Genomic DNA, 57,671 nt, shown 5'->3' on the forward strand with positions numbered 1-57,671 from the left:
TCGTGGACCAAGAAGAACATGCATCCCGGCAAGATCGTCTCGACCTCGCAGGAAGTCGACGTGCAGGTGCTGGAAGTCGATTCCGTCAAGCGCCGCATCTCGCTCGGCCTCAAGCAGACCATGCGCAATCCGTGGGAGGTCTTCGTCGAAAGCCACCCGACCGGTTCGGTGGTCGAGGGCGAGGTCAAGAACAAGACCGAGTTCGGCCTGTTCCTCGGCCTCGAGGGCGACGTCGACGGCATGGTCCACCTCTCCGATCTCGACTGGAAGCTTCCGGGCGAGCAGGTGATCGACAACTACAAGAAGGGCGACATGGTGAAGGCCGTGGTGCTCGATGTGGACGTCGAGAAGGAGCGTATCTCGCTCGGCATCAAGCAGCTCGAAGGTGACCCCTTCGCCGAGCCGGGCGATGTCAAGAAGGGCGCGGTCGTGACCTGCGAAGTGCTCGAAGTGAAGGAGAGCGGTATCGAGGTGAAGATCGCCGGTACCGATTTCACCACCTTCATCAAGCGCTCCGAGCTCGCGCGTGATCGCAACGACCAGCGCGCCGAACGCTTCGCCGTCGGCGAGAAGGTCGATGCCCGCGTGATCCAGTTCGACAAGAAGGCCCGCAAGGTCCAGGTGTCGATCAAGGCGCTGGAGGTCGCCGAAGAGAAGGAAGCCATCGCGCAGTACGGCTCTTCCGATTCGGGCGCGACGCTCGGCGACATTCTGGGCACCGCGCTCAAGAACCGCGACAGCAAGTAAGCTAAACGTCCGTTTTGCTGCATCGAAGCCCCGGCGCGAGCCGGGGCTTTTTTGTTGCGGCATACACAACTGTCGTCCCGGACAAGCGCAGCGAAGCGGAGCGCGGATCCGGGACCCGTAGCCGCAGGGAGAAGTTTGACGAAGACTCGCAGTTGCCAGCTCGCGCGACGACTTCTTCCTGGGATTATGGATCCCCGCCCCGTGCGCAATTGCGCACTATGCGGGGATGATGACTGAGTCTGCGGCGACTTGCTCGTCCCTCACCAGGCCTTGTTTTCTTCAAATTGCGCCGCAATTGATGTATTCAGCTAAGCCAATGGTCACGCTGTGACGGCACAACGCGCCCAGCCTTTCATTTGGAGATACTCCGATGTCGCTCGATTCGGACATCATCGTCGATCGCCGCAGGATCCGCCGCAAGCTCACGTTCTGGCGTGTGATGGCCGCGCTGATCGCGATCGCGGCGATTGCGAGCTTTGCGCTGATGGCGACGCCCGGAGCGCGCGGGACCTTCGCATCCGCCGGCTCGATCGCACGCGTTCACATCGATGGATTGATCCGCAGCGATTCCGAGCGCACGCAGGCGCTGGAGCGGCTCGAGAGCTCGCGGGCCGCCGCCGTCATCGTTCACATCAACTCGCCGGGCGGCACCACCGCCGGCTCCGAGCAGCTCTACGACTCGCTCACCCGGCTGAAAGCGAAGAAGCCGCTGGTCGTCGTCGTCGAGGGCCTCGCCGCATCGGGCGGCTACATCACGGCGATCGCCAGCGACCACATCGTCGCCCAGCAGAGCTCGCTGGTCGGCTCGATCGGCGTGCTGTTCCAGTATCCCAACGTCTCCGAGCTGCTGAAGACCATCGGCGTCAGGGTCGAGGAGGTGAAATCCTCGCCGCTGAAGGCAGCTCCCAACGGCTTTGAGCCGACCAGTCCCGAGGCGCGCGCCGCGCTCGATGCGCTGGTCAAGGATTCCTACGCCTGGTTCAAGGGAATGGTGAAGGAGCGGCGTGGCATGGATGACACGCAGCTCGAAAAAGTCGCCGATGGCCGTGTCTTTACCGGGCGCCAGGCGATCGATCTCAAGCTGATCGACCAGATCGGTGACGAGAAGACGGCGGTGACCTGGCTGATCGAGCACAAGGGCGTCAAGAAGGGACTTCCGGTACGCGATTACAAGCTTGAGCCGCGCTTTGGCGATCTGACATTCCTCAAGACCGCCGCCGCCGTGACGCTGGAAGCGCTCGGTTTGGGCTCGATTGCGCATCAAATCGGCCAAACCGGTGTCGCGCAGGCGGTCGACCGGCTCGGAATGGATGGAATGCTGGCCCTGTGGCAGCCGGCCGCATCAAACTGACTGGAGCAGGCGAGTTCCGCGAGGTTTTCTCGTGGGACGAGTGCCGGCGCAGCACGCTTTTTCGGCATTTGTCACGTATTTTCGCGACGCTCAGCCTTGATTTAGCGTCTTGACAGATCACGGTATTTTCACGGAAATGGTCATCCGCACGCTTCCGGGTCCTATCTCTCGATGATCAAATCCGAACTTGTTCAGCGTATCGCCGAGCACAACCCGCATCTGTACCAGCGGGATGTCGAGAACATTGTGAATGCGATTCTCGAAGAGATCGTAGCGGCCCTCGCGCGCGGTGATCGCGTCGAGTTGCGCGGCTTCGGTGCCTTCTCGGTCAAGCACCGCCCTGCCCGCGCAGGGCGCAATCCACGCACCGGCGCCCATGTGCCAGTCGATCAGAAGAGCGTTCCGTTCTTCAAGACCGGCAAGGAAATGCGCGAGCGGCTGAACCGCGACCATCCAGATCCCGGCGGCGCAGACTGAAGCGCGATGTGACCGCGCTTTAGGGTTTTTCGCGGTCGCACAGGATGCGGCCGCGGGCTTGATTCAAGGCGAGCGACGCGAGATGCGAAAGTTCCTGACCGCGCTGATCGTGATTCCGCTGGGCCTGATCCTGGTGGCGTTTGCCGTCGCCAACCGGCATTTCGTCACGGTCTCCTTCGATCCCTTCATTTCCGACGACCCGTCACTGTCGCTGACGTTGCCGCTGTTCCTGCTCCTGATCCTGGTGGCCGCGCTGGGCGTCGTGGTCGGCGGCTCGGCCGTCTGGTTCGGCCAGCGGCACTGGCGGCGCGCGGCGCGTCGGAATGATGCGGAGGCCCGGGCCATCAGGGCCGAACTGGCCGATCTGCGGGCCCAGGCGGCTGCGGCCAGGGCAGAGCCCCAGCGCCTTCCCGCGCCTTCCGGGGTGGGGCTGTACGGGCCCATCGGGCGAGACAAGCAGCGCGCGACGTTGTAGAAGCGGCCCCAACCGAAAGCCCCGTTTTCCGGCCGCGGACCCGCGGCCTTCATCTGCTTTGAGACCATGTCCCTGCTCGTCAAAATCTGCGGCCTGTCCACGCGCGAGACGCTTCAAGCGGCGCTCGACGCCGGCGCCGACATGGTGGGGTTCGTGTTCTTTCCGCCGTCGCCGCGGCATCTCTCTCTGGAGGCGGGGCGCGAGCTCGGCCGTCAGGTGAAGCAGCGCGCGCTCAAGGTCGCGCTCACGGTCGACGCCGACGACGCCACGCTCGACAACATCATGGATGCGCTGTCGCCCGATATTCTCCAGCTCCACGGCAGCGAGAGCGTGGCGCGGCTGCGAGACATCAAGCAACGCTTCGGCCGCCCGGTGATGAAAGCGGTCCCGGTCGCGACAGCTGCCGATCTCGCGGTGCTGCCCGGCTACGCCGCCGTCGCCGACCGCATCCTGTTCGATGCGCGCGCGCCGAAGGACGCAACGCGGCCCGGCGGTCTCGGGGAGCCCTTCGACTGGCACCTCCTGGAAAAGCTCGATCTGAAACTGCCGTACATGGTCTCGGGGGGGCTGCACGCCGACAATCTGGCCGAAGCCCTCCGTGTCACCCGCGCCGGGGGCGTCGACGTGTCCTCCGGTGTCGAGAGCGCCCCCGGCGTCAAGGATCCCGAGATGATCAAGGCCTTCATTCGCGCCGCGCGCGCCAGCCAAGATACAAGTCAAGAGTTGAGTGTCCGATGAACGTCGCCAAACCCAATTCCTACCGCAGCGGCCCCGACGAGCGCGGCCATTTCGGCATCTTCGGCGGACGCTTCGTCGCCGAAACCCTGATGCCGCTGATCCTCGATCTGGAAAAGGCCTACACCGCCGCCAAGGCCGATCCGGCGTTCCAGGCCGAGATGAACGGCTATCTCAAGAACTATGTCGGCCGGCCTTCGCCGCTCTATTTCGCCGAGCGCCTGACCGAGCATCTCGGCGGCGCCAAGATCTACCTGAAGCGCGAAGAGCTGAACCACACCGGTTCGCACAAGGTGAACAACGTGCTCGGCCAGATCATGCTGGCGCGGCGCATGGGCAAGAAGCGCATCATCGCCGAGACCGGCGCCGGCCAGCACGGCGTCGCCACCGCGACGCTGTGCGCGCGCTTTGGCCTGGAATGCGTGGTCTATATGGGCGCCGTCGACGTCGAGCGGCAGCAGCCCAATGTCATCCGCATGGAGATGCTGGGCGCCAAGGTGATGCCAGTGCAGTCGGGCACGCGCACGCTGAAGGATGCCATGAACGAGGCGCTGCGCGACTGGGTCACCAACGTGCACAACACGTTCTATTGCATCGGCACCGTCGCTGGCCCGCATCCCTATCCGACGCTGGTGCGCGACTTCCAGTCGATCATCGGCAACGAGACCAGGGCGCAGATGCAGGAGATCGAAGGCCGCCTGCCGGATTCGCTGGTCGCCTGCATCGGCGGCGGCTCGAATGCGATGGGCCTGTTCCATCCGTTCCTCGACGATCCCACGGTCGAGATCTTCGGAGTCGAAGCCGCAGGCCACGGCCTTACGCAACTGCACGCGGCCTCGATCGCGGGCGGCCGTCCCGGCGTGCTGCACGGCAACCGCACCTACCTCTTGATGGATGCGGACGGCCAGATCCAGGACGCGCATTCGATCTCGGCCGGCCTCGACTATCCCGGCATCGGCCCCGAGCATTCCTGGCTGCACGAGGTCGGCCGCGTGAACTATCTCTCCGCGACCGATGACGAGGCGCTCGCCGCGTTCCAGCTGCTGTCGAAGCTCGAAGGCATCATCCCCGCGCTCGAGCCCGCGCACGCCATCGCCAAGGTGATGGAGCTCGCGCCAAAACGGCCCAGGGATCACCTGATGGTCGTCAATCTCTCCGGCCGCGGCGACAAGGACGTCCCGCAGGTCGGCGACATCCTGAGGGGCAAGAAGTGACCACGCGTATCGACACCCGTTTTGCCGAGCTGAAAAGCCAAGGCCGCTCGGCCTTCGTCACCTATGTGATGGCTGGCGACCCTGATGCCGCGACGTCGCTCAATATCGTCAAGGCGCTGCCCAAGGCAGGCGCCGACGTCATTGAACTCGGCATTCCCTTCACCGATCCGATGGCCGATGGTCCGTCGATCCAGGCTGCAGGCCTGCGCGCGCTCAAGGCGGGCATGACCTTGAAGAAGACGCTTGATCTGGTGCGCGATTTCCGCAAGGACGACAACGTCACGCCGCTGGTGCTGATGGGTTACTACAATCCGATCTACATCTACGGCGTCGACAAGTTCCTGACAGACGCCAAGAGCGCGGGCGTTGACGGCCTGATCATCGTCGATCTGCCGCCGGAGGAAGACGACGAGCTCTGCATTCCCGCGCTGAAGGCCGGCCTGAACTTCATTCGCTTGGCAACCCCGACCACCGACGACAAGCGTCTCCCGGCGGTGCTCGCGAACACGTCGGGCTTTGTCTATTACGTCTCCATTGCCGGCATCACCGGCGCCGCGGCGGCGGACGCCAATGCCGTCGGCGAAGCTGTTGCGCGCATTAAGCGGCATACCAGGCTGCCGATCTGCGTCGGTTTCGGCATCCGCACGCCGGAGGCGGCGCGCGCCATTGCCGAGAAGGCCGATGGTTCGGTGGTCGGCACCGCACTGGTGGATGCGCTCAAGAACAGCCTCGATGCCGAGGGACGGGCGACGGCCAAAACCGTCAACGCCGTGGCTGAGCTGACGGCGGCCCTGGCCCAGGGCGTCAAGGGCGCGCAACAGGCGGCCGAATAGGTCATAATTCCGCTTTAGCTTGTTAGTTTGAGCATGATCTTGTCGGAAAACCGCTTCACACTTTTCCGGATCATGCTCTAACGCGGACGACACGGCGGCTTGCCGGGCAGCGGCCAGGCCGCCATATATCTCTTCAGGCGATCCGCGAGGCGGGTTCGCACATCGGAGCAAACCATGAACTGGCTTACCAACGTGGTCCGGCCGAAGATCCGCAACATGCTGCGGCGGGAGACGCCGGAGAATCTGTGGATCAAGTGTCCGGACTCCGGGCAGCTCGTGTTCTACAAGGACGTCGAGGCCAACCAGTTCGTCATTCCCGGCTCGAACTACCATATGCGCATGGGCGCGGTGGCGCGTCTGAAGTCGATCTTCGACAACGAGACCTGGTTCGACGTCGCGCTGCCTGAGGTCACGCCCGATCCGCTCAAGTTCCGCGACGAGAAGAAATATGTCGACCGCATCAAGGATGCGCGGGCGCGGACCAATCTGAACGACGCGATCAAGGTCGGCTATGGCAAGCTCGAAGGTTCCGCCGTGGTCGTCGCCGTGCAGGATTTCGACTTCATGGGCGGCTCGCTCGGCATGGCTGCGGGCGAAGCCATCGTGCGCGGAATGGAGCTCGCGGTCGAGAAGACATCGCCGTTCATCGTGTTCGCGGCTAGCGGCGGCGCGCGCATGCAGGAGGGTATCCTGTCGCTGATGCAGATGCCGCGCACCACGGTTGCGGTACAGATGCTGCGCGAGGCAAAGCTGCCCTACATCGTCGTGCTGACCAATCCGACCACTGGGGGCGTCACCGCGTCCTATGCGATGCTGGGCGACGTGCAGATCGCCGAGCCGGGTGCGCTGATCGGCTTTGCCGGTGCACGCGTGATCGAGCAGACCATACGCGAGAAGCTCCCTGAAGGGTTTCAGCGCGCCGAGTACCTCAAGGAGCACGGCATGGTCGACATGGTCGTGCATCGTCACGAGTTGCGCCCGACGCTGGCGCGGCTCTGCCGCCTGCTGACCAAGGCGCCGGCGCTGGAAGGCGCATCGAAATCAGTGCAGCCGGTCGCGAGCCCGGCGCAGATCGTATCGGCCGCCGAGACGGCGCCGGCTGCGCCCCACGCGTGAACGCCTCCTCTGACAGTGCAAAGAGACCGCTCGACGAATTGATCGGGCGGTTGTCGGCCCTGCATCAGAAGCGCATCGATCTCGGGCTGGAGCGGATGCACCGCCTGCTCGAACGGCTCGGTCACCCCGAACGCAAGCTGCCGCCGGTGATCCACATCGCCGGCACCAACGGCAAGGGCTCGACGCTCGCATATCTGCGAGCGACGCTGGAAGCTGCGGGCCTGCGCGTCCACGCCTACACCTCGCCCTATCTCGTCCGCATCAATGAATGCTTCCGGCTCGGCCGCGTGGGCGGCGGTGCGCTCGTCGGTGACGACGAGTTGCGCGCCGCGCTGGAAGAGGTCGAGCGCGTCAATGCCGGCGAGCCGGCGACCGTGTTCGAGCTGAAGACGGCTGCCGCGTTTCACCTGTTCGCGCAGAACCCGGCCGATGTGGTGCTGCTCGAAGTCGGCCTCGGCGGCCGGCTCGATTCGACCAATGTGATCGATGCGCCGGCGGCCTGCGTGATCACGCCTGTCAGCATGGATCACATGGATTTCCTCGGCGACACCCTCGCTTCGATCGCCGGCGAAAAGGCGGCGATCATCAAGCGCGGCGTGCCGGTGATCTGCGCCGAGCAGATGCCGAAGGCAATGGCGGTGATCGAAGCGCAGGCGAGACGCACGCGCGCGCCGCTGTTTGCCGCAGGCGAGAGCTGGCACGTCAATGTCGAGCGCGGGCGTCTGGTCTATTCCGACGATCGCGGCTTGATGGATCTGCCGGCGCCGCGTCTGTTCGGCCGCCACCAATTCGCCAATGCCGGGCTCGCGATCGCGACACTGCGTGCGCTGCCAGCCATCAAGGTCAACCACGCCGCGTTCGAAGCCGGCATCGTCGGCGCGGAATGGCCGGCGCGGATGCAGCGCATCGCCTCGGGCGAGCTGCTGTCCTGGGGTCCGCAGGGCTCCGAGATCTGGCTCGATGGCGGCCACAATGCGGAGGGCGGGCGTGTCGCGGCGGCGGCGCTCGGCGATCTCGAGGAGCGGGTGTCGCGGCCGCTGGTGGTGATCGCCGGCATGATGGCCAACAAGGACGCGCAGGGATTTCTCGCCAATTTCGCTGGCCTCACCCGCCATATCATCGCGGTGCCGATTCCCGACACCGAGAACGCAATGCCGGTCGATCGCCTCGCGGATGCCGCGCGCAGCCTCGGCATGCGCGTCGAGACCGTTTCCGGCGTCGAAGCCGCGCTGCGCGCCTTGGCGAAGCTCGCCTACGAGGTGCCGCCGCGCATCCTGATCACCGGCTCGCTGTATCTCGCCGGCCACGTGCTGGCGATCAACGGCACGCCTCCTGCATGAGCTTCCGTGTCCCGGACAAGCGCAGCTCTTGGCAACGCGTAGCGTTGTCCAGGGCGGAGCGCTGATCCGGGACCCAGAGCCGCATGGGACCCGGCTTGCAGCGCACCACTGCGTGCTGCGCTGCGTCCGAGGCGCGAGAGGAGAGATAACAACAATGCGTTTCGCCGCGATCGCCGACGTCCACGGAAATTACCTCGCACTGGAGGCCGTGCTCGCCGACATCCGCGCGCACGGCATCGCCGACATTCTCAATCTCGGCGACATGCTGAGCGGCCCGCTCGATGCGCGCCGCACGATCGAGATCCTGATGCAGCTCGATGCCGTGCATGTGCTCGGCAATCACGATCGCTATCTGCTCGACCGTCCGCCGGAGAAGATGGGTTCGTGGGATCGGCCTGCCCACGCCCAGCTCGATGCCGCGCAGCTCGACTGGCTGCGGGCGCAGCCGATGACGCGCGTTTTCCGTGAGCGGGTGTTTCTTTGCCACGCGACGCCCGGTAACGATGAAGTCTATTGGCTCGATACCGTGCATCCCGACGGCACGGTGGCGCTGTCTCCGCTCGATCGCATCGAGCAATTTGCGCAAGGGATCACGCAGTCGCTGATCCTGTGCGCCCACACCCATCTCGCCCGTGCCGTGCGCTTGCGCGATGGCCGGCTGATCGTCAATCCCGGCAGCGTCGGCAGCCCTGGTTATCGCGACAAGCATCCGTTCCCGCATGTGGTGGAGGCCGGCACGCCGCACGCGCGTTATGCGATTCTCGAGTTCGCCGGTGGCACTTGGCAGGTGACGTTCCGCCACGTCGCCTACGATCACGAGGCGATGGCTGCGCTGGCGCGGCGCAATGGTCAGCCCGAGCTCGCCAACGCGCTGGCGACGGGGTGGATCGAGTAGAACCTCGCGTGTCCCGGACGCGGTGCTGCGTCCGGGGCACGAGACCGCGTCACTTCAACAGCTTCATCGGGTCCGCCACCTTCTGCTTCAACTGTTCGAAGCGGCATTGCCGCGGCGCCTTGTCCGGGCGCCAGCGCAGGATCGAGGTGCCGTGGCGGAAGCGCTCGCCACTGAAATGGTCGTAGCAGACCTCGATAACGAGTTTCGGCTTCAGCGGACACCATTTCGCCGAACGCTCTGTCGACCAGCGGCTCGGCCCGCCCGGCGCATTGCCGGTGAAGCCGGGCTCGCCGATCAGCGCCTCCAGCCGATCGGTCAGGGCAGGCTTCTCCTCCGCCTTGATGGCCGAGGTGAAGCCGACATGGTGCAGCAGGCCGTCATCGTCGTAGAGCCCGAGCAGCAGCGAGCCGACCACATTACGTCCGGCGATCTTGTTGGTGGCGTAGCGGAAGCCGCCGACCACGCAATCGGCGCTGCGGAATTTCTTGATCTTCTGCATGCCGTCGCGCGTGCCAGCTTGGTAGGGCAGGTCGATGCGCTTGGCGATGACGCCGTCGGAACCGCCGCCGGATTGCGCCAACCATTTCTTGGCGGTGGCGTAGCTGGCCGTCGCCGGCGAAAGACGGAAGATGCTGCCCTTGAGGTCGGCTTTCGCGAACGCATCCAGCGCCGGCCGGCGCTCGCGCAGCGTCTTCTCGGCCAGATCTTTCTCCCGGGACGTCGCGAGCAAATCGAAAACAAGATAGAGCGCCGGTGTCTCCATCGAGAGCTTCTTCACGCGGCTCGCCGCCGGATGAATGCGTTGCAGGAGCGCGTCGAAGGAAAAGCTCTTGCCGTGCGGCACGACGATCTCGCCGTCGAGTGTGAAGCGCTCGGCTTTCAACTTCAGCGCAGCGGCAACGATCTCGGGGAAATAGCGCGCGAGGTCTTCGCCGGATTTCGAGCGTAGGTCGATGTCGCTGCCGTTACGCGACAGCAGGCAGCGGAAGCCGTCCCATTTGGGTTCATATTGCCATTCCTTGCCGCGCGGGATCTCGTCGACCGAACGCGCCTCCATGGCGACGAGAGGGCTCGATCTTCGGGCGCGCTTTGCGGGAGGGGATGGCAAGGGCGGGACTCGTCATACGCTGAACACGTCCCATCAACGCGAAACGGCCGGCTTTCGCCGGCCGCTGTCGAAAATAATCTTGCGCGAGGTGGATCAGACCGCGGAGGTGATCCACTGCTGCAGCTTCGCCTTGGGCGCCGCGCCGACCTGGCGGGAGGCCATCTCGCCACCCTTGAAGATCATCAGGGTCGGGATCGACATCACGCCATACTTGGAGGCGGTCTTCGGGCTCTCGTCGACATTGAGCTTCACGATCTTGACCTTGTCGCCCATCGCACCGGCGATTTCGTCGAGGGCGGGCGCGATCATGCGGCAGGGGCCGCACCATTCGGCCCAGAAATCGACGACCACGGGGCCGTTCGCCTTGAGCACTTCGGCTTCGAAATCGGCGTCGGAAACCTTGCTAACGGCCATTGGGAGTACCTCACTCGGTTGAAAGAGAATCGGCGCGACCTGGAATCGCGCCCGGGATCATGCGGTCAACCTATGAACGGCTCCTTGCCGGGTCAAGGACGCTCACACCGAGATGAAGGGATGCCAGCGCCGCGTCCAGCGCGGGGGCCGAAATCTCCATATATTCAAGGGCCTCCGTCCAGAGCAGGACGGCCCTGACGGGCTTTCGGGGATAGAGCCGCGACAGCACCGCGCGGTACAGCGCAAGCTGCCGGACATAGGCTGCCGGCGCCTCAGCGGCGCTCTTGGGGGCGGCTTGGTTGGTCTTGAAATCGACGATCAGGACCTCATCGGGGCGAACGACCAGCCGGTCGATCTGCCCCGACACCAGCGCCGGGGTGCGGCCCGGTCGCTCCAGCCGGCCGGCGATGGCAACCTCCGCCCGGCTGCCGGCGGCAAAGACCGGGGCGAAACGCGGCTCGCTGATCAAAGCGAGCACGTTGCCGGCGAGCGCCGTGCGGTCGGCCTCCGGCCAGTCCGAGGCATTGCGCGCCATGAAGCCGAGCGCGGCCTCGCGCCGGCGCTCCATGGCGATGTCGGGCAGGGATTGCAGCAGACGGTGCACCAGCGTGCCGCGTTGCAGCGCCCGGGCGCGCGACTGGATCGACTCGCCGGTCCGCACGCTGCGGCCTTCCTCGGCAGACTGGCCCGAGGGGCGCACGGGATCCTCGTCGATGATCTCGGACGGTGCCGGCGTCCGCAGCCAGTCCGGCAGCACGACCGATTGTTCCGGGGGCGCCGCCGGCGTGCCCAGCGCCGCGACATCCTCCGGCCGGGCGAATCGCGTCACCTTGCCGAGCGGCGTCTCGATCACCTGCTTGTCGAGACCCGAGCCTTTGAGCCCGGTGTCGACCAGATCGTACCAGCTCAGCTTGCGCACCGTCTTCATATTGCCGGGCATGCAGCCGCCGACGATCAGCCGGTCCGCCGCGCGCGTCATCGCGACATAGAGCAGGCGGCGATATTCGTCCTCGGTCTCCTCGAGCATGGCCTTGCGCGCCTCGGCGACAGGCCTGGGATCATCAGCCTTGCGCCCGGCCCAGACCACGACCTCGCCGCCATTGCCGCGCGGCACGTGGATCAGCCGCAGCCGCTGCGAGTCCGCGGGCGAGGACGTTGTGTCGACCATGAACACGACCGAGGCCTCCAGGCCCTTGGCGCCGTGCACGGTCATCACCCGGACCTCATCGCGCGAGATCTCCATGTCGCGCTTCACCTCGGTGTCGGCCGAGCGCAGCCAGGCCATGAAGCCCTGCAGCGAGGCCGGCGCCTTACGCTCATAGTTCAGCGCAAGCTCCAGGAATTCGTCGAGCGCATCGTTGGCCTCGTGGCCGAGCCGGCGCAGGATGCGCGCCCGCCCGCCATCGCCGCCCAGCAGCCAGGCGTAGAACGCGAACGGCGTCTCCTCGCGGGCACGGATCTCGCAGGCCTCCAGGCGACGCAGCACGGTCGTGAATTTGTCGCTGGTGGCCGCATGCTCGCCGAGCGCGCGTCGCAGCGATCCCTTGCGATCATGGGCCAAAGTGAACAGGTCGTCGTCGTCGAGCCCGAACAGCGGGCTCTTCAGCGCCACCGCGAGCGCGAGATCGTCCTGCGGCAGCAGCAGCGCGTCGGCCAGGTTCATCAGGTCGATGATGGCGATGTGCTCGGTGAGCTTGAGCCGGTCGGCACCGGCGACCGGAATGCCGGCGTGCTTCAGCGCCTGGATCACGGCGTCGAATGCGTTGCCGCGCCGGCGCACCAGGATCAGCATGTCGCCATAGCGCAGGGGGCGGCGCTCGCCCTCGTGCCCCGTCAGCGTGCCGCTCTCGACCAGCCGCTTGATCTCGGCCTGGATGCGTCGGGAAAGCTTGACCTCGGGGCTGGTGACCGCGACGCCGTCGAACGGCGCACGCCAGCCCTCGATGTCCTGCCGATCGTCGGGCTCCGCGAGATCCCACAGCTCGATCACGCTCGGGCCGGCATCGCTGAGCGCGTTGTGCAGGGGATGGCCGATCTCGACCGAGTGGATGCTCTTGTAGATCGCGGGATCGCGGAAGACGTGGTCGACCGAGTGCAGGATCGTCGCACCCGAGCGGAACGAGTAGGTGAAGGCGACCGGATCGAACTTCAGCCCCGCTGCGGTAAACTTGCGATGCAGTTCGCGCCGGCGCGCGTCGAACTCGTGGGGCGCCGCGCCCTGGAACGAGAAGATCGACTGCTTCTCGTCGCCGACCGCAAAGATGGTGCGATTGAGTCCTTCGCGCGCGCCTTCGCCGGCCGTGAACTCGGAGATGATGCGCGCGACGATGTCCCATTGTCGCGGACTGGTATCCTGCGCCTCGTCGATCAGCACGTGGTCGACGCCGCGGTCGAGCTTGTAGTGCACCCAGCCCGAGGAGACGCGGTCCAGCATCGCCAGCGTCTTGTCGATCAAATCGTCGTAGTCGAGCAGCCCGCGCTCCTGCTTCTCGCGGCGGTAATTCGCGGCAGCCGCGGTCGCGATGTGCAGCAGGGCGGCGGTGCGGTCCCGCATGGTCACCGCGCGGCGCTTCTCGATCAATCCGCTAAGGCGCTGCACCTCCGCCTCGAACAGGCGGGCGACGGATGGGTTGTTGTCGCAAAACTTCTTGGTCAGCACCGCCTTGCGCGGCAGCTTCTCGTCGGTGAGGAAGACAGACAAATAAGCATCGACCTGATCGCTGCCGGAGAACGCCTTTGCCCCGCGGAGGCGCCCCGCCTGGTCATTGTCCGACTTGCTGCCGTCTTCCAGCGCGAAGGCGATGCCGTCCCAGCGCGATCGCGGCAGGAACGGGCCATCCAGAATTTCCGTCTCGACATCCTCGATGCGATCGCTCGCGTCGACGCCGAGCACGGTGGCCAACTGTGCCGCTGCGGCTTCCGCGTTGCCGGCCTCGTCGGTCCAGGCCATGAAGTGATCGCGGCTCAGACACGCCTCGCGCACGACCTCCTTGAAAGTGACATCGGCGGCGCTCGCCATTGCTGTCAGCAGCGCGCGGCCGGTGACGCTCTCCGGCTCGCGCGCGGCCTCCAGCAGCACCTTCAGATTGGCGCGCTCCATCATGTCGGTCTGGTCGCGCTCGTCGATCACGGCAAAGCGCGCCGGCACGTTGGCCTCGAACGGAAACTGCTGGAGCAGGCGCGTGCACAGCGCGTGGATGGTCTGCACCTTCAGCCCGCCCGGAGTCTCCAGCGCGCAGGCGAACAGTTTTCGAGCGTCGCGGCGCAGTTTTGCACCGGGATGCGGGATGCCGACCGCGCGGATCGCCGCGTCGAGCGCATCATCGTCCAGCGTCACCCAATGACCAAGCGTGGTGAACACACGCTCGGCCATGTTGGCGGCGGCGGCCTTGGTGAAGGTGATGCAGAGGATCTTTTCCGGCGGCACGCCCGACAGCAACAGACGGATCACGCGCTGCACCAGCACATGGGTCTTGCCCGAGCCGGCATTGGCCGAGACGAAGGCCGATGCAGTCGGATCGGATGCACGCGCCTGCCGCGCGCGCACTTCATCCGGGATGGGGCGCGGCAACTTCACCATTCCTCGATCCCCAATCCGCCGGCCGCGGACCATTCCTTGATCCGGGCGAGATCATCATAGGTGCCGTAGCGGTTCGCCCACATCGGCAGGTTCAGCGAGGTATAGGCTTGGTTCTCATCCTCGAAGGCACGGATCAGCGCTTCCAGCTTTGCTCTTGCCTCGGCCGCGGCGGTATCCGGAGGTTGCGGTTCGTCACCTTGCTTGAACTTGAGCTCGAGGATGCGCTCCTCGCCCGGTGGATTGTTGCCGCTGAGACGGACATAGACGAGCTGGCTCACCGAGGAACCGGCGTCGATATCAGGGAAGCCGCCCTCGCGCAGAATCGCGGCTTCCAGCGTGAGCTGTGGCGACAGGCCCATGCGGACCTGCTTGCCGGTCGGCGGCTGCCCGGTCTTGTAGTCGAGAATGGCATAGAAGCCGCCCTGGCGGCGCTCAATGCGGTCGGCGCGCGCGGAAAGATGGAAGGTGCGCGCATTGTCGAGCGGGATCGAGATCTCGCCCCGGGTCTCGGCGGTGATGGCCTCGATCGCGTCGCGCCGCGCCGTCTCCCAATCGCCGAACCAGCGCGCGATACGCTGGAAGCGTGGCCACCACAGCGCCTTCGCCTCGGGCCGTTCCATCAGCGGCGCAAAATGCTTCTCGCCGATCGCGCGCAGCACGCGCACGGGATCGGCGGGCAGATGCGCGGCATAGGTCTCCGTGAACTCTCCGATCGCGTCGTGAATCGCCGAGCCGCGGTCGGCGGCCGAGAGCGGCATGTCGACGGGATCGAGCGCATCGAGCCGCAGGATACGTTTGGCGTAGATCGTATAGGGATCGCGCAGCCAGTCTTCGATTTCGGTGACGGACATCTTGAGCGGCCGCGTCGCGCGGGGCGGCCGCGGCTCCGGCTGCTTGATCGGTCTGACCTTGTCGGGCTGATCCAGTGCGGCCGCGAACTGCACAAACTTCTCGCCGGCGCGGACCGCCGCCTTCCAGAGATCATCACCCGCGACCGCTTCCAACCGGTGCAGGAAGCGCGAGGCCACCGCCGGCGCGCCGCCGGCCTTGGCGGAATGGGTGAGGATCACCTCGTCGCCGCCGAGCAGCTGCGCGAAGTCGTGGGCAGAGAGGCCGATGCGTCGCTCCGGCAGGTCGAGGCCCAGCTCGTGCCGCATCGGCCGGCTGAGCCAGGGATCGATGCGCGGCGCTGGCGGCCAGACTCCTTCGATCAGGCCGCCGACGATGATGCGGTCGGCCTGCATCAGCCGCGATTCCAGCGGGCCGTAGATCTGCAAGCGGGCGCCGGGTCTGTCGCGCCGCCGCACCGCGCGGTCGCCGAACGCCGTCTGGAAGACGTCTGGATAGTCGGGCAGCGGCACCATCAGCCCGCTGGCCGTGCCGCTGCGCAGGAGATCGTCAAAGGCGGTGGCAAGCGCGAGACCATCGCGATCCTCGAAGGCGAGCGGGATGCCCTGCTCGTCGCGCGACAGCTCGATCAGGATATCGCGGTGCCGATGCGCGAGCTCGGCGAAGTCATACGGCTTCGACGGCGGCAGGCTCTCGATCGGCGCCAATGCCTTTTGCAGGGCATGGATCAGAGTTTGGATGCGATCGAGATCCTCGGCCTTGAGACGCGCGCGCGGCTCGGCCTTGTGGAGCGCGGAGACCTCGCTGCGCCAAAGCTTTGCCAGCTCCTCGCGAAAGCGGTTGAATTCGCGCAGGAGGCCGGCGGTGCTCGCCGGTGGGCGCGTGCCGCGCAGCACCGCAAGCTCCAGGCCCTCGACCGCCATTCTCCACGCGCCGGGCGCGCGGCCGAGCCGGCATAACGGATGTTTCAGCATCGCCAGCAATGTTGGAGGCTCCAGGCCCTTGGTCGCCGCCTCTGCCGAGAGACGAGCAAAGGTGCCGGCCGAGGTTTCCATCAGGACATCGCCGCCGGAATCGTCGAAGGCGAGGTCCCATCGGGTCAGCGCCGCCATCACCCGCCGCGCCAGCGCGCGGTCGGGCGTCACCAGCGCCGCCGACTTGTCGAGATGCCGCGCCTCGCGCATCGCAATGGCAATCGCGAGCGCTTCCATTTCAGGGTTGGGGGCTTCGACGACAGCGAGGTTCTTCATGGCGCCGGCGATCCCCGCGGCGATGTCGGGCTGTTTCAGCCGGTCGTGCCAGACTTCCGTCCTGGCGGAGGGCCGCATCGATTCGGACGCGAGCAGATCGCGGCCGCCGTCCGCTGGGGGCTGAAGAATGTCGACGTCGCTGCGCTTGATGCCGAAGCGATCCAGCAGCGCGTGCATGGCATATTGCGGATGGTTCGAGGCCGGATGCTCCGCGAACTTGCCGAGCGAATCGCGCACGCCGCCGATGGTGCGCCAGGCGTCGTCGTCGAGATCGGTGTCGAGGCCCGGCAGCACCACCGCGCCATGCGGCAGCGACGCGACTGCGTGCAAAAACTTCGCGGTGGCCGGCATCGAGCCGGTCGAACCCGCCGCGATCACCGGCCCGGTCGGATGCGCGGTCAGCCGTTTGGCTTCCGCCGCGATCAGGAGGTCGCGCCGCGCGGCCGGCTCGATCCGGTTGATCTCGGCGAGATGACTTGGCCAGGCCATGCGCGCGATGCGCAGGAATTCGAGCGAGTGCTGCCAGTAGCGATCGAGGTTGTCAGGCACCAGTCCATCAAGCGCGCTCCAGTCCACGCCACGCGTGACCATGTCGTCGATCAGGCGCGCGAGATCGGATGCCAGCGCCAGCGTCGAGGCCGGCCCGCCGACCACCAGTGGCGACAGCACCGGGCCCTTGGCCCAGGCGGCGACGAGCTGCGCCAGTGTGAGCCGTCGTTCGAGCTCGCCCAGCCGCGGCGGAATGTCGAGCGGCGCGGCACCGGAAAACTGCTCGCTCTCGCCGGCGAACGCGAGCTCGTCCTCGTCGATGTCGCCGAGCGCGACGATGCGCGGCAGCACCACTGCGTCCGCCTTCATCTCGTCGAGGAAGATCTCACGCACGACGCGCATCGCGCGCCTGGTCGGCAGGTACAGCGTGGCGTCGGCCAGCCGCGCCGGCTCCTTGCGGGCCTCGAACCCCTCGACCAGGCGGCCGTCGAGCAGGGCCGTGACGACCGTGCGCAGGAACGGAACTGAGATGGGAACGCTGAAAACGCGCATGGGCTGCCTGATTCGAGAATCAGGGCAATATAGGGAGGTGGCGTCGAATGGTCATGGGTGCGGGTGAGTCATCCCCGCTCTCCCACTGTCATTCCGGGGGCGATGAAGCATCGAACCTGGAATCTCGAGATTCCGGGTTCGCGCTCGCGCGCGCCCCGGAATGACGGGGTTTACGCCACGCTCTCCAGAAACGCCTCTTCCGCGGCGTGCACGGCATCCGGCGTGCCGACATGCATCCAGACGCCGTCGAGGCGGAGACCGAACAGCCGCTCCTGCTCGTTGGCGCGGTCGAACATCTTCGTCAGCGAGAATTCGCCCTTGGGCGCATCGGCAAAGATCGACGGCGACATGATCGCTGCGCCGGCATAGACGAACGGAACGACCTCTTTTTCCTTGCGCTTGCGCAGGGCGCCGTCGGGCAGCATTCCGTAATCGCCGCGGCCGCCATAGCCGATGCTGGTCGCGGTCGGCGCCATCAAGAGCAGGATGTCCATTCGATCAGGGTCGAAATTTTCAGCGAGCCGCGTCAGGTTCGAGCGCACCCCGTCGATCCACAGCGTGTCGGAATTGACGTGGAAGAACGGCGCGTCGCCCAGCAGCGGCAGCGCCTTGACCACGCCGCCGCCGGTGCCGAGCACCTGATCGCGCTCGTCGGAGATGGTCACGCGCGGACGCTGGCGCGAAGCGACGTGATTGATGATCTGGTCGGGCAGGTAATGCACGTTGACCACCGCCTCGGTCACGCCGGCCTGGCTGAGCTTGTCGAGCACGTGGTCGAGCAACGGCTGGCCGGCCACCGGCACCATCGGCTTCGGCATCGTGTCCGTCAACGGACGCATGCGCAGGCCAAACCCTGCGGCGAGCACCATGGCTTTGGTCGGTTTGACGGGCATCCTTCGCTTTCTCAGACCTTTCGCGTTCGCAGCAATCGTACCACGAGGCTCGATCAGCCGCATTGCATCTCGACCGCCTTAACCACCCGCCGTGACGGTTGTACGACGGGTGTTGCCGTCACGCCCCAATGGTCGCGGAACGCGCCTTTTTCTTTCTGTCGCCCAGCTTGAGGAAATTGACGCCGATCTGGTCGCCATTGACCCAGGCCAACTCGCAGCGCCGATACGCGAGCCCGGTGGACGACAGCAGGAGAAAGAATTCCTTCAGATGGAGCCCTTCCACCGAGCCCTCGATGGTCAGCTTGGCGCCGCTCTCGGAGACGTCCTCCATGGTGCAGTCGCGCCGCCAGGTGCCGTCGATTCCCATCACCTGGGCCGGAATCCCGCGTTCGAAAACAACCCGGCCGTTGCCGCGCTGGTCCGTCTGTACCGCCATCTGTCCCGCTCCAGCCCCGTAATTGTCCGGCTGCCTCGCTGCCAGAATACCGACGTTTTGGCTAACGGCCGGTAAATCGGGTCTCAATCAGGCTTGAGATGCCGCTTGGGATGGTTCTTGGGACGGTTCTTGGGATGCCCCTTGGAACGCCCCTTGGGGCGGCGGGACGTTGGCGAGATACCAGTCGCGCAAGGCGCCGAGCGCGGGATGCGCCAGCGAGCGCTGGAGGTAGGTCCAGATCCGCGGCTGGTGGCGCAGATAATGCGGCTTGCCGTCGCGGCGGTTGAGCCTGGCGAAAGTGCCGAGCAGGCGCGTGTTCCGCTGCGCCGACATGATGGCGTAGAGCTCGGCGAAACCGGCCGCATCGAAATTCGTGTCCTGCGCGCGTCGCGTCTTGATGTAGCGCGAGAGCAGCGTCAGCTCGATGTTCTCGGGCACGTCGATGCGGGCGTCCTGGAGCAGCGACACCACGTCATAGGATTGCGGCCCCAGCACGGTGTCCTGGAAGTCGATCACGCCGACGCGCGCGATGCCCGTGCGATTCTCAAGCCAGATCAGGTTCGGTGAGTGATAGTCGCGAATGATCCATGTCTTCGGCGCCGACAGCGGCGGCTTGAGCAGTTCGCGCCACATCGCGAAGAATTCCGCACGCCTCTCGTCGTTCAACGGCGCGTTGCGATCGGGCAGGTACCATTCCGGCATCAGTCCGATTTCGATCAGCATCGCCTCAACGTCGAAGACGGGGATCTCGTAGGTCTTCCCGTCCAGCGGCAGCGTCTCCGGCAGCGCCTTGCCATGCAGCATCGCCAGCGCGTCGGTCGCGGCTTCGTAGCGCTCGGCAATCGGCCGCGGCGGATCGCCCTCGATCACGCCTTCGCTGCCAAAGTCCTCGGTGATCAGGAAGCCATGATCGAGATCGGAGTGATGGATCGCGGGCGCGGAGATTCCCTGCGCGCGCAGGCCTTCGGCGATCGCGACGAAGGGTTTGACGTTCTCCGCAAGATGCACCGCGGCGCTGTAGGACTTGCCGTTGTAGAGAGCCGCGCCATCAGGCCGCTGCGGAAAGTTCATCAGGATGACGACGCCGTCATCGCGCAGCAGCCGCGCATAGGAACGGGTCGAGGCATCGCCGGCCATGCGCCTGCGCGTCGCATCGATGTAACCGGAGGCGTCGAGGAATTCGCGCAGCGCCTGCAGCCGCGCGACGATGGCGGCGGCCCTGCCGTGACCGGTGATGTCGGCGGCGCGCGCACTCGAGCCCAGCGCCGGCCGATGCGTCAGCGCGATGTCGATGCGATCCGCGGGCATTGCCGAGGGAGCACGTTCGGGCCATTCGATCAGGATGAGCGTGGCATCCGGCAGCGGCGACAGCCCGATCTCGTCGAGCTCGCTCTCGTCCTCGACGCGGTAGAGATCGGCATGCATCACCGGGAACGGCGGCAGCTCGTAGCCCTGCACCAGCGTGAAGGTCGGGCTCGGCACTTCCAGCGTCTCGTCGCCGGCGAGGTAGCGGATCAGGCTGCGCGCGGCCGCGGTCTTGCCGGCACCGAGATCGCCGGTGAGCGTAATGACGTCACCGGGACCGACCAGCAGCGCGAGGTCGGCCATCAATTGCGTGGTGGCCGTCTCGTTGTGGAGCGCGACCGAGAATGTGGTTGTATCCGTCATTCGGCGGCGTCGCGATGCGCCGCCTGGTCGGTCGGGAAATCACAGATCACGACCGTGCCCCGGCCGACGATCGAATCCACCCGCACCTTGCCGCCATGCAGCTCGACGAAGGAGCGCACCAGCGACAGGCCGAGCCCGGCGCCGCGGTGACGCGAGCCCTGGGAGCGGCTTTCGAACCAGTTGAACACCTTGTCCTTCATGTCGGCAGGTATTCCAGGGCCCGAATCTGTCACGGTGAAGACCACGCTGTGTTCGGTGCGCCGTGCGCTGATGCCGACGGTGGAATCCTGTGGAGAAAACCCGACAGCGTTGGCGAGGAGGTTATAGAGCACCTGCACCACGCGCTTCTCGTCGCCGGTGAAGCTGCCGACATCCGGCGCGATCTCGACCTTGAGGCGGATGCGGTCGGTGGCGAGCCGGTCCTGGATGCCCTCGGCGGCGAGCTCGATGGCCTTGCTGACGTCGACCTGCCCGAGTTCCAGCTTCATCGCGCCGGCGTCGATGGTGGCGAGATCCAGGATGTTGTTGGTGAGCGCGAGCAGCGCGTTGGTCGATTTGGTGACGTAGTCGAGATATTCGGCCTGCTTCGGCGTCAGCGGCCCGGTCGAGGGATCGCTGAGGAAATGCGCAAAGCCGATGATGGTGGTCAGCGGCGAGCGCAGCTCGTAGGAGACGTGGTGGACGAAATCCACCTTCATCTGGTCGGCGGCCTCCAAGGCCTCGTTGCGCTCGCGCAGCGCGCGCTCGACATTCTCGGTATCGGTGATGTCCTGGAATGTCAGCATGGTAGCGCCGTCGGGCAGCGGCCGGATCATGCCGTCGAGCACGCTGCCGTCCTTGCGCTCCAGCTTCAGCGGCACGTCGGCGCGGTTCTCGATCGAGGTGATGGCCTCGCGGATCTGGCGCCAGACCAGGGGATCGTCGTAGAGCTGATGGCACCAGCCTTCCACCGTCTGGATGTGCGGCTCGTCGCGCATGGCGTCGCTGGAGAGCTTCCACATCCGGACGAAGGCCGGGTTGAACAGCTGCGCCTTGCCGTTGCTGCCGAACACCGCGACGCCCTCGGCGAGGCTGTCCAGCGTCTCGCGCTGAACGCGGATCAGGCCGTCGAAGCGGCGGGCGAGGTCGAGGCTTTCGGTGACGTCGTCGAACAGATAGGTGACGCCGCCCTCGGGATTCGGGGTGGTGACGACCGAGAGCGCGCGGCCGTCAGGCAGGAACCAGGTGTCCTTGGCGGTCTCGACCGCGCGATAGGCTTCGTGCAGCTTGGCTTTCCAGGCGCGGAAATCCGGCTGCTCCGGCAGCTTGCGCGCGGCGCGGAGCTGGTCGAGCACGCTGGAATCGTCAGGGTTGGCGTCGAGGAAGGTGCGGTCGAGGTCCCACAGCCGCCGATAGGAATCGTTGTAGAAGGCGAGGCGGCGCTGGCCGTCGAACACGGCAACGCCGGAGGAGAGCTGGTCGAGCGTGCGGCGGTGCGCCTCTGCCATTTGCACCAGCGCCGACCTCAGCGCATCCGCCTCGCTGGCATCGATTGCGACCCCGACGCTACCGCTGCCGACATTGATGGCGCGCACGTCGTAGATGCGCCGCTCGCCGCCGATCACGATCGGCAGCCGCGAGCTGAAATTGGTCGCGTCCTTCAGTCCCCGCTCCATCGCGGTGCGATTGGCACTGTCGAGCAGCTCGAGCTTGCGCTCCTGGGCGTCGGTGACGCTGTTGGCCTCGGTGGCGCGCACATAGGCCGGATTGGCGTAGGTCAGTGCCCCGTTCTCGCCCTTGGCCCAGATCGGCCAGGGTGCGGCGGCGGCAAGGCCGCGCAGCATCTCGGTCTCGTCGGAGAGCGCCTTGTAGCGCAGATTGGTCTCGGCCAGATCGCGGCGCAGTCCTGAGAGCTCGCGAATCCGGACTATGGCCTGGCCGCCGATGGCGCGGCCGATCGCTTCCAGCGTATGGCCGTGCGCAGTGGTCAACGTCAGCTGGAACCCGTCGCCGCGATCGCGCAGCGCGTCCACGGCATGGTCCATCTGGAGCGCGGGCTCCGGGGGCAGCCAGGTTCCGAACGCCAGCACGCGCTGCGGGGAGGAGTCGCGCGGCAGCACCAGGGAGATGTCGCCGGAAATCTGAACGCGGTTATCGCCGGCCGGCCAGGAGATCAGGATCTGCGGCTCGGCGAACAGCAGCGCGCCGAAGCGGTCGGCCTGGAGCTGAAGTTCCCCGATTCGTGCGCGTAGCCGCGCCTCGTTCTTGACCAAGCGCACCCGCGTGCGCATCAAGAGGATCGCGGCCACGACCGAGAAACCGAGCAAAGCCAGCGCGGTGGCGAGCACCGCGAGTTCCTGCCGGTTGAAGTCCAGCATGCTGGAGAGAGTGTCGATGAGATCGGCGGCCCTGGCCGGCGCAGCCGGCAGCAGCGCCGCAAGAGCGCTCCCAATCAAGCCGCTGCGCGCCAGCGACGTGCACGACAGCAGCGTCCGACGCATCGACACGATCACGCCTGACATACTTGCCCCAAGACCGCACGAATTTGCGCGCGGCGACCCCCGTCGCGCGCGAATCAAAAGACAATACCCCCACCGTGACTCCGGCGGTAAGAGTCCAGATCGTGAACGCAAACGCGGCCAGACAAAAATGCCGGGCGCGCGGTTCCGCGGTCACGTCGTTCTTCGCGATGATTCGGCTGGAATTGCCGTGCGTTAGCGCGTCAGGCGAATTTTCCAGCCGCGATGAACATGTGCTCCTTCCGCGCAAGCATGCGGGAGCGGTCAAGAACTAGCGGCCGGTCGAGCCGAAGCCGCCGGCGCCGCGACCGGTCGCCGACAAGGTCGCCACCGGAACCAGCGCAGCCTGCACCACGGGCGCGATCACCATCTGGGCGATGCGCTCGCCGCGCTTGACCACGAACGGCGCCGCGCCGTGGTTGATCAGGATCACCTTGATCTCGCCGCGATAGTCCGCGTCGATCGTGCCCGGCGAGTTCAGCACGGTGACGCCGTGCTTGGCCGCAAGCCCCGAGCGCGGCCGCACTTGCGCCTCATGCCCGGCGGGCAGCGCGATCGCCAGACCCGTCGGCACCAGCGCATATTGGCCGGGCGCGAGCGTCATCGGCTCGGCGTCCGGAACGGCTGCCATCAGGTCGAGGCCGGCGGCCTCCACCGTCTGATAGGCCGGCAACGGCAGACCTTCGGCATGGGCGAGGCGTTGCAGTTCGACCGTGACCATCGTGCTCAAGGTGCCGTCTCCAGGGATTTGTCGGTCGCGCTTCGGACGATGTGTGCGACCAGTTCGGTGGCGACCTGCTCCTTGGTCATCACCGGCCAGGAATCAACTGCAATCTCGCCGTCCTTGGCACCGTTCGTGCGGCTGAGGAGGTGGACGGTGTTGCGGTCGCCGCCCATCACGCCGGTGGCCGGCGACACGTCGTTGGCGACGATCCAGTCGCAGCCCTTGCGCGCGAGCTTTGCTTTGGCGTTGTCGATGAGATGTTCGGTTTCGGCGGCAAAGCCGATCACCAGCGGCGGGCGCTTGTCGGTCAGCTTGGAGATCGTGGCGAGGATGTCGGGATTCTCGACCAGCTGAAGCGGCGGCATGCCGGCCGAGGTTTTCTTCAGCTTCTGTTCGCCTTCATTGGCGACACGCCAGTCGGCGACCGCGGCAGCGAAGATCGCGATATCGGCCGGAAGCGCGGTCTGCACCTGCTCCAGCATCTGCCGCGCCGACTCCACGTGCTTCACCGTCACTCCAGGTGGATCGTCGAGGTCGACCGGGCCGCTCACCAGGATCACCTCGGCGCCGGCGGTCTGCGCGGCGGCGGCGATGGCAAAGCCCTGCTTGCCGGAGGAGCGGTTGGCGATGTAGCGCACGGGGTCGATCGGCTCGTGCGTGGGACCAGCAGTGATCAGCACGCGCTTGCCGGCGAGCGGCCGCGGCACTGGCGGCCGCAGCAGCCGTTCGGCGGCATTGGCGATCTCGATGGCTTCCGACATGCGACCGACGCCGGCTTCACCCGCTTCGGCCATTTCGCCCGAGTTCGGGCCGATCAGCACCGCGCCGTCGCGCTGGAGCAAGGCAAGGTTGCGGCGTGTCGCCGCGTTGCTCCACATCAGCGGGTTCATCGCCGGCGCCAGCAGCACCTTGCGGTTGGTGGCGAGCAGGATGGCGCTGGCGAGATCGTCGGCATGACCGTTCGCCATCTTCGCCATCAGGTCGGCGGTCGCCGGCGCCACCACGATCAGATCGCAGTCGCGCGCGAGTCGAATATGGCCGGCGTCGAATTCGCTCTGGGGGTCGAACAGGTCCGTGTAGACGCGCTCATGCGAGAGCGCGCTGACGGCGAGCGGCGTGACGAATTGCTGTGCCGCCTTGGTCAGCACGCAGCGGACCTCGATGCGGCGCTCCTTGAGCCTGCGGATCAGGTCGAGCGACTTGTAGGCCGCGATGCCGCCCCCGATGATCAGGGTGACGCTGGCCTCGGGGAGGGCACCGGTGCGCTGCGACGCCGCGGCGGTAGAGGGCGCAGGCGGCACCGCAAACGGCGTCAGCGGCTCCTCGCGGCCCTCGATCAGCTCCCGCAGGATGACCCGGACCTCCTCCTCGACCGACCTGCGGTTCGTGGCCGAGCGCAGCCGCAGATAGGTTTTGACGGCATCGTCGAGCTTGCGGATGGTCAGGCTTGCCATGACGCCCCTCCAGCACGGAATGATAGCGATGCTATCACTCGTGTGATTGCAGTGCAATCATAGATTCCGGACGGCGATCAGGATGCCGATGAAGGTCGCGGCGATGATCCACAGCGCCACGGTACGCCAGCGGTTCTTGCGGCCTTCGCTGCGCCCCATGGCCGCGATGCTCTCCGGCGACAGCCTTATGCCCTCTCGGGTCATGGTCTCGAGCTGCTCGAGGACCTTCACCGACCGCTCCGCGATCTCCGGCAGTCGCATCAGCACGCGCGCGATGTCGCCGGTCCCGGCCAATGCGCCCTGCACCCGGCCGATGGGGCCGAGATTGCGCTCGATCCATTCGCGCACCACGGGGTCGGCGATCTTCCAGATGTCGAGCTTGGGATCGAAGCCGCGGGCCACGCCCTCGACCACCACCATGGTCTTCTGCAGCAGGATCAGCTCGGGCCGTGTGGTCATGTCGAACAGGCCGGTAACCTCGAGCAGCAGCGTCAGCAGCCGCGCCATCGAGATCTCCTCGGCAGTGCGGTTGTGAATGGGCTCGCCGATGGCGCGGATGGCCTGCGCAAAATTCTCGACAGAATGGTGCGCGGGCACATAGCCCGCCTCGAAATGCACCTCCGCCACACGGCGATAGTCACGCGTGATGAAGCCGAGCAGGATCTCGGCCAGGAAGCGCCGCTCCCTCATCCCGAGCCGGCCCATGATGCCGAAATCGACCGCGACCAAGCGGCCGGCGTCATCCAGGAACAGATTGCCCGGATGCATGTCGGCGTGGAAGAAGCCGTCGCGCAGCGCGTGCCGCAGGAAGCTCTGGATCACCTTACGGCCGAGGTCGGGCAGGTCGACCTGCGCTTCAGCAAGGCGCTTGTGGTCGTTCAGCGCGATGCCGTCGATCCACTCCATCGTCAGTACGTTGTGCGTGGTGCGGTCCCAATCGACGGTCGGCACCCGGAAATCAGGATCGTCGCGCGTGTTCTCCGCCATCTCGGACAGCGCAGCCGCCTCCAGCCGCAGGTCCATCTCCATCGCGACCGAGCGCGACATGGTGTTGATGACCTCGATCAGGCGCAGGCGCCGCGCCTCGGCCGAATAGGCCTCGGCCTTGTGCGCGACGAAGAAGAAATCGGAGAGGTCCCGGCGGAAGCGTGCGGCGACGTTCGGCCTCAGCACCTTGATCGCGACCGGCCTGCGGCTGCCGTCGCGGAGCACCTCGCCGCGATGCACCTGCGCGATCGAGGCGGCCGCGACCGGCGGGCCGAAGCTCGCGAAGATGTCCTTCAGCGGCCGTTCCAGCGAGGTCGTGATCGCAGCTTCCGCCTCGGCTTGCGAGAACGGCGGCAGGCGGTCCTGGAGGCTTTCGAGATCGCGCGCCATGATGACGCCGACCACATCGGGGCGCGTGGCCAGGAATTGTCCGAGCTTGAGATAGGCCGGGCCCATCCGCGTCAGCGCGCGCGCGATCCGTGGGCCGTGCTTGGTGCCGCGGCGTTCGACGAGGCGCGCGAGCTTCAGCGCGAGCTGTCCCGGGGGCGGCACCAGGCTCGGATCGACCGAGCCGAACACGCCCTCGCGCGCGAACACGAACGCGGCGCGGATCAGGCGCGCAATGTGGGTGAGGGCAGAGATCACAAACGCCAGCTCGAATGCAGTGCCACGATGCCGCCGGAGAGTGTCTGCCAGCTGACGCGGGAAAAGCCGGCGTCGCGGATCATGTCGGCGAAGGCGGCAGGCTTCGGAAACTTGCGGATCGATTCGACGAGATATTGGTAGGATTCGGCGTCGCCCGTGACCATGCGGCCGAGCGGCGGGATCACCTTGAACGAGAACAGATCATAGAGCTTGTCGAGGCCGGGCATCTCGACGGTGGAGAACTCCAGGCAAAGGAAGCGGCTGCCGGGCTTGAGCACGCGGTAGGCCTCGCGCAGTGCCAGGTCGATCCGCGGCACGTTGCGAATGCCGAAAGCGACCGTATATGCGTCGAAGCTGCGATCGGCGAAGGCGAGCGCTTCGGCATTGCCTTCGACGAAATCGACCCGGGTGTCGAGATGCTGCTTGGCGGCGCGTTCGCGGCCCACGGCCAGCATATTGGTGTTGATGTCGCAGACGGTGGCATGGAAACCCGCGCCCGCGGCCTTGGCGGCGCGGAACGCGATGTCGCCGGTGCCACCGGCAACGTCGAGCAACGCGAACGGCCGGTCGCCCCTGGGCGGGTCGAGCGCCGTGATCATGATGTCCTTCCAGACCCGGTGCAGGCCGCCGGACATCAGGTCGTTCATCAAGTCATAGCGCGACGCCACGCTGTGAAACACATCGTTCACCAGCGTCTGCTTGTCCCCCAGGGGAACGTCCCTGAAGCCAAAATGCGTGGTTTCGCCCGGCCGATCCATTACTCTGCTCCACGAGGCGGACCATAGCGCGGCCGCCGCAATGGCGCTATCACACCGCCCTCATAAGGTGAATGCCTGACCATGCCTGAATTGCCAGAAGTCGAGACCGTCCGCCGCGGGCTTCAGCCGGTGATGGAGGGCGCGAAAATCCTCGTTGCGGAGGCACGCCGGCCGGACTTGCGCTTCCCGTTTCAGCCGGACTTCGTGGCCCGGCTCAAGGGGCAGGTCGTCACGGGCCTCGGCCGCCGTGCAAAATATCTCATGGCCGATCTCGCCTCCGGCGACGTTCTGCTGATGCATCTCGGCATGTCGGGCTCGTTCCGTGTCATCAAGCCGGACAACGACACTCAGCCCGGCGAGTTTCATTATCCGCGGGCCAAGGATTCCACGCACGACCACGTGCTGTTTCGGATGTCCTCCGGCGCCGACATCGTGTTCAACGATCCGCGCCGCTTCGGCTACATGAAAGTGATCGCGCGCAATGCGCTCGAAGACGAGCCGCTGCTCCGCGGGCTCGGACCCGAGCCGCTCGGCAACGAATTCGACGCCGCGATGCTGGCGCGTTCCTGCGCCGGCAAGACCACCAGCCTGAAGGCCGCGCTGCTCGACCAGCGCGTCGTGGCAGGGCTCGGCAACATCTATGTCTGCGAGGCGCTGCATCGCTCGCATCTGTCGCCGCGCCGGATCGCCGCGACACTGTCGACCAAGAAAGGCGAGCCGACGGACCATGCAACGCGACTGGTCGGCGCGATCCACACCGTGCTGAACGACGCCATAAAGGCCGGCGGCTCCAGCCTGCGCGACCATCGCCAGACCTCGGGCGAGCTCGGCTATTTCCAGCATTCGTTCAAAGTCTACGATCGCGAAGGCGAGACGTGCACCACGCCGCGCTGCGGCGGCACGATCAAGCGGTTCACGCAGAACGGCCGGTCGACCTTCTGGTGTCCGAAATGTCAGAAGTAATTATCAGGCTTGCCGCCGAGAGGCCTTGAGACTCGGCGAATGTGACGACTCCACCAGTGACGGGAGGATAGAGCCTTCGCTACAAGGCGCGAGGCGAAGCAATCCGGCGGGGCTGGTGGCCGGACTGCTTCGTCGCTTGGCTCTTTCACCGAATGGCGAAGAGCCCGACTGTCGTCCGAGCGATTGCTCCGCTCAGGACGCCAGTGTCGTGGTCTCGTCCGCTGCAAGCTCGCTGGCGACGTGCAGCATGCCGTGCGCAGCCGAGATAACCTGGTCGATCAGCACATTGGTCGGGGCTTCGAGCTCCAGCCGGGTCTCGATCCAGCGCCAGAGGCCGCGGATCTCGTCCGCCGACTTGCCGTTCGGCGCGAATTCGCTCACGGCAAGACCATTCGCCAGCGCGTCCTGATGGTCGTTGCGCATTGCGATCAGCGGACGTGCGAGCACGTCGGTGAGGTCGAGCGCGGCTTCCTCGGCGAGGGTGCTGGCGGCGTTGTCGATGCGCTGGCCACGGATCGGCGTCTGGTTCAGCACGAAGCTGTACGGCCGCTTCCAGGCGCGTGCGACGCTGAGCGTCGAGGCGGTCGCCTCGATGTCGGCGACGCTCGGGCGGGCCGGGATCAGGCAGAGGTCGGAATGGCGGATCGCGGCGGTGGTCGCGGCGCTGAGGCCGGCCGCGGTGTCGACGATCGCGAGCTGGAGGCCGCTGTCGGCGAGCATCTTCAGACGCGGCTCGATGTCGGCGGCGTGATAGATCGGCTCGACGACGAGATCGTCGGTGCTGCGGCGGCGCTGCCAGTTGGAGAGGGTGCCCTGCGGGTCGGTCTCGATCAGGCGAACGGTGAAGCCGGCCTGCTTGGCCGCCAGCGCGAGGCCGATGGCGAGCGTGCTCTTGCCGCTGCCGCCCTTTTGGGTGGCCAGTACGATCGTGTGCATTGAAGATCAATCCTTTGGAGTTCTGGGTCAGGGATACGCCACGCGAACGTGCATCGCTTCTGGATGCTGAGCGCTTCTCGCTCAGGACGTGCCGGCCCGATCCAAAGGGGATCGCGGAGGTCCGAATCAACGGTAGCGATGATGGCGGAATCGCAAATGCCAGCGAATCCGTACCATTACCGGCTCCGTAGTCGTACGTGTGAGAGCGTCCGGGACACGAGATTGGAGTCGGCAGCGGCCTACTTTCGGACGCAGATGACGCGCACGACCGCGGCCTTTGCATCGGTCGACGTGCCATTCGCGGTGACACCGTTCGCCTTCAGGAATCCGCGCACCGCCTCTGCGGAGACCATCATAGCCTGTGACGCCGGCACCGACGCCGCAGGTCCCGCGACCATTGCCGGCTTCAGCAAGGCCATGCCGGCGAATTTGCCGTCGGCGTCGATGGCAGGGCTGCCGGAGAATCCGATTGCCGGCGGCGGGGACAGTGCGGAAGCGCTCTGCGTGACCGCCGCTAGCGCAGCCTTGACGTTCGACACGCCGGCCGCACCGCCTTGGCTCTGCGGATCGGCGATGCCGACGATGTCGACGTTCGCCTTCGCTGCGCCGCCGGCGAGGCTGAGCGGCTTCAGGCCGCGGGCGCCGTAGATGTGCAGGAGCGCGAGATCATTCCCCTTGTCCTCGGCGAGACGGTCGGCGCTGCCATGACCGGCGATGGTGATTGCGAGGCAGCCATCGGTGACGAGGCGATCGGTGACGATCGCACCGTCGTCGCTGACGACGATGCCGGTGCCATATTCGACGGTCTTGCGCGGCGGCGGCCCGGCCAGCGGTCCGGACGGAAATGCATTGAACGCGCTCGACATCGCGATCACCACCGGCTCGACCGTGTTCTCCGTCGCCTGGTCGTAGAGGATCGTCATGGTGCGGACTTCGTCACCCTTGAAGGTGCCACGCACGTAAAATTTCTTCAGGCCCTGCAATCCCGACAGCACGAAGAAGTCGGGCTTCACCACGGTGTAATCGACCTTGCGCCCGGACGGCTCCTTCTCCAGGTCGGCGAGCCTTGCCGAGGTCGGGTTCACCTCCTTGCGCCGGCTGAGCAGCACCTGCACGGTTCCGGTCGGCGAGGTCCATTTCGAGCCGTTGGCGTCGCTTGCCTGCTGCGGCACCAGCTTCGTGGGAATACCGAGCCGGGCGCCGCTGGTCGGCTCCGTCACGATCTTCCAGCCGACGCTCTCCTGCTTCTTTCGGGCCGCCTCGGCGAGTGTGGCGCGTTCCTGCGGATTGAGCACACCGGTCGGCTTGCCGCCCTTGGCCTTCTGGTACTCCTTGATGGCGTTGACCATGCGTTCGCTGGTGTCGCCGGTGATGGCGCCGTTATATTGGCCGACCCAGGCGAGGTCGGACTGGAGCGACAGCCGCTCCGCTTTTGCCATGGCATCGGCCGTCGCTGACGGCGTCTGCATCGCGGGAGGCCGGACCGGAACGGTCTGAACCGTCTTCGGGTTGGTGCCGCGGACCTGTGGCGCCGTCATCTGCGCGTGCGCGCCCGTGGCGGCCGCGAACATCAGTGTTGCCGCAAGCATCGATCTCATGACAAATCCAGCCAGCCCATTGAACGCCACGCCATTGAAGCACATCTCGTTGGTCGCGAACAATGTTGCGGTGGTTCAGGTTTGACAGGAGCCGCGAACTCAAGTCCTCATCCCGAGGAGCGGCCTCTAGGCCGCGTTTCGAAGGATGGCCACGGGCGAGATCGGGGCCTTCATGGTTCGAGACGCGCGTTCCGCGCTCCTCACCATGAGGAGTGAGAGGAATGTAGGACGATGCTGAGCCCGGACGAACTCGAACGCTATGCCCGTCATATCGTGCTGCGCGATGTCGGCGGTCCCGGACAGGCCGCGTTGAAACGGGCCTCCGTGCTGGTGATCGGCGCCGGCGGGCTCGGCGCGCCCGCGCTGATGTATCTGGCTGCCGCCGGCATCGGCACGCTCGGTGTGGTCGACGACGACGTGGTGTCGTTGTCCAATCTGCAGCGTCAGGTGATTCATACGACGCCCGATATCGGCCGCCACAAGGTCGAGAGCGCGGCAGAGCGGATCTCGGCGCTCAATCCGCATGTCCGCTTCGTCGGTCATGCCACTTGGCTCAACGCCGACAATGCGCTCAGCCTGATCGGCGACTACGACCTCGTGCTCGACGGCTCCGATAATTTCTCGACGCGCTATCTGGTCTCCGACGCCTGTTTCTTCGCCAAGCGGCCGCTGATCACGGCGGCGCTCGGTACCTTCGACGGCTCGCTCACCACCATCCGCGCGCACGAGACGAACGAGCAGGGCGAATTCAATCCGACCTATCGCTGCCTGTTTCCCGAGGCGCCGCCGCCCGGCACGGTGCCTGCCTGTGCGGAGGCCGGCGTCATGGGGGCGCTCGCGGGCGTGCTCGGCTCGATGATGGCGCTGGAGGCGATCCGCGAGATCGTCGGCTTCGGCGACGGCCTCGTCGGCCGTCTCCTGATGATCGACGCACGCGCGATGCGCTTCGAGACGCTGCGCTATTCCCGCGATCCGGCCAATCCGCTCAACGGCGATGGGCCTGTGTTCGAGGATCTCGGCGTCCATCGCACCTGATTGCCGCCGTTACCTCGTGGCCGGTTTCTCGCTGTCGAGATGCGCCATCTGTTCGGCCGCGTAACGCGTGCCGGAAGCGACATCCGGCGGGAAGGCTTTTGCCAGCGCTGCGAGATGAGCTTGCGTCAGCGTCACCTTGGTTGCGCCGAGCGCTTCGTCGAGACGGTTGCGGGTGCGGGCGCCGATCAGCGGCACGATCTCCCGGCCCTGCGCCGCCACCCAGGCGATTGCGACTTGCGCCGGCGTTGCGCCGACGTCATTCGCGATCTTGCGCAGCGACTCGACCAGCGCGAGATTGGCCTCGAGGTTCGCGCCCTGGAAGCGCGGCGTCATCAGCCGGTAGTCCTTGCCGGCCTTGCCTGAATCCTTCGACCAGTGACCGCTGATCAGGCCGCGCGCCAGGACGCCGTAGGCAGTGATACCGATGCCGAGCTCGCGGCAGGTCTTGAGGATGTCGCGTTCGATGCCACGCTCGATCAGCGAATATTCGATCTGGAGGTCGGCGATCGGATGCACCGCATGCGCGCGGCGGATGGTGTCGGAGCCGACCTCGGACAGGCCGATATGCCTGACGTAGCCGGCCTTCACGAGATCGGCGAGGCCGCCGATGGTGTCTTCGATGGGAACGTTCGGATCGAGGCGCGCCGGGCGATAGATGTCGACATGGTCGGTGCCGAGCCGCTGGAGCGAATAGGCGAGGAAGTTCTTGGTTGCGGCTGGCCGGCAGTCCATGCCGATGAAATCGCCGACGGGGCCGCGCAGCGCCCCGAACTTGACGCTGATCCGCACCTTTTCGCGTGAAACGACCTTGAGTGCCTCCCGGATCAGCATTTCATTGTGGCCCATGGCGTAGAAATCGCCGGTGTCGAGCAGCGTGATGCCCGCATCGAGCGCCGCATGGATGGTGGCGATGCTCTCGCCGCGATCGGAAGGACCATAGGCGTCGGACATGGCCATGCAGCCGAGACCGAGGCTTGAGACGGTGGGGCCGGTTGAACCGAGTGTGCGCTGTTCCATGTTGGCTCTCCTCGAAGGCGGCGGCTGAACGCCGCGTCACGAGGACGGATATGCGCCCGACCGATTGGGCCGATAAGCTGGACAATCCGGAATGGCTTGTTCACATTAGCGAACAATGGCCGAGCCTGACCTGCGCGATCTCGATGTCTTCGTGGCGGTCGCCCGCACCCGTAATTTCCGGCGCGCGGCGGTCGAAATTCGCGTGTCTGTGTCGAGCCTTAGCCAGCGGCTCCGGGACCTGGAGGAGCGCCTCGGCGTCCGCCTTGTGAACCGCACCACGCGCAGCGTCGCGCTGACCGAGGCGGGCGAATTGCTGCTGTCGCGCGTTGCTCCGGCGTTGCGCGATGTCGGCGATGCCCTGGATCAGGTCCGCGGTCTGCGCGAGGTCGCCTCGGGGCGCCTGCGCATCAACGCACCGCCGCCGGCGGTCGATCTGGTGCTGGCGCCGATGGTCGGGCCATTTCTCGCGGCGCATCCGCAGGTCGATCTCGACATCGTTTCCGAGAGCGGATTCGTCGACATCGTCAGTGCCGGCTTTGATGCCGGCGTGCGCTATGGCGAACACCTCGCGCAGGACATGGTGGCGATTCCGCTGAGTGGTCCGCAGCACTATGCCGTCGTCGCCTCGCCTGCGTACCTCGCGCGGCGCGGCAGGCCGAAGCATCCGAAGGATCTTCTCGATCACGACTGCATCCGCGCCCGCTACTCCAGTGGCGTCATGAACGATTGGGAGTTCGAGAAGAACGGCCAGATCGTGAAGGTCGATCCGCCGGCCAAGCTGATCTCGACCAATATGGGCCTTGCCATGCGCGCCGCGCTCGACGGCGTCGGCATATGGGCGACGCTCGACGGCTATGTCGGCGATGCCGTCAAATCGGGAACGCTCGTCAGGCTGATGGAAGATTGGTGCGAGCCGTTTCCCGGACCGTTCCTGTACTATGCGAGCCGACGCCAGGTGCCGCCTGCGCTTCGTGCGTTCATCGATTTCGTCGCGGACTGGCGCAAGCGCAAAGGGCGCGGGACGTAAGCCTCAGAGCATGCTCGGCAGCACGCGATCCGGCGGCTTGTGGGCATCGAGGAAGGTGCGGATGTTGATGATCACCTTCTCGCCCATCTCGACGCGGCCTTCGATCGTGGCCGAGCCCATATGCGGCAACAGCGTCACCTTGCCGGCTCTGGCGAGCCGCACCAGCTTCGGGTTGACCGCGGGCTCGTGCTCGTAGACGTCGAGGCCGGCGCCGGCAATCTCGCCGCCTTCGATCAGCTTGATCAGCGTGTCCTCGTCGGTCACCTCGCCGCGCGCGGTGTTGACGATGTAGGCGTCCTTGCGGATCAGCTTCAGCCGCCGCGCCGAGAGCAGATGATAGGTCGCCGGCGTGTGCGGACAGTTCACCGAGATGATGTCCATCCGCGCCAGCATCTGGTCGAGGCTTTCCCAGTAGGTCGCGCCAAGCTCTTCGGCGATAACAGGAGCGACGGGACGGCGGTTGTGATAGTGGATCTGAAGGCCGAAAGCGCGCGCGCGGCGCGCCACTGCCTGGCCGATGCGGCCCATGCCGATGATGCCCAGACGCTTGCCGCCGATGCGGTGGCCGAGCATCCACGTCGGCGACCAGCCCGCCCAGGGCTTTCCTTCGGTCAGGATCGAGGCGCCTTCGATCATCCGCCTGGGCACTGCGAGGATCAGCGCCATGGTCATGTCAGCGGTGTCTTCGGTCAGAACCTTCGGCGTATTGGTGACGGTGATGCCGCGGGCATGGGCGGCCACGACGTCGATATTGTCGACGCCATTGCCGAAATTGGCGATCAGGCGGAGCTTGCAGTCGGGCTGGTTGACGATATCGGCGCTGATGTGATCGGTCACGGTCGGAACCAGCACGTCGGCGGTGCGCGCAGCTTCCGCGATCTGCTCGGCCGACATCGGCGTGTCCTCGAGATTGATCCGCGCGTCGAACAGCTCGCGCATTCGCGTTTCGATCGAATCCGGCAGCTTGCGCGTCACCACGACGAGGGGCTTTTTCTTCACCGACATGTCCTGCTCTCATGAGGCGTCGCGGGCCGCCTCTGTCGCCAAAGGCAGGTCGTTGAGGCCTCATTAACCCGGTTGTTCGACACTGCCCTTGCCGTGTCCGTCCCCGGCGCTTCCTCCAAGCTCTCCCGACATTTCCGGCCGGAAAATCGGGGCAAACTGGTTGTTCAAGTGCCCGTCCTCTCTAGCAGAAGGCCGGGCCAAGACAAGAAGCACGGGCCAGGGTTGGAACCCGCGTGGGGCGGGGAGAAGGGGCAGACGCGGCAGGGTTTTGGAGTTTGGGGTGAGGATCCGGTTTGGCCGGGTCTTCGACAGGAGACGGGTTGATGGCGTTGGGGCGTTTTTGTTCGGTGATGGCGCTCGTTTGCACCTGGTTGAGCGTGTCGGTCGGCCCCTCGCATTCGGCGAAGGACAATAGCCCCCAGACCGCCAGCGGTTTGCCGGTGCCGCGCTATGTCAGCCTCAAGTCGGATCACGTGAATGTCCGCGCCGGCCCGACCAAGGACAATGACGTCGCCTGGGTCTACACCCGCGCCGGCTTGCCGGTCGAAATTACAGCCGAATTCGAGAACTGGCGCCGGGTGCGCGATTCCGAGGGCGCCGAGGGCTGGGTCTATCACTCGCTTCTGTCGGGTCGCCGCACCGCCGTCGTCACCATGAAGCACAAGGACGACCTCGCTCCGATCTATGATCGGCCCGATCCGGACAGCGCGGTCGCAGCAAAGCTCCAGGCCGGCGTCGTCACGCAGGTGAAGAAGTGCGCCGCAAGCTGGTGCCGCGTCATCGGCAACGGCTTCGACGGCTGGATCCAGCAGGAGCGCCTCTGGGGCGTCTACTCGGACGAGCAGGTGAATTGACGCCCATAGGCGTCATCCCGGGGCGATGCGCAGCATCGAACTATGGTGCGCAATTGCGCACCGGAGGTCTGGTGCTGGCGCACCATCCCGGATTGATAGTGTAAACAACGATGGCCGGGACATAGGCGAGCGCAAGCGACGCCGTCCTTCGGACGGCTGTGCCCGGCCATGACGATCTCAGTTCGATCTTAAGACGATCTCAGCGCTTCTTGCGCAGGCGCACGACCATGTCGATGCGGGAGATCTCATAACCCTCGGGCACCTCCGGCATCTTGGACAGCACCAGATGCGGGTCCTCGATGTCGACCAGCTCGTGGCTGTTCTCGAGGTAATAGTGATGGTGGGTGGTGACGTTGGTGTCGAAATAGGTCTTGGTGCCGTCGACACTGACCTGGCGGAGCAGGCCGGCATCGGTGAGCTGGTTCAGCGTGTTGTAGACGGTCGCCAGCGACACCGGGACCTTGGCCAGCGTGGCTTCCTCGTAGAGCATTTCAGCCGTGAGGTGACGTGCACCCTTGCCGAACAGCAGCCAGCCGAGCGCCATGCGCTGGCGCGTCGGACGGAGCCCCGCGGACTGGAGCATTTCGTTGACGTCGTGCCACGGGCACCCGGTCAGGGCCGGCTGGCGGCCGGACAGGAGGTCCGCAGCATGGCCGTCATCGTCGTGATAGGACGCTGTATTCTCGGTCATTTCCAGATTTCGGGCACGCGTGAACAATATCTCTCTCTAACATAAGAAGAGAAAGATGCAGATGCAAGTTTCTCGCAACTAGAGACGTTCTAATCAGGCTTGGAACCCCGCAGTGGAGCGCGTCATTTTACCTTCATGGATGCGCTTTGCCACCCGAAATGCCCTGTGTTAGAGAGCGCGCGGTTCCGCCTTAGCCGATTTTGGTGCAGCCGGGCATGGAGGCTCGGTTCGCAGTCCATCCGGGGCTTGCGCGAGTCGCGGCCGACGGCGGCAATTGGCGTTGCTGCCCGATCGAGATGGGACCCATTTTCGCCAAAGAACGCCGCTCAATCGGGATTGAACAGAGGCTCTTGAATGCTGAACAGGCGCAACGGTTACGACTACGAAGATCTGCTGGCCTGTGCCCGCGGCGAGATGTTCGGTCCGGGCAATGCCCAGCTGCCGCTGCCGCCGATGCTGATGTTCGACCGCATCACGGAAATCACCGACAATGGCGGCGAGTTCGGCAAGGGCCTGGTGCGCGCCGAGCTCGACGTGAAGCCTGACCTCTGGTTCTTCGGCTGCCATTTCAAGAACGACCCCGTGATGCCCGGCTGCCTCGGCCTGGATGCGCTGTGGCAAATGGTCGGCTTTTACCTCGGCTGGATCGGCGGCGAAGGCCGCGGCCGGGCGCTTGGCCTGAGCGAGCTGAAGTTCGGCGGCCAGGTGCTGACCGACGCCCGTAAGGTTGTGTACAACGTCGATATCAAACGCGTGATGCGGGCAAAGCTGGTGCTCGGTATCGCCGACGGGTGGCTTTCGGTCGATGACCAGATTATTTATCGCGCCAAGGATCTGAAGGTTGGCCTGTTCAAGCAGGGCACGAGCCTGGGCTGAGCGCATCACCAAGAAGACAACGATTGAGGCGAGGCTGTCATGAGGCGGGTTGTGGTCACCGGAATGGGCATCGTCTCGTCCATCGGAAACAACACCCAGGAAGTGCTTGCGAGCCTTCACGAGGCGAAGTCGGGCATTTCGCGGGCTGAGAAATATGCCGAGCTCGGCTTCCGTTCGCAGGTGCAAGGTGAGCCCACGCTCGATCCTTCGACGGTGGTAGACCGCCGCGCGATGCGTTTCCTCGGCCAAGGCGCGGCGTGGAATCACATCGCGATGGAGCAGGCGATCCAGGATTCCGGCCTGTCGCCTGACGAGGTCTCCAATATCCGCACCGGCATCATCATGGGCTCCGGCGGTCCCTCGGCGCGCACCATCGTCGAAGCTGCCGATATCACCCGCTCCAAGGGACCCAAGCGCGTCGGCCCGTTCGCGGTGCCCAAGGCGATGTCTTCGACGGCGTCCGCGACGCTTGCAACCTGGTTCAAGATCAAGGGCGTGAACTATTCGATCTCCTCGGCCTGCGCGACGTCGAACCATTGCGTCGGAAATGCCTACGAGACGATCCAGATCGGCAAGCAGGACATCATCTTCGCCGGTGGCTGCGAGGAGCTCGACTGGTCGCTGTCGGTGCTATTCGACGCCATGGGCGCGATGTCCTCGAAGTACAACGACACGCCGGCCACGGCCTCGCGTCCATACGACCTCAACCGCGATGGCTTCGTCATCGCCGGCGGCGCCGGCGTATTGGTGCTGGAAGAGCTCGAGCATGCCAGGGCGCGCGGCGCGCGCATCTATGGCGAGATCGTCGGCTATGGCGCGACCTCTGACGGCCACGATATGGTCGCGCCTTCCGGCGAAGGCGCGGAGCGTTGCATGCGCATGGCGATGTCGACGGTGAAGACCAAGGTCGACTACATCAATCCGCATGCGACCTCGACACCCGCTGGCGATCCGCCGGAGATCGAGGCGATCCGAAAAGTGTTCGGCGTCGGCGAGAAGTGCCCGCCGATCTCGGCGACCAAGGCGCTGACCGGCCACTCGCTGGGCGCCACCGGCGTGCAGGAGGCGATCTATTCGCTGCTGATGATGAACAACGGCTTCATCTGCGAGAGCGCGCACATCCAGGAGCTCGATCCCGTGTTCGCCGACATGCCGATCGTGCGCAAGCGCATCGACAACGTCAAGATCGGCACCGTGCTGTCGAACTCCTTCGGCTTCGGCGGCACCAACGCCACGCTGGTGTTCAGCCGGCTGGATGCGTGACATCATTGTTGGCGCACTGTTGATTTTTTCGTCATGGCCGGGCTCGTCCCGGCCATCCACGTCTTGGCCTCGAGCATGGAAGCGACGAGCCCGGCCACGGCGAAGCGGAAGGTGATGGTGAGATGGAAGGTCTGATGAAAGGCAGGCGCGGTCTGATCATGGGCATCGCCAATGATCACTCGATCGCCTGGGGCATGGCGCGGGCGCTGCATGCCCATGGCGCCGAGCTTGCATTCACCTTCCAGGGCGAAGCTCTCGGCAAGCGCGTCAAGCCGCTGGCGGAGCAGCTTGGCGTCGATCTGGTTCTGCCTTGCGACGTCGAGGACATCGCCAGTGTCGATGCCACCTTCGCTACGCTCCGCGAGAAATGGGGCCGGCTCGACTTCGTGATCCACGCGATCGGCTTTGCCGACAAGAACGAGCTGAAGGGCCGCTACGCCGACACCAGCCGCGAGAATTTTTCGCGCACCATGGTGATCTCCTGCTTCTCGTTCACGGAGGTCGCAAAGCGCGCCGCCGAGCTGATGACGGAGGGCGGCAGCATGATCACGCTGACCTTCGGCGCCTCGGAGCGCGCGATGCCGAACTACAATGTGATGGGCGTGGCCAAGGCGGCGCTGGAAGCCTCCGTGCGCTATCTCGCCGCCGATTTCGGACCGCGCGGCATCCGCGTCAATGCGATCTCCGCCGGCCCCATCCGCACGCTCGCCGGCTCCGGCATCGGCGAGGCGCGGGCGATGTTCGCCTTCATGCAGAAGCATGCGCCGCTTCGTCGCGGCGTCACGCTCGACGACCTCGGCGGCTCGGCGCTCTATCTGCTGTCGGATCTCTCCGGCGGCGTGACCGGCGAGATCCACTACGTGGATTCCGGCTACAACGTCGTCCTGATGCCGAGGCCGGACGATCTGAAGACGCCGGACTAACCGGCCGCGATCTTCTCCGCGCGCTGGAACGCGGGCCGCGCCATGCAGCGTGCCAGATAGGTGTCGAAGGCCGGGCGCGACGGCACCATCTTGAACAGGCGTACCGCGAAGTTCAGGCCGGCGCCGACCGTGATGTCCGCCGCGGAAAATTCCTCGCCGAGAATCCACGGCCCGTCGGCGAGCGCGGCTTCCAGCACGTCGAAGACCTGGGTTGCGCTGCCCCACGCGGCGGTCGAGGTCGGGATCTCGATCTTGGTGAAGATCTGGATGATGGCGGGCTCGATGCAGCCCGGCGAGAAGAACAGCCATTGCAGGTAGCGCGCGCGGCGCGGATCGGCCGCGCCAGGCGCCAGCCTCGTCTCGGGATAGCGGTCGGCGATGTAGGCGCAGATGGCAGCGGCTTCGCCGAGCGCCGCGTCGCCATCGGTCAGCGCCGGCACCTTGCCCATCGGGTTGATCTTCAGAAAGTCCGGCGCCTTCTGCGCACCGGTCGAAATGTCGGTCAGCACGCGCTCATAGGGCAGGCCGCTCTCTTCCATCAGCCAAAGCGTCGTGAACGAGCGTGAGCGAGGAGACCAGTAGAGCTTGATCATGGCAAGGAACCTCCTCAACGAGAAGCGCGACGAGGCTCATTCATTGCCTGTCCGCTGCGAATCCGCAACGTACAAGTCGCAATGCGCGGAGGCGATGCCTTGCGACATCCTGGTCGACTGGACCACGGCCGCTCGCTTAATCCGGCTTGAGATAGCCGGGGAGAGTCCGGTCGAGCCTGGCCGCAACGAGTGCCCGGGTCCTTTCTCGCAATGTCGCATTGCCCGCCGCGGCGGCAGGAGGATCGGGAAACTGCAAATTGTCGAGCTTGGTGATCGGATCTTCCGCCAGTCTCATGCTCTCGGCGAGATTGGAGCCGAAATTCGCGAAATGCCGGTTGATCGGCTCATAGCTCCTGCCGTCGATCAGGTTGACGGCAACATTGGCGAACAAGTGCGAGTGTCTGGCGAAAGAGCCGAGGCCCCGGCTGTAGGCGCCGATGCCGTCCAGAACCAGGCTGGAGCCTTGCAATTCGGTCTTGTACCTCGTCACCACGAGATATTGGTCGCAATTCGCATTGGCGGTGATGTTGCGAACGATGGCCGGTAAACGCTCGCTCGGATCCGGGAAGAGCCTGGATTTCGGATTGTAGAATGGCTCGAACGCTCCCTTGGGGTAGCTGATCTTCCTGATCGACGGATCAGCGCCGCTTGCGGCACGCACACGCGCCAGCGGGATGTCGTCAAGGCTCCAATCGTCGATCGGAATCTCGTTGAATTCGGTCTCGAACACCGTGAGGCCGAACTTTTCGACGGAGAACCGACCGCCATCGCTGAAATGACGCCCAGGCGGCAGGGGCCGGTCTCCACCGCTGCTCCTTGCTTCGTGGCTGCATTTGGTTTGGCGGCGGGTTTCTTGACAGCTGGTTTGCCAGGGGCGGCAGGAGCCCCAGATGTTGGGGTCTGGGCCCATCCGGTGGCAGTCAGGCACGATGAGGCGAGGACGATCGTGGCGATGAAACGGCAGAACATGATCGGGGAATGAGCGGTTGATAATGCGAGAGTCGCAAAACTAGAGCGTGCAAGCACCGCCTGCAAGTGCGGCGCGCGGCTTCAAGCTGGCCTCTTCCACCGGTAATATTTCATCATGAACCCATTCGACGGTTCGATCTTTTCCTTCTCGAACACAAACCCTCGCGCTCGTACCAGCGCCAAGCCTTCTCGTTCTCGCGCACGCAGCGCAAGTAGATTTCATCGGGCATCTGCGTCCGCGTGAACGCGAGCAGTTGCCGTCCAAGCGATCGACCCTGATGGTCGGGCGCGACGAAGAGCATGTCGAGATAGAGCTTTGGCAGATGCAGTGCCAGCATCGCAGCGATCTTGCCGTTGTCGTCGGCGACGAACAGGGTCCAGCCGTTCTCGATCTCGCGCCTGATGCGCGCGCGCAAATTGGCCAGGAGGAAGTCGCTCGCCTCGGCAAGCCCGGTCGAGGCCCAGCTCTCCATCCAGACGCGGCCGACCTCATCATACTCGTCCGCGCGGGCAGGGCGGATGACGGGATGTGGCATCCGGAGCTAGGTCCGCTGGTTGCGCAGGGTCTGACGCGCGCGCACCTTGCCGGCCGACAGGCAGACCACCTCGGAGATCTGCAGCAGCTGCCGCGCCAGCGGGCTGGTCTTGCGCCAGACCATGCCGATGGTGCGCGACGGCTCGGGATCGCGGAAGCGCGCCAGCGAGACCGAGGCCGATCGCGTCTCCACCGGCACCGCCATCTCCGGGATCAAGGTGACCCCGATGCCGGCGCTGACCATCTGCACCAGCGTTGACAGCGAGTTCGCATCCAGCATCTCGCGCGGGGGCGCCGACTGCATGTTGCAGAAGGAGAGCGCCTGGTCGCGGAAGCAGTGTCCCTCCTCGAGCAGCAGGAGCCGCATCTCGCGCATCATCTCGCGCGACGGCACTGGCGTGCCTTCATCTGCGCCAGGCCGCACCAGCAAGAATTTCTCCTCGAACAGCGCGACCTCGGTGAGCGAGGGCTCCGACACCGGCAGCGCGACGATGGCGGTGTCGAGCCGTCCTTCCACCAGTTCCTGGATCAGCCGCGGGGTCATGGTCTCGCGCACGCGGATATCGAGCTCCGGATGCATGCGCGTGAGATTCTTGGTGATCTTGGGCAGCAGATAAGGCGCGATCGTCGGGATCATGCCGATGCGCAGGCGGCCGGCGAAGCGGTCCTGCGAGGCCCGGGCGAAATCACCGAGTTCGTCGACCGAGCGCAGGATGTCACGGACGCGCTGGGCGAGCTCCTCGCCGAACCGGGTCAGCGCAACCTGCCGCGCGCTGCGCTCCAGCAGCAGCCCGCCGAGCGTCTCCTCCAGCTCCTTGATCTGCATCGACAGGGCCGGTTGCGAGATGGAACAGGATTCGGCCGCGCGGCCGAAATGACCGTGGCGCGCCAGCGCATCGAAATACCGGAGCTGGCGCAGCGTCAGATTTATCATAAGAAAATCCTATCGCAGCGATCACTAAAGTCAACTTCCCCTGATGGGATGCGGCGCTTAGAGTATTTCTACCTGGTCAAGGGCGCGAGTTCGACGCCGCCAGAGGAGGTATTCATGGACGACACTTCGAAGTGCCCGTTTTCGGGCGGAAAACCCGCGCGTACCAACCGCGACTGGTGGCCAACGCAGCTCGACATCGAGGTCCTGCACAAGAACTCGGAAAAGTCCGATCCGATGGACAAGGACTTCGACTACGCCAAGGAGTTCAAGTCGCTCGACCTGAATGCGGTCATCAAGGACCTGACCGCTCTGATGACGGATTCGCAGGAATGGTGGCCCGCCGACTTCGGTCACTATGGCGGCCTCATGATCCGCATGGCCTGGCACAGCGCGGGCACCTACCGCATCACCGACGGCCGCGGTGGCGCCGGAGCCGGTCAGCAGCGCTTCGCGCCGCTCAACAGCTGGCCCGACAACGCCAATCTCGACAAGGCGCGCCGTCTGCTCTGGCCGATCAAGCAGAAATACGGCCGCAAGATTTCCTGGGCTGATCTGATGGTGCTCGCCGGCAACGTCGCACTGGAATCGATGGGCTTCAAGACCTTTGGATTCGCCGGCGGTCGCGTCGACGTCTGGGAGCCGGAAGAGCTCTATTGGGGTCCGGAAGGCACCTGGCTCGGCGATGAGCGCTACAGCGGTGAGCGTCAGCTCGCCGAGCCGCTCGGCGCGGTGCAGATGGGCCTGATCTACGTCAATCCGGAGGGGCCGAACGGCAAGCCGGATCCGGTCGCTGCGGCCAAGGACATCCGCGAGACGTTCGCCCGCATGGCGATGAACGACGAAGAGACCGTGGCGCTGATCGCCGGCGGCCACAGCTTCGGCAAGACTCACGGCGCCGGCGATCCGTCGCTGGTTGGTCCGGAGCCGGAAGCGGGCGCGCTGGAAGATCAGGGCCTCGGCTGGAAGAGCAAGCACGCGTCGGGCCTGGGTGCTGATTCCATCACCAGCGGCCTCGAGGTGACGTGGACGACGACGCCGACCAAGTGGAGCAACAACTTCTTCGAGAACCTGTTCAATTTCGAATGGGAGCTGACGAAGAGCCCGGCTGGTGCGCAGCAGTGGACGGCCAAGAACGCCGAGGCGATCATCCCCGATGCTTTCGACAAGTCGAAGAAGCATCGGCCGACGATGCTGACGACCGACCTCTCGCTGCGCTTCGATCCCGTGTATGAGAAGATCTCGCGCCGCTTCCTGGAGAACCCGGATCAGTTCGCCGACGCCTTCGCCCGCGCTTGGTTCAAGCTGACCCATCGCGACATGGGTCCGATCCAGCGCTATCTCGGCCCGCTGGTGCCGAAGGAGACGCTGATCTGGCAGGATCCGATTCCGGCCGTGAATCACGAGCTGGTCAGCGATCAGGATATCGCCGCCCTCAAGACCAAGATCCTGGGCTCCGGCCTCTCGGTGCCCGAGCTGGTCTCGACCGCCTGGGCGTCGGCCTCGACGTTCCGCGGCTCCGACAAGCGCGGTGGCGCCAACGGCGCGCGCATTCGTCTCGCGCCGCAGAAGGACTGGGAGGTGAACGAGCCGGCCCAGCTCGCCAAGGTGCTCGGCAAGCTCGAAGCGATCCAGAAGGACTTCAATGCGTCATCCGGCGCGAAGAAGGTCTCGCTGGCGGACCTGATCGTGCTCGGTGGCACCGCCGCGGTCGAGAAGGCCGCCAAGGACGCCGGCGTCGACGTCAAGGTCGGCTTCACGCCCGGCCGCATGGACGCCTCGCAGGAGCAGACGGATGCGGCCTCCTTCGCGCCGCTGGAGCCGCGGGCCGATGGCTTCCGCAACTATATCGGCAAGCGGCATCAGTTCATGCATCCTGAAGAGGCGCTGGTCGATCGCGCGCAGCTGCTGAGGCTGACCGGTCCGGAGATGACGGTGCTGGTCGGCGGCCTGCGGGTGCTCGGTGCGAATGCGAACGGTTCGAAGCACGGCGTCTTCACGTCGAAGCTGGGCACGCTGAGCAACGACTTCTTCGTCAACCTGCTCGACATGAGCACGCAGTGGGCGCCGTCGGCCGACGGCTCCTATGAGGGGCACGACCGCAAGACCAACGCGGTGAAGTGGACCGCCACGCGTGTCGATCTCATCTTCGGCGCACACTCGCAGCTCCGCGCCTTCGCCGAGGTCTATGCCACCTCGGACTCCAAGGAGAAGTTCGTCAAGGACTTCGCCAAGGCATGGACCAAGGTGATGAACCTCGATCGATACGACATCGTAGCGTGAGCTAGTCTAGCTGATCCCGCCACGGCTCGGTGCAGCCTCTCCCGCAAGCGGGAGAGGGGGCATAGATCGCCCGGAGCGAGCATAAACAAAAAGGGCGGCCTCTCGGCCGCCCTTCGTGTTTTTCGCAGTGGTGCGAGTGCTTACTCGCCCGCCGCTTCGCGCGGGGCCTTCTCGCCCTCGGCGGCCTTCTCCTTGGCCTCGAGGTCCTCGCCGGTGGTCTGATCGACCACCTTCATCGACAGGCGGGTCTTGCCGCGATCGTCGAAGCCGAGCAGCTTGACCTTGACCTTGTCGCCTTCCTTGACGACGTCGGAGGTCTTCTGCACGCGGTTGGCCGCGAGCTGGCTAATGTGGACGAGGCCGTCCTTGGAGCCGAAGAAGTTCACGAAGGCGCCGAACTCCATCACCTTGACGACGGTGCCGTCGTAGATCTGGCCGACTTCGGGCTCGGAGGCGATCGATTTGATCCACTTGATCGCGGCCTTCATGGCCTCGCCGTCGCTGGAGGCGACCTTCACGGTGCCGTCGTCCTCGATGTTGACCTTGGCGCCGGTCTTCTCGACGATCTCGCGGATCACCTTGCCGCCGGTGCCGATCACTTCGCGGATCTTGTCGGTCGGGATCTTGAAGGTCTCGATGCGCGGCGCATATTCGCCGAGCTCGGCGCGGGCGTTGGTGAGCGCCTTGGCCATCTCACCGAGGATGTGGATGCGGCCTTCCTTGGCCTGGCCAAGGGCGACGCGCATGATCTCTTCGGTGATGCCCTCGATCTTGATGTCCATCTGGAGCGAGGTGATGCCCGCTTCCGTACCGGCGACCTTGAAGTCCATGTCGCCGAGATGGTCCTCGTCACCGAGGATGTCGGAGAGAACCGCAAAGCGCTTGTCCTCGAGGATCAGGCCCATCGCGATGCCCGCGGTGGGCCGCTTCAACGGTACGCCCGCATCCATCAGCGCCAGCGAGGCGCCGCAGACCGATGCCATGGACGAAGAGCCGTTGGATTCGGTGATCTCCGACACCACGCGTACCGTGTAGGGGAACTCGTGGTGCGGCGGCAGCACCGGATGGATCGCGCGCCAGGCCAGCTTGCCGTGGCCGATTTCGCGGCGCTTGGTGCCGCCGAGGCGGCCGGTCTCGCCGACCGAGTAGGGCGGGAAGTTGTAGTGCAGCAGGAACGTTTCCTTGTACGTCCCGGACAGCGCGTCAATGTACTGCTCGTCCTCGCCGGTGCCGAGCGTGGTCACGACCATCGCCTGCGTCTCGCCGCGGGTGAACAGCGCCGAGCCATGGGCGCGGGGCAGCACGCCGACTTCGGCGACGATGTTGCGCACGGTCCTGGAATCGCGGCCGTCGATGCGCTTGCCGGTGTCGAGAATGTTCCAGCGAACGATCTTGGCTTCCAGCTCCTTGAACACGCCGGCGATACGGAGCTTGTCGTATTTCGGCTCCTGGCCCTCCGGGAAGTAGTGGGCTATTACCTTTTCCTTGGCCTTTCCGACGGCGGCGTAGCGGTCCTGCTTGACCGGGATCGCATAGGCGGCGCGCAGCTCCTGCTCGATCAGGCCGAGCATCTCCTGCTCGATCGCCGAATTGTCGATCGCGGTGACTTCGCGCGGCTCCTTCGCGGCCTTCTCGGCGAGCTCGATGATCGCGTTGATGACCGGCTGGAAGTGGCGGTGACCGAACATCACGGCGCCGAGCATCACGTCTTCGTTGAGCTCCTTGGCTTCCGATTCGACCATCAGCACCGCGTCGGCGGTGCCGGCGACGACGAGGTCGAGCTGGGTGTCGACCATCTCGTCGAGCGTCGGGTTGAGGACGAATTCATCATTGGCAAAGCCGACGCGAGCCGCGCCGATCGGACCCTTGAAGGGCACGCCGGACAGCGTCAGGGCAGCCGAGGCCGCGACCATCGCCACGATATCGGGGTCGTTCTCCATGTCGTGGGACAGCACGGTGACGATCACCTGGGTCTCGTTGCGCCAGCCGTCGACGAACAGCGGACGGATCGGACGGTCGATCAGGCGGGAGACCAGCGTCTCCTTCTCGGTCGGACGGCCCTCGCGCTTGAAATAGCCGCCGGGAATGCGGCCTGCAGCGTAGGTCTTCTCCTGATAGTCGACGGTCAGCGGCAGGAAGTCGACGCCTTCGCGCGGCGCCTTCGCCGCAACGACGGTGGCGAGTACCACGGTCTCGCCATAGGTGGCGACGACGGCACCGTCGGCCTGACGCGCGATCTTGCCGGTTTCGAGCTTGAGTGGGCGTCCGCCCCAGTCGATCTCGACTGAATGCTTATTGAACATAGTGGTCTTCTTTCATGGGTTCTCGAAACAAGGGACGCTTCGAAAAACAAAAACCATGCGCAAGATTGCGGGACGCTGATCGGAGCGGATGATCAGCGTCCTGCGATCCTGCCATGGTTTTTGGATTTCGGATGGCGTCCATCCTTTCGGGTCATACGGGCGCCTTGCCCGTTGTGCCCAGCCGCCGGATTGCTGCTGGACTGTCAGTCGGCACGAACGCGAACACCGACCGCGGCCTTCGCTCTTCATGCCCGGATGCGAATCCTCAAAGACGCGCATCCGACGCGCACGCAGCCTCGATCAAAAACCTTTAAGGAAGCGCTTTCGTTCGAAACCACGTGCGAAAACGCGCGCCAGTGGCGCGCGCAGGAACACTTAACGACGAATATTGTGCTTCTCGAGCAGCGCCTTGTACCGCGCCTCGTCCTTCTTCTTGAGATAGTCGAGGAGCGAGCGGCGGGTCGAGACCAGCTTCAAGAGGCCGCGACGCGAATGGTTGTCCTTCACGTGGGTCTTGAAATGGTTGGTGAGGTTGGTGATGCGTTCCGACAGGATCGCGACCTGAACCTCGGGCGAGCCGGTGTCGCCGGCCTTGGTGGCATTCGTCTTGATGACTTCCGCTTTGCGTTCTGCGGCAATCGACATCGTCAATTTCTCTCGTTGCGACCGGAGCTGGCAGTCAGGCCGGTCAGGTTGAACACACGCTTGGGGATGATTTCGCCATTGCCGACTTCGGCAAGCGCGAGAAGCCGGCCTGCCACCGTGACATAGACTGTGCCGCTACAAGTGGGCGCATCCCGTCCGCGCAACAAAACGGCTTGGCCCCGATGGAGCCTTGCCGCATCAGCCCGAGTGACGGCCAGTGCCGGGATGTCGTCCAGCGCGGTCTCAACGGGCAAAAGCGCGTCGGCGAGGCTGCCCTCGCCGGACGCGGCTCTATCGCACAAACCCTCCAACTGATCCAGCGGAATCATGTCGTTCTCGCCAAATGGGCCGACCAGGGTCCGCCGCAGCGCGCAGATATGGCCGTAAGTGCCGAGAATCCGGCCCATATCGCGGGCCAGGGCTCGGACATAGGTGCCCTTGCCGCATTCGGCCTCGAATACGGCCCGGTCCTTATCTGGTTGATCTACAAGGGTTAAATGATGAATCTCGACCGGCCGGGGGGCCAGTTCCACGACCTCGCCGTCGCGGGCAAGGTCGTAGGCGCGCTCGCCCTGGACCTTGATTGCGGAATAGCGCGGCGGAATCTGCTCGATCACCCCGGTGAAGCGCGGCAGGAGGGCCAGGATGGCGTCCCGGGCCGGGCGCTGGTCGGAGGTTGCAGTGACGCGGCCCTCGATGTCGTCGGTATCGCGCTCCTCGCCCCAGCAGACCGTGAACTGGTAGCGCTTGCGGCCATCCATCACGAAGGGGACGGTCTTGGTGGCTTCGCCGAGTGCGATCGGCAGCCCGCCCGAGGCGAGCGGATCGAGCGTACCGGCGTGGCCGGCGCGCTTGGCGTTGAACAGGCGCTTGAGCACGGCAACCGCCTGCGTCGAGGTCATGCCGATCGGCTTGTCGAGCACGACCCAGCCATGGACGTCGCGGCGGTCTCGGCGCGGCTGGTTGCCCTTCTGCTGCTTGGCGCGTGGATCGTTGTTGACGCGGCGCGGCTCCTGATGCGGCCGGGCATCGCTTCCCAACTCCGCGAAATTATTCTTCTGCACATCGCGCTGATCGGCATCGCTGCCGCCGATCGTGTCGTGAGCCGGGTCCATCGTCATTGCTCTTCTTCCCGATCCGAAGCCGGATTCTGTTCCAGGTCCTTGTCCAGATCTTTGTCCAGGTCTTTGTCCAAGTCCTTCTGCACCGCAGGTGTTCGCAAAAGCTTCTCGATCCGTTCCGCTTCGTCGAATCGCTCGTCGACGCGGAAGCGAATGTCAGGTGCAAATTTCAGGTTAACGCGCCGCGCGATCTCGCCGCGCAGGAATTTCTTGTTGCGCTCGAGCGCCGCGATGACGATTTCGGTGTCGCGGCCACCGAGCGGCATCACGTAGACCGTCGCGAGCTTCAGGTCGGGCGACATCCGCACCTCCGGCACGGTGATGATGTGACCTTCGAGATCCGCATCATGCACATTGCCTTGCGCCAGAATGTCGGCCATCGCGTGGCGAACCTGCTCGCCGACGCGCAACTGACGCTGCGAGCCCCCGCCGGGCGCGGAACTCTTCTTCTGATGATGGCGTGGCATTCTCGAAAATTACCTCGTCATGCCCGTACTTGGGACACGGGCATTGTCGTTTTCCTGTTGAAACGAAGAGGGGTGGATGGCCGGAAAAATCCGGCCATCGCACTCCCGCAATCTCAGTTCAAAAAGATCCGAACGCTTCGGTAAGATTTGGACTTACAGGGAGCGCTGGATCGTCTCCACGCGATAACACTCGATCACGTCGCCGACACGCATGTCGTGGTAGCTCTCGAAGGCCATGCCGCATTCCTGGCCCGACTGGACTTCCTTCACTTCGTCCTTGAAGCGCTTCAGCGTCGACAGCTTGCCTTCGTGCACCACGACGTTGTCGCGGATCAGGCGCACATTGGCGCCGCGTTCCACGGTGCCGTCGGTGACGCGGCAGCCGGCGACCTTGCCGACCTTGGAGATGTTGAAGATCTCCAGGATCTCGGCATTGCCCAGCATGGTTTCGCGCAAGGTCGGCGCGAGCAGGCCGCTCATCGCCTTCTTCACGTCGTCCACGAGGTCGTAGATGATGTTGTAGTAGCGGATCTCGATGCCGTTGCGCTTGGCGGCCGCAGCGGCTTCCTTGTTCGCACGAACCGAGAAGCCGATGATCGCGGCGTTGAAGCCTTCGGCCAGCGTCACGTCGGATTCAGAGATACCGCCGACGCCGGCATGCAGGATGCGGGCTGCGACTTCGTCGGTGCCGAGCTTCTCCAGCGAGCCGAGGATCGCTTCCAGCGAGCCCTGCACGTCGGCCTTGACGATCAGCGGGAATTCCTTACGGCCCGCCGTCTTCAATTGCGACATCATCTGCTCGAGCGAGCCGCGCATGCCGGAGATCGAGGCTGCCGCGTTCTCGCGCTTCTGGTGCGCGCGGTAGCTGGTGACCTGACGGGCGCGGGCTTCGTTCTCGACCACTGCGAGACGATCGCCGGCTTCGGGCGGACCGTTGAAGCCGAGCACTTCGACCGGCACCGAGGGACCTGCCTCCTGCACGGTCTCGCCCTGATCCGAGATCAAGGCGCGGACACGGCCCATTTCGGCACCGGCGACGATGATGTCGCCCACGCGAAGCGTGCCGCGCTGCACCAGCACGGTCGCGACCGGACCACGGCCGCGATCGAGCTTGGCCTCGATCACGGTGCCTTCGGCCGGACGCTGCGAATTGGTCTTCAGGTCGAGGATTTCGGCCTGGAGGGCGATCATCTCGAGCAGCTTGTCGAGATTGGTCTTGTTCTTGGCGGACACCTCGACGTCGACGACCTCGCCGCCGAAGGACTCCACCTGCACCTCGTGCTGGAGCAGCTCGGTGCGCACGCGCTCGGGCTTGGCGTCGGGCTTGTCGATCTTGTTGATGGCAACGATGATCGGCACCCGCGCCGCCTTGGCGTGGTTGATGGCTTCGACCGTCTGCGGCATCACGCCGTCATCGGCCGCGACCACCAGCACGACGATGTCGGTGACCTTGGCGCCACGGGCGCGCATCGCGGTGAACGCGGCGTGGCCGGGCGTGTCGATGAAGGTGATCTTCTTGCCGCTTTCGGGCGACACCACCTGATAGGCGCCGATGTGCTGGGTGATGCCGCCGGCCTCGCCGGAGACGACGTTGGCGTGGCGGAGTGCGTCGAGCAGCGAAGTCTTGCCGTGGTCGACGTGACCCATCACGGTCACGACGGGCGAGCGCGTCTCGGTGTCGGTGGAATCGTCGACGGTGTCGAACAGGCCTTCTTCGACGTCCGACGCGGCAACGCGTTTGACGGTGTGGCCCAGTTCTTCGGCGATCAGCTGCGCGGTGTCGGCGTCGATCACGTCGGTGATCTTGTGCATCGCGCCCTGCTTCATCAGCATGCGGATGACGTCGACCGCGCGCTCGGCCATGCGGTTGGCGAGCTCCTGGATGGTGATCGCTTCCGGAATGACCACCTCGCGGATGAGCTTTTCCTTCGGCTCGTTCGAGGCATGGCCCTTCAGGCGCTGGGTGCGGCGGCGGAACGAGGCGATCGAGCGCTCGCGCACCTCGTCGGCGTTGAGCGCGGTGACCACGGTGAGGCGGCCGCGCTCTTTCTGCGGGCCGGGCTTGTGGGTGGTCTTGGGCGGAGGCACGGGACGCGCGGCGCCGCCGGGACCGCGCCGGATCTGACGCGGAGCCTCGTCCTCATCGGGCTCGGCTGCAACTGCGGGGCCGCGACCTGCCGGTGCACCCGGACGCTGCGCGGTCGTCGTCGCGGGACGCGCCGTCGTGGTTCCCGGGCGGGTCGTGGGGGTTCCTGGCCGGGCCGCGGGGGCGCCGGGCCGCGGCGCGGGCGACGCCGGTGCAGCGGTTGCGGGACGCGCGGCCGATGTCGGCTGCTCGCCTTCGCCAAACCGCTTCTTGGCCTCGGTCTCTGCCTTCCGCTTGGCTTCGTCCTCGTGGCGATGGCGCTCGTCCTCGGCCTTGCGGCGGGCTTCGGCGGCTTCGCGCTCGGCGCGTTCGGCGGCCTCGCGGACCGCGCGGCGCTGGGCCTCTTCCTCGGCCTGGCGGCGTTCTTCGACTTCGCGCAGCTTGGCATCGGCCAGCGCGCTGGCCCGGGCCGAACGCTCGTCCTCGGTCAGGGTGCGCAACACCACGCCGGAACCGGCGTTGCGAGGCGGGGCGGGCGGAGCCGGGCGCGACGGCGCGGCGGGTGCGGCCGGCGCCGGCTTCGCAGCCACCTCAGGCACGTGCGGCTCGGGACCATCGCCAATGCGGCGCTTGCCGCGCTTCTCGACCACGACCTGCTTGCTGCGGCCATGGCTGAAGCTCTGGCGCACGGTCCCCGTTTCGACGCGCGGCTTGAGCGATAGCGTCTTGCTCGGAACGCTCAGCTTCTTGTCGCCAGGGGTCTTGGTATCAACCATTCAGCAGTCCTAATCCTGATTTATCGGTGTTGTGCGTTGCCGCACCGTCCAATTGGGTCGTCGTTGTCTCTCAGAAATCCTGGCCGTGCTTTTCGGCAGTCTTGTCATCGTCCGCCATCCGGTATCGGACCAGCATCTGGCTACGTGACAGGAATGACCTGCTCGCCGGGCCCGCGAGCAGCGCAGCATGTATCACATTTGACCGGGTGAGTGCCAAATCCAATTCTATCGATTTCAGAGCGGTTACGACGGGAATCTGCGGCTGAGCGCCGCGATTTCCGACATTTTGACGCGCCAGCATGTCCAATTTGCGGATTCCGTCCGCGGCCCCGTCGCTGGCATGGATCAGGACCTCGACCGTGCCTTCCCGAAGGGCGCTCTCGACCTTGCCGAAGCCGGCCACGACCTGGCCCGCCTTGGCGGCGATCCCAAGGGCTTCCGTCACGCTCCGAACCAGGAGCGCCTCGATGTCGGCGGGAAGCGTCTGAGGGATGCGCAGGTCGCGCTTGAAGGCCTTGCTAAATTGGTGACGACGAACGGCTTCTGCAACCACCTTGCGTGAGGCGGTGATCCACATGCCGCGTCCGGGCAGCTTGCGCTTGAGATCGGGAACCACCTCGCCTTGCGGCGATACGACGAAGCGGATCAGCTCGTCGATGGGGCGGACCTCGCGACTGACCGCGCACATGCGCATGGTCGCGGACCTCTTGGTCCGCGGCCCATGGTCGAGTTCGCTGTCAATGCTGGCGAGCATCCGGGCGACATCCTCCTCGGCCCTTACGCCGGCTGGTCTTCAGTCGCCGCAGCCTCTTCAGCAGGCTTGGCGAGATCGGCCTCGGTGATCCAGCCGGCCTTGACACGGGCCTGCATGATCATCGCTTCGGCGTCGTCACGGGAAATGTCGATGCCATCGAGCGCACCGGCGTGCTTGGTCGGCTCGCCACCTTCCTTGCGCTCGGTCCAGCCGACCAGATCGTCGGTGGCGCAGCCGGCGAGGTCGTCGACCGTCTTGATGTCGTTCTCGCCGAACTTCACCAGCATCTTCGAGGTCACGCCGGGCACGTCCTTGAGCGCGTCCTCGACGCCCAGCTCCTTACGCTTGGCCTCGATCTCGGCTTCCTGCTGCTCCAGATATTCGCGGGCGCGGTTCTGCAGCTCCTGCGCAGTCTCCTCGTCAAAGCCCTCGATTCCGGCGAGCTCCTTGACATCCACCATTGCGAGTTCCTCGACCGAGGTGAAGCCTTCGGACGCCAGCAGCTGGCCGACCACCTCGTCGACGTTGAGCGATTCCATGAAGACGCGGGTGGAGTTCTCGAAGTCGGCCTGGCGGCGCTCCGATTCCTCCTGCTCGGTCAGGATGTCGATGTCCCAGCCGGTGAGCTGCGAGGCCAGACGCACGTTCTGGCCGCGGCGGCCGATCGCCAGCGAGAGCTGGTTGTTGGTGTCGGGCACCACGACCTCGATGCGCTCGCGGTCCTCGTCGATGACGACCTTGGAGACTTCCGCCGGCGCCAGCGCGTTGACCACGAAGGTCGCGATATCGGGCGACCAGGGAATGATGTCGATCTTCTCGCCCTGCAGCTCGTTCACCACGGCCTGCACGCGCGAGCCGCGCATGCCGACGCAGGCGCCGACCGGATCGACCGAGGAATCGCGGGAAATCACGCCGATTTTCGCGCGCGAGCCGGGATCGCGGGCCACCGCCTTGATCTCGACGATCCCGTCATAGATCTCGGGAACTTCCTGCGCGAACAGTTTTGCCATGAACTGCGGATGGGTGCGGGAGAGGAAGATCTGGGGGCCTCTCGTCTCGCGGCGGACGTCGAAGATGTAGGCGCGGACGCGGTCGCCGTTGCGGAACACTTCGCGCGGCAGCATCTCGTCGCGGCGGATGATGGCTTCGCCACGGCCGAGATCGACGATTACGCTGCCATATTCGACGCGCTTGACGACGCCGTTGACGATGTCGCCGATGCGGTCCTTGAATTCCTGGTACTGCCGGTCGCGCTCGGCCTCGCGCACCTTCTGCACGATCACCTGCTTGGCCGATTGTGCGGCGATGCGGCCATATTCCAGCGGCGGCAGGGTGTCCGCGATGGTGTCGCCGACCTGGGCGCCGGGATTGGCGCGCTGCGCGTCCACCAGCGAGATCTGGTTGGAATGGTTTTCGACCTTGTCGACCACCAGCATGTGGCGCGACAGCCGCAGCTCGCCTTTCTTCGGGTCGATCTCGGCATGAACGTCAGTTTCGCTGCCGTAACGGGCCCGCGCCGCCTTGGCGATGGCGTCCTCCATCGCCGCGATGACGATGCCGCGGTCGATCGATTTCTCGCGTGCAACGGCATCGGCGATCTGAAGCAATTCAAGTCGGTTGGCGCTGACTGCCATGGCTAGTCTCCTTGGTCAGGCTCGATCTCGCCCCGCCGCGCGCGTTCGGCGGCCAGGCGATGTTTCTTCGTATTGGTCGGGGCCGGCTTCTTCTTCGGCTTGGTGTTCTTGGTGATCTTCGCACTGATCTCCGCGTGCGGTGCAGCCGGCGGCTCCAGTCCGAGATCCCTGCGCATCTTGCGCTCCTCGGCCTTGCCGCGGCGCATGGATTCCGCGATCAGCTCGTCGGTCAGCACCAGCCGTGCCTCGCCGATATCCTCCATGGTCAGGAGAACGTCGGCATCGTCGCCGGCCTTGGCATCGTCGCGATGCAGATGCACGCGGTCGCCTTCGACGGCACCGAGCGTGCCGCGGAAGCGCTTCCGCCCCTCATGCGCGACCGCCATCTCGATCTTCACCAGATGTCCGGAATAGCGCTCGAAATCGGAGCGGCGCACCAGCGGGCGGTCGATCCCCGGCGAGGAGATCTCCAGCCGGTAAGCGCGATCGATGGGATCGGCGACGTCGAGCACGGGTGACAATGCCCGCGAGATCGCCTCGCAATCCTCGATCTGCATCGAGCCGTCCGGCCGTTCGGCCATGATCTGCACGGTGCAGCCGGCCTCCCCGGAAATGCGGATCCGCACCAGACGGTAGCCCATACCCTGGAGCACGGGAGCAGCCACCGCGGACACCCGTGCCGCGACGCCCGGCTCGACCACGAGCCGCGGCTCGGCCAACAATTCGGCATCCGTGGAACCAGGGTTCGGCTCGGTCATGTCCAGGGTCGGGGCGCTCGATGGTTAAGGCTTGGTTACGACTTCAAAGCCCGTTTCGGAACTCTCCCGACAGCGCGTCGGGCCGCATCTTTCGCCAAGCCGCGTTCAGGTAATAAAAAAGAGCGGGTCCTTGCGGGCCCACTCTCACTACGCGGATCGTATGAGAAGATGAATTCGCGCTGATATAGCGCTTTCCGCCCGCCCGGACAAGGCCCATCGCAGCGGGAACGGGGCCTTTTTGCGCCGATCTGCGGACCCTGCGCAACGCTTCATTCATCAAGCAGGCCTAAATTCCCCGATCGTGGGGCGGCTTGAACCAAGGGCGCACCCGCGGCGTGCCCCGTTCGAGTTGCGTTTTCATGACCGTTGCCACGTCGCTCATTCCTGGATTGGACGATATCGTCAAACGCGGCGATCCGCGGCGACGCGGCGAGATCGCGCGGGCCATCGCCCAGTTGTTCCTCCAGGATGCGGAGAAGCTCCGCCCCGAGTTGATCGATCTCTTCGACAATCTCCTGATCGATCTGGTCCCGCATGCCGAGCTGGCCTCGCGCGTCGATCTGGCCGAGCGCTTTTCGCACCTGAACAACGCGCCGCCGCACCTGGTCAATCAGCTCGCGCGCGAAAACGAGATCATGGTGGCCGGTCCCGTACTGCGCCGCTCGCCCGTGCTCGACGACGCGGCTCTCGTGGAGATCGCGCGCCTGAAAGGCCAGGACCATCTGCTGGCGATGACGGAGCGCCCGGTCTTGTCTCCCGTCGTCACCGACGTGCTGGTCGAGCGCGGCGATCGCGACGTGGTGCGCCGCGCCGCAGGCAATTCCGGTGCGGTGTTCTCGCCGGGCAGCTATTCCGAGATGATCAAGCGCGCGGCGCAGGACGGTGTGCTGACGCTCAAGATCGGCCAGCGCAACGACCTCTCCGGCGAGCACCTGAAACAGCTTCTCGACGGGACGCTCGACGTCATCCGCCGCCGCCTCTCCAGCGTGGTCAATCCCGCGCGAAAGGCCGAGATCAAGCGTGCGATGGCGGCTATCGAGGAAGCCGCGCGCCCGCCGGGCCCGCGCCGCGATTTCTCGGGCGCGCAGCGCACGGTGCTCGCCTTGCATCGAGAGGGCCATCTCGGCGAAAGCGCGTTGCTCGGTTTCGCCAAGGCGCACAAATACGAGGAATCGATCGCCTCGCTCTCGGCGATGTCCGGCGTTCGCCTCTCGATCCTCGACCGTCTGATCGCGGGCGATCGCTACGATCCGCTTCTGATCCTGGGCCGCGTGCTCAATCTCGGCTGGCCCACGGTGCGCGCGCTCATCCTGCTCTGGTACGGTCCGCAACGCACGCCCGCCGATGCCGACATCGAGGCCGCGCGCGTGAACTTCACGCGCTTGATGCCGACGACCGCCGAACGCGTCGTGAATTTCTGGCGCAACCGGCAGACGATTTAAAGAACAGGCTTTGTCGTCATGGCCGGGACAAGCCCGGGCATCACGATTGCGGGTGGATCGCGCCAAAAAATCACACCCGCCTGAACCGCAGATAAGCCGCCTTACGTCCCTCCCGCGCGGCCTTCCGGCCGTAGCGCGTCATGGTGTAGCCCGGCCAAGGCTGCCGGAAATCATCGGCGCGTTCGGCGAGCCAGACGAAGTCCTGCGAGCGCGCAAGATGCGACAGCGTCCAGGCGCAGTAATCGTCGATGTCACAGACGAAGCGGAACTCGCCGCCGCTTCGGAGCACGCGTGCCATCGCGGCGATCGTCCGGTCCTGGACGAAGCGCCGCTTCCAGTGTCGCCGCTTCGGCCAGGGATCGGGATGGATCAGGTCGATCCGCGCCAGCGAGCCCTTTGGCAGCCAGGCCAGGAGCTCGGCGGCATCGCCCGCGAACAGGCGGATATTGCCGATGTTGGCGGCCTCGATCTGCGCGAGGATCTTCGCCATGCCGTTGACATAGGGCTCGCAGCCGATGAAGCCGGTGGTCGGGAAGGACGTCGCCTCGGCCGCAAGATGCTCACCGCCGCCGAAGCCGATCTCGAGCCTGACCTCTTGGGCCGCGGGATCGAAGATGTCGCGCGCATCCGCCGGCGCCTCACCGTCGATATCGAGCGCAAGATGCGGCAGCAGTTGCTCGATCAACCCGGCCTGGTGC

The 57,671-nt window shown here is 65.5% G+C and carries 48 protein-coding genes and 1 pseudogene (2 of these 49 running past the window's edge); 19 read left to right on the forward strand and 30 right to left on the reverse strand.

Features of this window, described 5'->3' with window-relative positions:
* The 10 genes from rpsA to EHH60_RS26940 all read left to right on the forward strand — a co-directional run.
* Positions 1 to 747, forward strand: the 3' end of a protein-coding gene (gene rpsA / locus EHH60_RS26895; RefSeq protein ID WP_124162404.1) for a 30S ribosomal protein S1. Its footprint begins 960 nt before the window's first position; the window shows 747 of its 1,707 coding nt (coding positions 961-1,707); its start codon lies off the left edge, out of view; it ends in the stop codon at positions 745 to 747.
* A 370-nt stretch (positions 748 to 1,117) separates the two neighbouring features.
* Positions 1,118 to 2,098 carry a signal peptide peptidase SppA gene (gene sppA / locus EHH60_RS26900; protein WP_124162405.1) on the forward strand — a complete coding sequence of 327 codons (981 nt, stop codon included), beginning with the start codon at positions 1,118 to 1,120 and terminating at the stop codon, positions 2,096 to 2,098.
* 171 nt (positions 2,099 to 2,269) lie between these two features.
* The gene (locus tag EHH60_RS26905) at positions 2,270 to 2,575 is read left to right on the forward strand and encodes an integration host factor subunit beta (RefSeq protein ID WP_124162406.1); all 306 of its coding nucleotides are present in this window, start codon (positions 2,270 to 2,272) and stop codon (positions 2,573 to 2,575) included.
* A gap of 82 nt (positions 2,576 to 2,657) precedes the next feature.
* Positions 2,658 to 3,050, forward strand: a complete 393-nt coding sequence (locus EHH60_RS26910; protein ID WP_124162407.1) for a lipopolysaccharide assembly protein LapA domain-containing protein — start codon at positions 2,658 to 2,660, stop codon at positions 3,048 to 3,050.
* Between the two features lie 66 nt (positions 3,051 to 3,116).
* Entirely contained in the window at positions 3,117 to 3,788 is a 672-nt protein-coding gene (locus EHH60_RS26915) for a phosphoribosylanthranilate isomerase (protein WP_124162408.1), read from the forward strand.
* Positions 3,785 to 4,999, forward strand: coding sequence for a tryptophan synthase subunit beta (gene trpB, locus EHH60_RS26920; protein WP_124162409.1), 1,215 nt, complete (start codon positions 3,785 to 3,787; stop codon positions 4,997 to 4,999). Before EHH60_RS26915 ends, trpB begins: the two co-directional genes overlap by 4 nt.
* Positions 4,996 to 5,832: a tryptophan synthase subunit alpha gene (gene trpA, locus EHH60_RS26925; protein ID WP_124162410.1), complete on the forward strand. Its 837-nt coding sequence runs from the start codon at positions 4,996 to 4,998 to the stop codon at positions 5,830 to 5,832. The genes trpB and trpA overlap by 4 nt, the downstream gene beginning before the upstream one ends.
* A gap of 174 nt (positions 5,833 to 6,006) precedes the next feature.
* Entirely contained in the window at positions 6,007 to 6,948 is a 942-nt protein-coding gene (accD, locus tag EHH60_RS26930; protein ID WP_061879951.1) for an acetyl-CoA carboxylase, carboxyltransferase subunit beta, read from the forward strand.
* Complete coding sequence (locus EHH60_RS26935; RefSeq protein WP_124162411.1) at positions 6,945 to 8,288, forward strand: bifunctional folylpolyglutamate synthase/dihydrofolate synthase; 1,344 nt, start codon at positions 6,945 to 6,947, stop codon at positions 8,286 to 8,288. Before accD ends, EHH60_RS26935 begins: the two co-directional genes overlap by 4 nt.
* Positions 8,289 to 8,442: 154 nt before the next feature.
* Positions 8,443 to 9,183, forward strand: coding sequence for a metallophosphoesterase family protein (locus EHH60_RS26940; RefSeq protein ID WP_124162412.1), 741 nt, complete (start codon positions 8,443 to 8,445; stop codon positions 9,181 to 9,183).
* A gap of 49 nt (positions 9,184 to 9,232) precedes the next feature.
* Here EHH60_RS26940 and EHH60_RS26945 read toward each other — a convergent pair whose 3' ends face one another.
* The 12 genes from EHH60_RS26945 to ubiE all read right to left on the reverse strand — a co-directional run bounded on the left by EHH60_RS26945 (position 9,233) and on the right by ubiE (position 27,488).
* On the reverse strand, positions 9,233 to 10,291 hold the full coding sequence (locus EHH60_RS26945; RefSeq protein ID WP_283811855.1) for an ATP-dependent DNA ligase: 1,059 nt from the start codon (positions 10,289 to 10,291) through the stop codon (positions 9,233 to 9,235).
* Between the two features lie 93 nt (positions 10,292 to 10,384).
* Positions 10,385 to 10,705 carry a thioredoxin gene (trxA, locus tag EHH60_RS26950; protein ID WP_008540017.1) on the reverse strand — a complete coding sequence of 107 codons (321 nt, stop codon included), beginning with the start codon at positions 10,703 to 10,705 and terminating at the stop codon, positions 10,385 to 10,387.
* A gap of 70 nt (positions 10,706 to 10,775) precedes the next feature.
* A complete protein-coding gene (addA, locus tag EHH60_RS26955; protein WP_199752054.1) occupies positions 10,776 to 14,285 on the reverse strand; it encodes a double-strand break repair helicase AddA in 3,510 nt (1,169 codons plus the stop codon).
* Complete coding sequence (gene addB, locus EHH60_RS26960) at positions 14,279 to 17,425, reverse strand: double-strand break repair protein AddB (RefSeq protein ID WP_124162415.1); 3,147 nt, start codon at positions 17,423 to 17,425, stop codon at positions 14,279 to 14,281. The genes addA and addB overlap by 7 nt, the downstream gene beginning before the upstream one ends.
* A 170-nt stretch (positions 17,426 to 17,595) precedes the next feature.
* The gene (locus tag EHH60_RS26965; RefSeq protein ID WP_124162416.1) at positions 17,596 to 18,318 is read right to left on the reverse strand and encodes a nucleotidyltransferase family protein; all 723 of its coding nucleotides are present in this window, start codon (positions 18,316 to 18,318) and stop codon (positions 17,596 to 17,598) included.
* Between the two features lie 118 nt (positions 18,319 to 18,436).
* Positions 18,437 to 18,754, reverse strand: a complete 318-nt coding sequence (locus EHH60_RS26970; RefSeq protein ID WP_124162417.1) for a PilZ domain-containing protein — start codon at positions 18,752 to 18,754, stop codon at positions 18,437 to 18,439.
* An 87-nt stretch (positions 18,755 to 18,841) separates the two neighbouring features.
* Positions 18,842 to 20,422, reverse strand: coding sequence for a tRNA (adenosine(37)-N6)-threonylcarbamoyltransferase complex ATPase subunit type 1 TsaE (gene tsaE / locus EHH60_RS26975; protein WP_124162418.1), 1,581 nt, complete (start codon positions 20,420 to 20,422; stop codon positions 18,842 to 18,844).
* The gene (locus tag EHH60_RS26980) at positions 20,419 to 22,923 is read right to left on the reverse strand and encodes a sensor histidine kinase (RefSeq protein WP_124162419.1); all 2,505 of its coding nucleotides are present in this window, start codon (positions 22,921 to 22,923) and stop codon (positions 20,419 to 20,421) included. The genes tsaE and EHH60_RS26980 overlap by 4 nt, the downstream gene beginning before the upstream one ends.
* 268 nt (positions 22,924 to 23,191) lie before the next feature.
* Complete coding sequence (gene dut, locus EHH60_RS26985; protein ID WP_124162420.1) at positions 23,192 to 23,650, reverse strand: dUTP diphosphatase; 459 nt, start codon at positions 23,648 to 23,650, stop codon at positions 23,192 to 23,194.
* A complete protein-coding gene (coaBC, locus tag EHH60_RS26990) occupies positions 23,647 to 25,098 on the reverse strand; it encodes a bifunctional phosphopantothenoylcysteine decarboxylase/phosphopantothenate--cysteine ligase CoaBC (RefSeq protein WP_124162421.1) in 1,452 nt (483 codons plus the stop codon). The genes dut and coaBC overlap by 4 nt, the downstream gene beginning before the upstream one ends.
* A 57-nt stretch (positions 25,099 to 25,155) precedes the next feature.
* Positions 25,156 to 26,730, reverse strand: coding sequence for a 2-polyprenylphenol 6-hydroxylase (gene ubiB, locus EHH60_RS26995; protein ID WP_124162422.1), 1,575 nt, complete (start codon positions 26,728 to 26,730; stop codon positions 25,156 to 25,158).
* Positions 26,727 to 27,488: a bifunctional demethylmenaquinone methyltransferase/2-methoxy-6-polyprenyl-1,4-benzoquinol methylase UbiE gene (gene ubiE, locus EHH60_RS27000; protein WP_124162423.1), complete on the reverse strand. Its 762-nt coding sequence runs from the start codon at positions 27,486 to 27,488 to the stop codon at positions 26,727 to 26,729. The genes ubiB and ubiE overlap by 4 nt, the downstream gene beginning before the upstream one ends.
* A gap of 81 nt (positions 27,489 to 27,569) precedes the next feature.
* Here ubiE and mutM point away from each other — a divergent pair, with 81 nt between their 5' ends.
* Positions 27,570 to 28,451, forward strand: a complete 882-nt coding sequence (gene mutM / locus EHH60_RS27005; protein WP_124162424.1) for a bifunctional DNA-formamidopyrimidine glycosylase/DNA-(apurinic or apyrimidinic site) lyase — start codon at positions 27,570 to 27,572, stop codon at positions 28,449 to 28,451.
* A gap of 192 nt (positions 28,452 to 28,643) precedes the next feature.
* On the opposite strand, the gene EHH60_RS27010 is transcribed toward mutM, so the two are convergent.
* Both EHH60_RS27010 and EHH60_RS27015 read right to left on the reverse strand, forming a co-directional pair.
* Entirely contained in the window at positions 28,644 to 29,387 is a 744-nt protein-coding gene (locus EHH60_RS27010; RefSeq protein WP_124162425.1) for a nucleotide-binding protein, read from the reverse strand.
* 239 nt (positions 29,388 to 29,626) lie between these two features.
* Positions 29,627 to 30,985: a serine protease gene (locus tag EHH60_RS27015; RefSeq protein WP_199752062.1), complete on the reverse strand. Its 1,359-nt coding sequence runs from the start codon at positions 30,983 to 30,985 to the stop codon at positions 29,627 to 29,629.
* Between the two features lie 231 nt (positions 30,986 to 31,216).
* On the opposite strand from EHH60_RS27015, the gene EHH60_RS27020 reads away from it, so the two are divergent.
* Entirely contained in the window at positions 31,217 to 32,020 is an 804-nt protein-coding gene (locus tag EHH60_RS27020; protein ID WP_124162426.1) for a HesA/MoeB/ThiF family protein, read from the forward strand.
* A gap of 9 nt (positions 32,021 to 32,029) precedes the next feature.
* Here the strand turns inward: EHH60_RS27020 and EHH60_RS27025 are convergent, their stop codons facing one another.
* Positions 32,030 to 33,037 carry an aldo/keto reductase gene (locus tag EHH60_RS27025; RefSeq protein ID WP_124162427.1) on the reverse strand — a complete coding sequence of 336 codons (1,008 nt, stop codon included), beginning with the start codon at positions 33,035 to 33,037 and terminating at the stop codon, positions 32,030 to 32,032.
* A gap of 115 nt (positions 33,038 to 33,152) precedes the next feature.
* Here EHH60_RS27025 and EHH60_RS27030 point away from each other — a divergent pair, with 115 nt between their 5' ends.
* Positions 33,153 to 34,064 (forward strand): LysR family transcriptional regulator, encoded by a 912-nt coding sequence (locus tag EHH60_RS27030; protein ID WP_124162428.1) that lies wholly within the window; start codon positions 33,153 to 33,155, stop codon positions 34,062 to 34,064.
* Positions 34,065 to 34,067: 3 nt separating this feature from the next.
* Here the strand turns inward: EHH60_RS27030 and EHH60_RS27035 are convergent, their stop codons facing one another.
* Positions 34,068 to 35,069: a 2-hydroxyacid dehydrogenase gene (locus EHH60_RS27035; RefSeq protein ID WP_124162429.1), complete on the reverse strand. Its 1,002-nt coding sequence runs from the start codon at positions 35,067 to 35,069 to the stop codon at positions 34,068 to 34,070.
* 323 nt (positions 35,070 to 35,392) lie between these two features.
* Here EHH60_RS27035 and EHH60_RS27040 point away from each other — a divergent pair, with 323 nt between their 5' ends.
* Positions 35,393 to 35,923 carry an SH3 domain-containing protein gene (locus EHH60_RS27040; RefSeq protein WP_124162430.1) on the forward strand — a complete coding sequence of 177 codons (531 nt, stop codon included), beginning with the start codon at positions 35,393 to 35,395 and terminating at the stop codon, positions 35,921 to 35,923.
* A 199-nt stretch (positions 35,924 to 36,122) separates the two neighbouring features.
* Here EHH60_RS27040 and irrA read toward each other — a convergent pair whose 3' ends face one another.
* Entirely contained in the window at positions 36,123 to 36,614 is a 492-nt protein-coding gene (gene irrA, locus EHH60_RS27045) for an iron response transcriptional regulator IrrA (RefSeq protein WP_124162431.1), read from the reverse strand.
* 354 nt (positions 36,615 to 36,968) lie between these two features.
* Here irrA and fabA point away from each other — a divergent pair, with 354 nt between their 5' ends.
* The 3 genes from fabA (at position 36,969) to fabI (ending at position 39,676) form a co-directional block, all read left to right on the forward strand.
* A complete protein-coding gene (fabA, locus tag EHH60_RS27050; protein ID WP_124162432.1) occupies positions 36,969 to 37,490 on the forward strand; it encodes a 3-hydroxyacyl-[acyl-carrier-protein] dehydratase FabA in 522 nt (173 codons plus the stop codon).
* Positions 37,491 to 37,529: 39 nt separating this feature from the next.
* Positions 37,530 to 38,753, forward strand: coding sequence for a beta-ketoacyl-ACP synthase I (fabB, locus tag EHH60_RS27055; protein ID WP_124162433.1), 1,224 nt, complete (start codon positions 37,530 to 37,532; stop codon positions 38,751 to 38,753).
* Positions 38,754 to 38,875: 122 nt separating this feature from the next.
* Positions 38,876 to 39,676, forward strand: a complete 801-nt coding sequence (gene fabI / locus EHH60_RS27060; protein WP_124162434.1) for an enoyl-ACP reductase FabI — start codon at positions 38,876 to 38,878, stop codon at positions 39,674 to 39,676.
* Here the strand turns inward: fabI and EHH60_RS27065 are convergent.
* From EHH60_RS27065 to EHH60_RS27080, 4 genes and pseudogenes are all read right to left on the reverse strand, one after another.
* The gene (locus tag EHH60_RS27065; protein ID WP_124162435.1) at positions 39,673 to 40,269 is read right to left on the reverse strand and encodes a glutathione S-transferase family protein; all 597 of its coding nucleotides are present in this window, start codon (positions 40,267 to 40,269) and stop codon (positions 39,673 to 39,675) included. The genes fabI and EHH60_RS27065 overlap by 4 nt on opposite strands.
* Positions 40,270 to 40,405: 136 nt before the next feature.
* Positions 40,406 to 40,999, reverse strand: coding sequence for a hypothetical protein (locus EHH60_RS27070; RefSeq protein ID WP_245454602.1), 594 nt, complete (start codon positions 40,997 to 40,999; stop codon positions 40,406 to 40,408).
* 320 nt (positions 41,000 to 41,319) lie between these two features.
* Positions 41,320 to 41,774, reverse strand: a pseudogene (locus EHH60_RS27075) (GNAT family N-acetyltransferase).
* 6 nt (positions 41,775 to 41,780) lie between these two features.
* Positions 41,781 to 42,707, reverse strand: a complete 927-nt coding sequence (locus tag EHH60_RS27080; RefSeq protein ID WP_124162436.1) for a hydrogen peroxide-inducible genes activator — start codon at positions 42,705 to 42,707, stop codon at positions 41,781 to 41,783.
* A gap of 114 nt (positions 42,708 to 42,821) precedes the next feature.
* Here EHH60_RS27080 and katG point away from each other — a divergent pair, with 114 nt between their 5' ends.
* Positions 42,822 to 44,987, forward strand: a complete 2,166-nt coding sequence (gene katG, locus EHH60_RS27085; protein ID WP_199752064.1) for a catalase/peroxidase HPI — start codon at positions 42,822 to 42,824, stop codon at positions 44,985 to 44,987.
* 140 nt (positions 44,988 to 45,127) lie between these two features.
* On the opposite strand, the gene pnp is transcribed toward katG, so the two are convergent.
* The 8 genes from pnp to rimP form a co-directional block, all read right to left on the reverse strand.
* Complete coding sequence (gene pnp / locus EHH60_RS27090; protein WP_124162438.1) at positions 45,128 to 47,290, reverse strand: polyribonucleotide nucleotidyltransferase; 2,163 nt, start codon at positions 47,288 to 47,290, stop codon at positions 45,128 to 45,130.
* 375 nt (positions 47,291 to 47,665) lie between these two features.
* Entirely contained in the window at positions 47,666 to 47,935 is a 270-nt protein-coding gene (rpsO, locus tag EHH60_RS27095; RefSeq protein ID WP_124162439.1) for a 30S ribosomal protein S15, read from the reverse strand.
* A 2-nt stretch (positions 47,936 to 47,937) separates the two neighbouring features.
* Entirely contained in the window at positions 47,938 to 49,056 is a 1,119-nt protein-coding gene (gene truB, locus EHH60_RS27100) for a tRNA pseudouridine(55) synthase TruB (RefSeq protein ID WP_199752066.1), read from the reverse strand.
* A complete protein-coding gene (gene rbfA, locus EHH60_RS27105; protein ID WP_124162440.1) occupies positions 49,053 to 49,523 on the reverse strand; it encodes a 30S ribosome-binding factor RbfA in 471 nt (156 codons plus the stop codon). Before rbfA ends, truB begins: the two co-directional genes overlap by 4 nt.
* A 153-nt stretch (positions 49,524 to 49,676) precedes the next feature.
* A complete protein-coding gene (infB, locus tag EHH60_RS27110) occupies positions 49,677 to 52,385 on the reverse strand; it encodes a translation initiation factor IF-2 (protein ID WP_124162441.1) in 2,709 nt (902 codons plus the stop codon).
* 70 nt (positions 52,386 to 52,455) lie between these two features.
* Positions 52,456 to 53,139 (reverse strand): RNA-binding protein, encoded by a 684-nt coding sequence (locus EHH60_RS27115; protein WP_124162442.1) that lies wholly within the window; start codon positions 53,137 to 53,139, stop codon positions 52,456 to 52,458.
* Between the two features lie 23 nt (positions 53,140 to 53,162).
* Positions 53,163 to 54,773 (reverse strand): transcription termination factor NusA, encoded by a 1,611-nt coding sequence (gene nusA / locus EHH60_RS27120; RefSeq protein WP_124162443.1) that lies wholly within the window; start codon positions 54,771 to 54,773, stop codon positions 53,163 to 53,165.
* A 2-nt stretch (positions 54,774 to 54,775) separates the two neighbouring features.
* Positions 54,776 to 55,531, reverse strand: coding sequence for a ribosome maturation factor RimP (gene rimP, locus EHH60_RS27125; protein ID WP_124162444.1), 756 nt, complete (start codon positions 55,529 to 55,531; stop codon positions 54,776 to 54,778).
* A gap of 359 nt (positions 55,532 to 55,890) precedes the next feature.
* On the opposite strand from rimP, the gene EHH60_RS27130 reads away from it, so the two are divergent.
* A complete protein-coding gene (locus EHH60_RS27130) occupies positions 55,891 to 56,973 on the forward strand; it encodes a DUF2336 domain-containing protein (RefSeq protein WP_124162445.1) in 1,083 nt (360 codons plus the stop codon).
* Positions 56,974 to 57,043: 70 nt separating this feature from the next.
* Here the strand turns inward: EHH60_RS27130 and trmB are convergent, their stop codons facing one another.
* Positions 57,044 to 57,671, reverse strand: the 3' portion of a protein-coding gene (gene trmB / locus EHH60_RS27135; RefSeq protein WP_124162446.1) for a tRNA (guanosine(46)-N7)-methyltransferase TrmB. 83 nt of this gene lie beyond the right edge of the window; the window shows 628 of its 711 coding nt (coding positions 84-711); its start codon lies off the right edge, out of view; the stop codon is at positions 57,044 to 57,046.

This window comes from Bradyrhizobium sp. RP6 (assembly GCF_003837805.1).
Lineage (GTDB): Bacteria > Pseudomonadota > Alphaproteobacteria > Rhizobiales > Xanthobacteraceae > Bradyrhizobium.

Excerpts from the sequence above, each read along its gene's own strand:
- EHH60_RS27040 (WP_124162430.1), top strand. The coding sequence starts at position 35,393 with ATGGCGTTGGGGCGTTTTTGTTCGGTGATGGCGCTCGTTTGCACCTGG.
- addA (WP_199752054.1), bottom strand. The coding sequence starts at position 14,285 with ATGGTGAAGTTGCCGCGCCCCATCCCGGATGAAGTGCGCGCGCGGCAG.
- EHH60_RS27065 (WP_124162435.1), bottom strand. The coding sequence starts at position 40,269 with ATGATCAAGCTCTACTGGTCTCCTCGCTCACGCTCGTTCACGACGCTT.
- mutM (WP_124162424.1), top strand. The coding sequence starts at position 27,570 with ATGCCTGAATTGCCAGAAGTCGAGACCGTCCGCCGCGGGCTTCAGCCG.
- irrA (WP_124162431.1), bottom strand. The coding sequence starts at position 36,614 with ATGACCGAGAATACAGCGTCCTATCACGACGATGACGGCCATGCTGCG.
- truB (WP_199752066.1), bottom strand. The coding sequence starts at position 49,056 with ATGACGATGGACCCGGCTCACGACACGATCGGCGGCAGCGATGCCGAT.
- trpB (WP_124162409.1), top strand. The coding sequence starts at position 3,785 with ATGAACGTCGCCAAACCCAATTCCTACCGCAGCGGCCCCGACGAGCGC.
- rbfA (WP_124162440.1), bottom strand. The coding sequence starts at position 49,523 with ATGCCACGCCATCATCAGAAGAAGAGTTCCGCGCCCGGCGGGGGCTCG.
- katG (WP_199752064.1), top strand. The coding sequence starts at position 42,822 with ATGGACGACACTTCGAAGTGCCCGTTTTCGGGCGGAAAACCCGCGCGT.
- EHH60_RS27025 (WP_124162427.1), bottom strand. The coding sequence starts at position 33,037 with ATGGAACAGCGCACACTCGGTTCAACCGGCCCCACCGTCTCAAGCCTC.
- fabI (WP_124162434.1), top strand. The coding sequence starts at position 38,876 with ATGGAAGGTCTGATGAAAGGCAGGCGCGGTCTGATCATGGGCATCGCC.
- EHH60_RS27130 (WP_124162445.1), top strand. The coding sequence starts at position 55,891 with ATGACCGTTGCCACGTCGCTCATTCCTGGATTGGACGATATCGTCAAA.
- EHH60_RS27030 (WP_124162428.1), top strand. The coding sequence starts at position 33,153 with ATGGCCGAGCCTGACCTGCGCGATCTCGATGTCTTCGTGGCGGTCGCC.
- EHH60_RS26940 (WP_124162412.1), top strand. The coding sequence starts at position 8,443 with ATGCGTTTCGCCGCGATCGCCGACGTCCACGGAAATTACCTCGCACTG.
- ubiE (WP_124162423.1), bottom strand. The coding sequence starts at position 27,488 with ATGGATCGGCCGGGCGAAACCACGCATTTTGGCTTCAGGGACGTTCCC.
- EHH60_RS26980 (WP_124162419.1), bottom strand. The coding sequence starts at position 22,923 with ATGTCAGGCGTGATCGTGTCGATGCGTCGGACGCTGCTGTCGTGCACG.
- coaBC (WP_124162421.1), bottom strand. The coding sequence starts at position 25,098 with ATGGCAAGCCTGACCATCCGCAAGCTCGACGATGCCGTCAAAACCTAT.
- EHH60_RS27015 (WP_199752062.1), bottom strand. The coding sequence starts at position 30,985 with ATGAGATCGATGCTTGCGGCAACACTGATGTTCGCGGCCGCCACGGGC.
- EHH60_RS27010 (WP_124162425.1), bottom strand. The coding sequence starts at position 29,387 with ATGCACACGATCGTACTGGCCACCCAAAAGGGCGGCAGCGGCAAGAGC.
- fabA (WP_124162432.1), top strand. The coding sequence starts at position 36,969 with ATGCTGAACAGGCGCAACGGTTACGACTACGAAGATCTGCTGGCCTGT.
- EHH60_RS27035 (WP_124162429.1), bottom strand. The coding sequence starts at position 35,069 with ATGTCGGTGAAGAAAAAGCCCCTCGTCGTGGTGACGCGCAAGCTGCCG.
- EHH60_RS26910 (WP_124162407.1), top strand. The coding sequence starts at position 2,658 with ATGCGAAAGTTCCTGACCGCGCTGATCGTGATTCCGCTGGGCCTGATC.
- rpsO (WP_124162439.1), bottom strand. The coding sequence starts at position 47,935 with ATGTCGATTGCCGCAGAACGCAAAGCGGAAGTCATCAAGACGAATGCC.
- rimP (WP_124162444.1), bottom strand. The coding sequence starts at position 55,531 with ATGACCGAGCCGAACCCTGGTTCCACGGATGCCGAATTGTTGGCCGAG.
- EHH60_RS26905 (WP_124162406.1), top strand. The coding sequence starts at position 2,270 with ATGATCAAATCCGAACTTGTTCAGCGTATCGCCGAGCACAACCCGCAT.
- EHH60_RS26970 (WP_124162417.1), bottom strand. The coding sequence starts at position 18,754 with ATGGCGGTACAGACGGACCAGCGCGGCAACGGCCGGGTTGTTTTCGAA.
- nusA (WP_124162443.1), bottom strand. The coding sequence starts at position 54,773 with ATGGCAGTCAGCGCCAACCGACTTGAATTGCTTCAGATCGCCGATGCC.
- accD (WP_061879951.1), top strand. The coding sequence starts at position 6,007 with ATGAACTGGCTTACCAACGTGGTCCGGCCGAAGATCCGCAACATGCTG.
- pnp (WP_124162438.1), bottom strand. The coding sequence starts at position 47,290 with ATGTTCAATAAGCATTCAGTCGAGATCGACTGGGGCGGACGCCCACTC.
- tsaE (WP_124162418.1), bottom strand. The coding sequence starts at position 20,422 with ATGACGGATACAACCACATTCTCGGTCGCGCTCCACAACGAGACGGCC.
- infB (WP_124162441.1), bottom strand. The coding sequence starts at position 52,385 with ATGGTTGATACCAAGACCCCTGGCGACAAGAAGCTGAGCGTTCCGAGC.
- EHH60_RS27080 (WP_124162436.1), bottom strand. The coding sequence starts at position 42,707 with ATGATAAATCTGACGCTGCGCCAGCTCCGGTATTTCGATGCGCTGGCG.
- sppA (WP_124162405.1), top strand. The coding sequence starts at position 1,118 with ATGTCGCTCGATTCGGACATCATCGTCGATCGCCGCAGGATCCGCCGC.
- EHH60_RS26915 (WP_124162408.1), top strand. The coding sequence starts at position 3,117 with ATGTCCCTGCTCGTCAAAATCTGCGGCCTGTCCACGCGCGAGACGCTT.
- EHH60_RS26965 (WP_124162416.1), bottom strand. The coding sequence starts at position 18,318 with ATGCCCGTCAAACCGACCAAAGCCATGGTGCTCGCCGCAGGGTTTGGC.
- fabB (WP_124162433.1), top strand. The coding sequence starts at position 37,530 with ATGAGGCGGGTTGTGGTCACCGGAATGGGCATCGTCTCGTCCATCGGA.
- addB (WP_124162415.1), bottom strand. The coding sequence starts at position 17,425 with ATGCGCGTTTTCAGCGTTCCCATCTCAGTTCCGTTCCTGCGCACGGTC.
- trxA (WP_008540017.1), bottom strand. The coding sequence starts at position 10,705 with ATGGCCGTTAGCAAGGTTTCCGACGCCGATTTCGAAGCCGAAGTGCTC.
- EHH60_RS27115 (WP_124162442.1), bottom strand. The coding sequence starts at position 53,139 with ATGCTCGCCAGCATTGACAGCGAACTCGACCATGGGCCGCGGACCAAG.
- EHH60_RS27020 (WP_124162426.1), top strand. The coding sequence starts at position 31,217 with ATGCTGAGCCCGGACGAACTCGAACGCTATGCCCGTCATATCGTGCTG.